This window comes from Rhodococcus aerolatus (assembly GCF_054783215.1).
Map to the genome: position 1 here is coordinate 1 of NZ_BAAGQZ010000039.1, position 54,899 is coordinate 54,899.

The window sequence follows — 54,899 nt, forward strand, 5'->3', positions numbered from 1 at the left end:
GCCGGCTCGCCGTGCGCACCGCCCGGGCCGCGGCCCGCAGCGCCCGACCCCCCGCCGGCTGGGACCGGCCCGTCGGGGAGGCGGTGGTCGGCGGGCGACGGCTGGTGGTGCGCCTGCCCGAGCTCGCCGACGGCCCCGCGTGGCGCGCCGCCCGGCTGCGCTCCCGGGAGGCGCTGCAGCCGTGGTGGCCGGTCGAGGGGGACTGGGCGGCGGCGCAGAGCATGGCCCACTGGGCCGAGGAGGTCGCCCTGCTGCGCGGCGCGGCCCGGCGCGGCCAGGCGCTGCCCGGGATCGTCGAGGTCGACGGCCGCGTCGTCGGGCAGGTCGGGGTGGACGCCGTGGACCTCGGGACCGGCACCGGGGAGGTCTCGGTGTGGCTGGACCCGACCTCCCGGGGCGGGACGGTGCTGCCCGTCGCCGGCCTGCTGCTGGCGCTGGCCGCGTTCGGCGACCGGCTGGGCCTCGACCGGCTCGTCGCCCCCGTCGCGGTGGGCAACCGGGCCGCCGCCGCGGCCGCCCGCTCGTTCGGGTTCCACGACGAGGGCGTGCTCACCGCCCACCGGGCGACGTCCGCGGGGTGGACCGACCACCACCTGTACGTGCTGGCGAACCACCCGGACACCGTCGAGTCCCTGCGGGCGCGGCTCGCCGCCCTGACCGACCCAGGCCCCGCCTAGCTGCGGGGCGTCACCCGCAGCAGCTCGTCGTCCGTGCCGTTGTCGGTGGTGACCCACAGCGCCCCGTCCGGGCCCTGCACCACGGCGCGCAGCCGGCCGTGGGTGCCGTCCAGCGCGGGCGGCACCACCACGCCGGTCAGCGCCCCCGCGGCGTCGAGCTGCATGCCGAGCACCTTCGCGCCCTTGAGCGCGGCCACCACCATCGCCCCGTCGAGCGACCCCCACTGCGGCCCGGTGAGGAACGTCGCGCCCGAGATGGCTTCGGTGGGGTCGCCCGAGCTCCACACCGCGGGCACCGCGTCGGGGAAGCGGGTGGTGTCGGTCATGGGGACGGACTCGTCGTAGGTGCGCACCGTCCCGCCCTGGCTGGGGTCCCAGCCGTAGTTGCCGCCGGCCCGGTCGAGGTTGACCTCGTCGTCGACGTCGGGGCCGTGCTCGGCGGTGAACACCTGGTCGGTGCCCGGCCGGGTCACGATGCCCTGCAGGTTGCGGTGGCCGTAGCTCCACACGTAGGGCGACTGCGGGAAGGGCGCGCCGGGCAGCGGCGCCCCCGTCCGCAGGTCCGCCCGCAGCGTCTTGCCGCCCAGGTTCTGCAGGTCCTGCGGGGCGGCCGGGTCGGCGGTGTCCCCGGTGGAGATCATCAGCTGGCCCGTCGGGTCCAGGCCCAGGCGGCAGCCGGAGTGGCGCCCGGTCGGGTTGAGCGGCAGGCCCGTGAGGAGCGGGCGGGGGTCGGCGGTGGCGGACGCGCCGTCGGGCGAGAGGGTCCAGGTCTTGACGCGGATGTCCACCGGCGCGCCGTTCTCGGTGTGCGACTGGCAGGTGGAGAACTGCCGCGTGCTCGCGAAGTCGGGGTGCACGAGCAGGCCCATCAGGCCGCTCTCGCCCTGGGCGAAGACGTCGCCGAGGTCCATCGCCACCGGTGTGGCGGTCCCGCCGCGGACCAGCTGCACCCGGCCGGGGCGCTCGGGCACCAGCACCGCCCCGTCCAGCCCGGCGCCGTCGGGCAGGAAGCCGACGTCCCAGGGGTGCTCGAGCCCGCCCACCACGGTGTCGACCTGCAGCTCGGGCACTCCCGGCGCGGGGTCACCGCTCGGCACGCCGCTGACGGTGCTGCCGGCGGCCGTGTCCGGCCCGGTCGAGCTGCAGGCGGTCCCGAGGGCCAGCACCACCCCGAGGGCGGCGAGGGCGGCGGGGCGGGGGCGGGGTCGTCTCGTCATCACCCTCCAGTGTGCCGCGCCCGTCGCGCGGCGGCCCGGTGCGCGGGGACCGGCCCCCTCGTGACCCTGCTCGCGCGGCGGCGCGGCTGTCGGGGCCCGGACCTAGGATGGGTCCCGGAGCCGCCCCGATCCCGGGTCGCGGCCTCTTCCGCGTGTCCTGCTGCCGTCTGGAGCCCCTTGCTCGTGCCTGTCGACCCGTCCTCCTCGCCCCTGGCCGGCCTGCTCGCGGTCGCCCGGCTGGACCCCGCGCTCACCGCCGTCGCCGAGCGGGTCGGCACGAGCCCCGCCCTGCGGCTCGAGGGCCCGCCCGCCGTCCGCCCGTTCGTCGTCGGCGCCGTCGCCGGGCGCGCCCCCGTGCTGGTCGTCACCGCCACCGGCCGGGAGGCCGAGGAGCTGGGCCGCTCGGTGGGCGAGCTCGTCGGGACCGACGACGTCGCAGTGTTCCCGTCCTGGGAGACGCTGCCCCACGAGCGGCTCTCCCCGCGGGCCGACACCGTGGGCCGCCGCGTGCAGCTGCTGCGCCGCCTCGCCCACCCCGAGGAGTCCGGGGCGCCCCGGGTCGTCGTCACCGCCGTGCGCAGCCTGGTCCAGCCGATGACGCCGGGCCTGGGCGAGGTCGTCCCGCTGCGGCTGCGCGTCGGGTCCGAGCAGGACTTCGACGCGCTCGTGGAGCGCCTCGTCGAGATGGCGTACAGCCGGGAGGACATGGTCGGCAAGCGCGGGGAGTTCGCCGTGCGCGGCGGCATCCTCGACGTCTTCCCGCCGACCGCCGACCACCCCGTCCGCGTGGAGTTCTGGGGCGACGAGGTGACCGAGCTGCGCGCGTTCTCCGTCGCCGACCAGCGCTCGCTGGACGGTGTCGAGGTCACCGAGCTCGAGGCGCCGCCGTGCCGGGAGATGCTGCTCACCGCCGACGTCCGGGAGCGGGCCGCGGCGCTGGCCGCGGAGCACCCGGAGGACGCGGCGCTGGTCGAGATGCTCGACAAGATGTCCGGCGGGGTGCCGGTGGAGGGCATGGAGGCGTTGCTGCCTGCGCTGGTCCCGGGCCGGCTGCAGCTGCTCACCGACGTGCTGGCCGAGGACACCCTCGTGCTGCTGGCCGACCCGGAGAAGATCCGCACCCGCGCGCACGACCTGGAGCGCACCGGGCAGGAGTTCCTCGAGGCGTCGTGGACCGCGGCGTCCGTCGGCGGGGCCGCCCCGCTCGACCCGAGGGGCATGAACCTGGGCGCCTCGGCCTACCGCGAGCTCGACGAGGTCGTCGCCGGGGCCCGCGAGGCCGGTCACCCGGTGTGGTCGCTGACCCCGCTGGTCTCGGGCGAGGTCGCCGAGGACGTGCTCACCGTCGAGGTCACGGCCGTGCCGGGGGCGCGGGGGGCGGAGCCGCAGGTGGCGGCCACGTTCGCCTCGCTGCGCGCGCACTGCGCCGGGGGCGGGTCCGCGGCCGTCGTCGTCGCCGGCCGGGGCACCGCGGACCGGGTGCTCGAGCGGCTCGGGGAGGCCGAGGTCCCGGCGCTGCTCGCCGAGCCCGGCGCCACCCCGGCGCCCGGGCGGGTCACCGTGCTGCTGGGCTGCCTCGACGACGGGGTGGTGCTGCCCGGCGCGCAGCTCGTCGTCGTCACCGAGCACGACCTCACCGGCACCCGGGTCGCGGCCGCCGGCGCCGGGAAGAACCTGCCGGCCAAGCGCCGCAACCAGGTCGACCCGCTGGCGCTCAAGGCCGGCGACATGGTCGTGCACGACCAGCACGGCATCGGCCGCTTCGTCGAGATGGTCGAGCGCACGGTGCGCACCGGCGACGTCACCGCGCGCCGGGAGTACCTCGTCATCGAGTACGCGGCCAGCAAGCGCGGCCAGCCCGCCGACCGGCTGTTCGTCCCCATGGACGCCCTCGACCAGCTCTCCCGCTACGTCGGCGGCGAGCTGCCCGCGCTGAGCAAGCTGGGCGGCTCGGACTGGGCGTCGACGAAGCGCAAGGCGCGCAAGGCCGTCCGCGAGATCGCCGCCGAGCTGGTGCAGCTCTACGCCGCGCGGCAGGCCGCGCCCGGGCACGCCTTCGCCCCCGACACCCCGTGGCAGCGGGAGATGGAGGACGCGTTCCCCTTCACCGAGACCGTCGACCAGATGACGGCCATCGACGAGGTCAAGGCCGACATGGAGAAGCCCGTCCCCATGGACCGGGTGGTGTGCGGCGACGTGGGCTACGGCAAGACCGAGATCGCGGTGCGGGCGGCGTTCAAGGCGGTGCAGGACGGCACCCAGGTCGCGGTGCTCGCCCCGACCACGCTGCTGAGCCAGCAGCACCTGCAGACGTTCACCGACCGGATGTCGTCGTTCCCGGTGACCGTGCGCGGGCTGTCGCGCTTCACCGACCCGAAGGTGGCCCGCGAGGTCCTCGCCGGGCTGGAGGACGGCACCGTCGACGTCGTCGTCGGCACCCACCGGCTGCTGCAGACCGGGGTGCGCTGGAAGAACCTGGGCCTGGTGGTGGTCGACGAGGAGCAGCGCTTCGGCGTCGAGCACAAGGAGCACATCAAGGCGATGCGCACCCACGTCGACGTGCTGACCATGTCGGCCACGCCGATCCCGCGGACCCTGGAGATGAGCCTGGCCGGCATCAGGGAGATGTCGACCATCCTCACCCCGCCGGAGGAGCGCCACCCGATCCTGACCTACGTCGGGGCCTACGCCGACAAGCAGGTGGCCGCGGCGCTGCGCCGCGAGCTGCTGCGCGACGGGCAGGTGTTCTACGTCCACAACCGGGTCTCGAGCATCGACAAGGCCGCGGCCCGGCTGCGCGAGCTGGTCCCCGAGGCGCGGGTGGCCGTCGCCCACGGCCAGATGAACGAGGACCTGCTCGAGAAGACGGTGCAGGGCTTCTGGGAGCGGGAGTTCGACGTCCTGGTGTGCACCACCATCATCGAGACGGGCCTGGACATCTCCAACGCCAACACCCTCGTCGTGGAGCGGGCCGACGCGCTCGGGCTCTCCCAGCTCCACCAGCTGCGCGGCCGGGTCGGTCGCTCCCGGGAGCGGGGCTACGCCTACTTCCTGTACCCGCCGGAGAAGCCGCTCACCGAGACGGCCTACGACCGGCTGACCACGATCGCGCAGAACTCCGACCTCGGGGCCGGCATGGCCGTGGCCATGAAGGACCTCGAGATCCGCGGGGCGGGCAACGTGCTCGGCGCCGAGCAGTCCGGCCACGTCGCCGGCGTCGGGTTCGACCTCTACGTGCGCCTGGTCGGCGAGGCCGTCGAGGCCTACCGGGCGGCGGCCGACGGCACCGCGATCCCCGAGTCCGAGGAGCCGAAGGAGGTGCGGGTCGACCTGCCCGTCGACGCGCACGTCCCGCCGGACTACGTCACCTCCGACCGGCTGCGGCTCGAGGCCTACCGCAAGCTGGCCGCGGCCACGGACGAGGCCGGGCTGCGCGCCGTGCTCGACGAGCTCGTCGACCGCTACGGCGAGCCGCCCGAGCCGGTGAGCAACCTGTTCGCCGTGGCCCGGCTGCGGCTGTTGCTGCGCGCCCACGGGGTGACCGAGGCCGTCGTCGCGGGCAGCCAGCTCAAGCTGACCCCGCTGGACCTGGCCGACTCCCAGCAGATCCGGCTCAAGCGGCTGCACCCGGCGGCGACGTGGAAGCCGACCAGCCGCACGGTGGCGCTGCCGCTGCCCCGCGGCGGGTCCGGCGGCGTCGGGGCCGAGCGGGTGCGCGGCGTCGAGCTGCTGCAGCTGGTGGCCGACCTCGTCGTGGGCCTGGCCGGGGGCGCGGCGGGCCGGGTCGACGTGTCCGGCGTGCCGGTGCTCGCCGGGGCCTGAGCCGGGCTGTGCGAGGCTGGACGGCGTGAGACGCGGGACACAGCTCAGGGGTGCGGGCCTGCTGGTGGCGGCGGCGACGGCCGCCGTGGTGCTGGCCGGGTGCGGCGAGGCGCCGCCCGGCACGGCGGCCGAGGTCGGCGACGCCCGCATCGACGTCTCGACCCTGCAGTCCCAGGTCGACGCCGTGCTGGCCTACCGCAGCTCGGCGGGGCTGTCCGACGTCCGCGACCAGCTGCCCGCGGTCACCCAGCAGGTGCTCTCCGCCGACGTGGTGCACGAGCTGACCGCCGACGCCGCCGCCCGCGCCGGGGTCACGGCCGACACCACGGCGGTCGACGCCCAACTCGCCCAGGTCACCCCGGCCACGCTGGCGCAGCCGTCGCTGACCTTCCTCACCCCGGACACCCTGCGCAGCGTGGTGACCGACCAGGTCGTCATCAGCCAGCTCGGCGAGGCCGCCTGGGACGGGCTCGCGGTCGAGGTCGACATCACCGTGGCCGCGGACGAGGCCACCGCCCGGGAGAAGGCGCAGCGCATGGCCTCCGGGGCGCAGGCCTCGGCCGCCGTCGTCGCCGAGGACACCGCCGCGGGGCTGCCCGCGCAGGCCGGGCTCGCGCTCAGCCCCGCCACCGCCCCGGGCCTGGCCGGCTACCCGGTGTTCACCGCGGCCGAGGGCAGCGCGGTCGCGTTCCAGTACAAGCAGCAGTGGCAGGTCGCCCGCATCGACTCCCGGCGCACCGACGCGACGCCCAGCACGGCGGGCAGCGCCACCTCGGCCGCCCAGGCCGGTCCCGCGGCGACCTACTCGCTGGGGCTGACCCTGCTGCCGCAGCTCGCGGGGGACCCGACCGTCGTCGTCAGCCCCCGCTACGGGGTGTGGGACCCCACCGGGGGCCAGGTCGTCGACGCCGGGGCGGAGCCGTCGGCCGTCGTGGTCCCGCCCGCCCGCGCGTGAGGACGGTCCAGCTAGACCCGCACCACCCGGACCTGCTGCCCGCCTCGCTGGTGCCGCTGCTCGGGGTGGCCCGGGCCGAGGACGGGGTGCACCCAGCGGTGGCCGCGCTGTGCACCGGCGGGCCCGACGCCGAGGTGGTGGTGGCCGTCGGCACGGGCCGGCCGCTGGACGACGCCGTCGCGGTGATGGACCGGCTGCGCTCGCCCGGCGGGTGCCCGTGGGACGCCGCGCAGACGCACGCCACGCTGCGGCGCTACCTGGTCGAGGAGACCTACGAGCTGCTCGACGCGCTCGACGCCGGGGACCGCGACGCCGTCCTCGAGGAGCTGGGGGACGTGCTGCTGCAGGTGCTGTTCCACGCCCGGGTGGCCGCCGAGGGGACGTTCGGGGAGCCGTTCGACGTCGACGACGTCGCGGCCGGGCTGGTGGTGAAGCTGGTGGGCCGGCACCCGCACGTGTTCGGCGGCGGGGAGCACGTGGCCGACGCGGCCGCGCAGGAGCTGCGGTGGGACGAGCTCAAGGCCGTCGAGAAGCAGCGCACCTCGGCCGTGGACGGGGTGGCGCTGGCCCAGCCCGCCCTCGCGCTGGCGGCCAAGCTGGGCTCGCGCGCGGTGCGGGCCGGGGTGCCCGAGGCCCTGCTGCCGCCGGGGGTGGCCGGGGTCGACGGCGACGCCGAGGACGCGCTGCGCCGGGCTGCGCTCGCCTTCGCCGCGGACGTCCGTGCGGCTGAGCTCTCCGCCCGCGCCGCCGGCCTCGACCCCGCCGCCCTCACGGCCGCCGACTGGCACACCCACTGGCCCCGCTGACCCCTCGCAACCGCGCCGGGCGCACTTTCCGGTGCCCGCGGCCGTCCCGGACCGCGCTCGGCGCACTCCGGTGCCCGCGGCCGTCCTGGACCGCGCCCGGCGCACTTTCCGGTGCCCGCGGCCGTCCTGGACGGCGCCGGGCGCACTTTCCGGTGCCTATGACGAGTCCCTCAGGCCGCCAGCAGCCGTCGTCGCCGCGCCAGGGCCGCCGCAACCAGGTCGACGACGTCCGACGGTCGCCGCAGCATGCTTGCCGTCACGGACACGACCTCCCAGCCCGATCGCTGCAGCCGGTTGAGCCGGTCCCGGTCGCGGGTGAGGGCGAAGCGGTCGGAGTGCCACGCCCCGTCGTACTCGACCGCGAGGCGTTCCCGCTCGAAGCCGAGGTCGACCCGCGCCACGAACCCGGCATGGTCGTGCACCACGAGCTGGGGCTCGCCGACGATGCCCGCCAGGGCCAGCACCACCCGCACCACCGACTCCGGCGGCGACTCGGCCCGGGCGTCCGCGAGCTCGAGCACCCGGCGGGCCTGGACCACCCCGTTCTCGTGCGACAGCCGCAGCGCGGCGCCCAGGTTGGTGTCCCGGACGACGCCTGCACGCAGCAGCTGGTCGAGGTCGGCGACGGCCTCGGCGAGCGGGCGCACCGAGATGACGTCGAACGCCGTCCGCAGTGGTGTCGCCACCCGCACCCTGCCGACCCACTCGTGGTCGTCGCGCCGGATCAGCCCGCGCCGGACGGCCAGCCCGGGACGACGGTTCACCCGGTGCCCGGGCAGTGACCGCACCTCGACGGGGTCGGCGGGCCGTGCCAGGGGCACACCCCGCAGGACTGCCGCCGACCGACCGGTGATGACGAGGCCGTCCGGCGAGAGCAGCGCGGCCGCCCGGCACCGGAGCTCGTGCGTCTCGGGGACGCCCCTCGGGGAGTAGACGCCGGTGTAGAGGCGCCGGACGATCGGTCCGCGCAGCTGCTGGGCGGTCAGGGCGCCGGCACTGACGGCATCGCGGCCGAGGAACACCTCGGGGAGCTCGGGTCGTCGTCTGTCCACCCGAGCAGCATCGCCCGCCCGAGGACGCGGTCGGGCCGTCGGAACGCAGTTGTCCACAGGCTGGGGACAACCGCGTGCCGTGTGCGGTCACCGGAAAGTGCGCCCGACGCGGCAACGCTGAGTCTTGTCACGACGGGAAGTGCGCCCGCTGCGGCACGAGGCAGCCCGGAGCACCGCAGAGTGCGCCCGACGCAGCCATGCGGTGCGTGGGACACCGGAAAGTGCGCCCGGTGCCGAAACGCGGGGGGCGCGGCGGGGCGCGGGGTCAGGTGAGGAGGGTCGAGCCCCAGGACTCGCCGGGGCGCAGGCCGGGCGGGCAGGCGAAGAGGGCCGACCCGGTGTGCTGCAGGTACTCCGCCATCGCGTCGGACCGGGAGAGCCGGGCCTGCACGGGGACGTACTGCACGGCCGGGTCGCGGACGAAGGCGAGGAAGAACAGCCCGGCGTCGAGGTGGCCGAGCCCGTCGGTGCCGTCGGTGAAGGTGTAGCCGCGGCGCAGCATCTGCGCGCCCCCGTTGGCCTGCGGAGAAGCCAGCCGCACGTGCGCGTCCTCCGGGATCAGCGGCCCGGACGACGTCATCGTGCCCAGCGGCAGCGCCGCGTGCTCCTCGGTGCCGCCCAGCGGGGCCCCGGACCCCTTGTGCCGCCCCACGACCTGCTCCTGCTCGTGCAGCGAGGCACGGTCCCAGGGCTCGATGAGCATGCGGATGCGCCGGGCCACCAGGTAGCTGCCGCCGGCCAGCCAGCCCGCGGCCGGGTCGTCGTCGGCCCCGACCCACACGTGCTCGTCGAGCAGCGCGGGGTCCTCGGCGACGAGGTTGGCGGTGCCGTCCTTGAACCCGAACATGTTGCGCGGCGTGCGTTGCGCGGTCGACGTCGACGAGGTGCGGCCGAACCCCAGCTGGGACCAGCGCACCGCCACCACCCCGACACCCATCCGGGCCAGGTTGCGGATCGCGTGCACGGCCACCTGCGGGTCGTCCGCGCACGCCTGCACCGCGAGGTCGCCGCCGCAGCGCGCCGGGTCGAGCGCGTCGCGGGAGAAGCGCGGCAGGTCGACCAGCGCGGCGGGGGCCCGGTCGGCGATGCCGAAGCGGTCCACCCCCTCGGCGGTGCGGAACAGGCTGGGCCCGAACCCGATCGTCAGGGTCAGCGAGGCCGCACCGAGGTCGAGGGCCTCCCCGGTGTCGGTCGGCGGGCGGTGCTCCCCGGCCCCGGTCGCCCCGTCCGGCTCGGCCTCGGCGCCGCGGGTCATCCGCTCGGCCGCCTCGGTCCAGCGGGCCAGCAGGTCGACGAGCTCGGCCCGGTCGGAGGTGACGACGTCGAAGGCCACGAAGTGCAGACGGTCCTGCACCGGGGTGGCGATGCCGGCCTGGTGCGCGCCGCGGAACGCGACGGTGGTGGCCGCGGCGGGGACGACGGACGGCTCGCTCGCGCGGCCCGCGACGACCCCGGCACCGGCCACGGCGGCGCCCGCCCCGGCGAGGCCGAGGAAGCCGCGCCGTGACAGCGCGGGGCTCACGGCCCGGTCACCACGCCGGCCACCTGGCTCACCTCGGCCGCGACGGCGTCGACCTGGTCGGAGAGCTCGCGGCGCTGGGGCTCGGTCACGGTCGTGTAGTCGACGAAGCCGTCGCCCTGGCGGTGGGTGGCCAGCGTGGCATCGAGCGCGTCGAAGCGGCCGTCGACGGCGGCGAGCAGGGTGGGGTCGCGGTCGGTGAGCACCGGGGCCAGCGCGGCGACGGCCGCGCGGGACCCGTCCACGTTGGCCTGGAAGTCGTGGAGGTCCGTGTGGGAGTAGACGTCCTCCTCGCCGGTGACCTTGCTGGCGGCGATCTCGTCGAGCAGCCCCTGGGCGCCGTTGGCCAGCTGCACCGGGGTCAGCGCGTAGTCCGGCGAGGTGACCTCGGCGACGAGCGAGGCGACGTCGGCCTGCAGGCCGTCGGCGATCGCGGTCGAGTCGGGTGCCAGCCCGTCGACCCACAGGTCCTTCTCCAGGCGGTGGAACCCGGTGAACGCCTGGCCGTCCTCGAGGTCGACCTCGCGGACGTCGATGCGGGGGTCGAGGTCGCCGAAGCTCTCGGCCACGGGCTCGATGCGCTCGTAGTAGGTGCGGGCAACCGGGTAGAGGGCCTTGGCCCCGGCCACGTCCCCGGCGCGGACCGCGTCGGTGAAGGCGGCGGTCTGCTGGGTCAGCGCCTCGGTCTGGCTGACCACGTAGCGCCGGTAGCCGGCGGTGGCGTCGGCGAGCCGGGAGTCGGTGTCGCCCCGCTCCACCGCGTCACCGGTGACGACGAAGTCGCTGCGCAGGCCGTCGCCGACCATGCCGGGCTTGCACACGGTCTCGTAGGTGGCGGCCTCGGGCAGCTCGACGATGAGGTCACGGGTGATGCCGGGGCCGATGTTCTCCAGCTCGCCCATCACGCGGTCGGCGTCGGCGTAGACGTAGAACTCGGTCACCTTGCTGCCGGTGTTGGTGATGCTGAACGTCGAGGCGCCGGTGGTGGCCTCGCCGCGCGAGACGGTGCACGCGGTGTCCGACGCGGTGACGGTGATGGTGTCCCCGCCCGCGTCGGCCGGGGCCTTGGCGGTGCAGGCGACGAGCACGAGCGGCGCGGCGGCGGCGAGCAGGAGGGCGTGGCGGGTGGTGGTCACGAGGAGGTCCCAGCGGTGGTCGGGGTGGGGGAGGGGGTGGCCGCACGGCGGGCCGGGCGCAGGAACAGGCCCAGCACCACGACGACGTAGCCGGCCCAGGCGGCCACCTCGAGCACGGTCATGGCGGGGCGGAGGTTGAGGATCCCGCCGACGAGGACCGCGTACCAGGCGCCCGGGTCGATCGTCGCGCTGAGGTCGAAGGCCAGGGTGGACCCGCCCGACAGCAGCCCGGCCTCCTGCAGGTCGTGCACGCCGTAGGCCAGGATCCCGGCGGCGACGAGCACCAGCAGCACGCCGGTGACGCGGAAGAAGCGGGCCAGGTCGAGGGTCACCGCGCCGAGGTACATCGCGACGGTCAGCCCGACCGCGACCAGGACGCCGAGCAGCAGCCCGACGAGCGGGGTGGCGGTGCTGCCGGTGTTCTCGACGTTGCTCAGCAGCAGCAGGGCCGTCTCGGCGCCCTCCCGCGCGACGGCGAGGAAGGCCAGGCCGACCACGGCGAGCGGGCCGACGTCGAGCGCCGCGGTCATCCCCGAGCGCAGCGTGCCGGAGATGGTCCGGGCCGCGCGGCGCATCCACAGCACCATGCCGGTGACGATGACGGCGGCGACGACCGAGGCGGTCCCGCCGATCGTCTCCTGCGCGGTGAAGGACAACGTCGAGGTGCCGTGGTGGACCACGGTGAAGACGGCCGCGATGAGCAGCAGCGCGGCGCCGACCCCCGTCCAGACCCACCGCAGCGCGTCGCGCCGGTCGGACCTGACGAGGAACGCGACCAGGATCATCACGACGATGCCGGTCTCGAGCCCCTCGCGCAGGCCGATCAGGCCGTTGGTCACGAGCACGGTGCCCACGGGTTGCACGGCGCCTCCTGCCTCGTTGGTTCAGGGCAGGCTGCCCTAACCAAGGGGAACCTAACACGGTGTCGGGTGGTCGGGACCCGCCTCGGGAGGCCACCGTCGTGGACGATGGGTCGGGTGCCCCGCCCGTCCCGCGCCGCCCCGCTCCTGCTCGGCCTCGCCGCCGTGCTGCTCGCCGGCTGCGCCCCGGGGCCGTCGACCTCGGGCGCCGTGGTGCGCCCGCTCAGCTCGGCCCCGCCCTCGCCCGGGGTGGCCGTGCCCGCCGTCGACCCGGCGCTGTCCCCGGACCTGCTCGACGGCTGGGCGGCCACCACGGCGGCCAGCACCGGCATCTCGGCGACCGCGCTGCGCGCCTACGGGTACGCGGCCGGGGCCCAGGCCGTGCAGGACCCGGGCTGCGGGATCACCTGGCCCACCCTGGCCGGCATCGGCTACGTGGAGAGCAGGCACGGCACCTACGGCGGGGCCACCCTCGACGCGGCGGGCAACGCGCTGCCCTCCATCCGCGGGGTCCCGCTGGACGGCACGGCGGGCAACGCCGCCATCGCCGACACCGACGGCGGGGCGATCGACGGCGACCCGGAGCAGGACCGGGCGGTGGGGCCGATGCAGTTCATCCCCGAGACGTGGGCGCGCTGGGGGGTCGACGCGGACGGCGACGGGGTGGCCGACGTCGACAACATCACCGACGCGGCCACCACCGCGGCCCGCTACCTGTGCGCGGGCGACGGCTCGATGGCCACCGCCGCCGGGTGGACCACCGCGCTGGGCCGGTACAACGCCTCGCGTGCCTACGCCCAGGACGTGCTCACCGCCGCCGACGCGTACGCGGACCGCAGCACCGGGTGACCCCGTGTGTCGGGGGCTCGGCGCGGCCGCTGCTGCCGATAGGGTCGCGGTCGGCTGCACCCCCCGCGCACGCCGCCGTCGACACCGAGGAGAGACCACCGTGGCCGCAATCGAGCAGGTCGGAGCGCGCGAGATCCTCGACTCCCGCGGCAACCCCACGGTGGAGGTCGAGGTCGCGCTGGACGACGGGACCCTGGCCCGCGCGGCGGTGCCGTCGGGCGCCTCGACCGGCGTGCACGAGGCGGTGGAGCTGCGCGACGGCGGCAGCCGCTACGGCGGCAAGGGCGTGCGCAAGGCCGTGCAGGGCGTCCTCGACGAGATCGGCCCCGAGCTGGTCGGCATCGAGGCCGTCGAGCAGCGCCTCGTCGACGCCAAGCTCGTCGAGCTCGACGGCACCCCGGACAAGTCGCGGCTGGGGGCCAACGCGCTGCTCGGCGTCTCGCTCGCCGTGGCCCGCGCCGCGGCCGACTCCTCCGAGCTCGAGCTGTTCCGCTACGTCGGCGGGCCGAACGCGCACGTGCTGCCGGTGCCGATGATGAACATCATCAACGGTGGGGCGCACGCGGACTCGGGCGTGGACGTGCAGGAGTTCATGATCGCCCCCGTCGGCGCGGCCAGCTTCACCGAGGCGCTGCGCTGGGGCGCCGAGGTCTACCACGCGCTCAAGGCCGAGCTGAAGAAGCGTGGCCTCTCGACCGGTCTCGGCGACGAGGGCGGCTTCGCCCCCGACGTCGCCGGCACCTCGGTCGCGCTGGAGATCATCACCACCGCCATCGAGACGGCCGGCTTCACCCCGGGCGACGACGTCGCGCTGGCCCTCGACGTGGCGGCCACCGAGTTCCACTCCGAGTCCGGCTACGCCTTCGAGGGCAGCAGCCGGACGGCGGAGCAGATGGCCGAGTTCTACGGCAAGCTCGTCGGCGAGCACCCGCTGGTGTCCATCGAGGACCCGCTCAGCGAGGACGACTGGGACGGCTGGGTCGCGCTGACCGAGCAGGTGGGGGACCGCGTCCAGATCGTCGGCGACGACCTCTTCGTCACCAACCCCGAGCGGCTGCGCACCGGCATCGAGAAGGGTGCCGCGAACGCCCTGCTGGTCAAGGTGAACCAGATCGGCACGCTCACCGAGACCCTCGACGCGGTCAGCCTGGCGACGGAGAACGGCTACCGCAGCATGATGAGCCACCGCTCCGGCGAGACCGAGGACACCACCATCGCCGACCTCGCCGTGGCCACCAACTGCGGGCAGATCAAGACCGGTGCCCCGGCCCGCAGCGAGCGCGTGGCGAAGTACAACCAGCTGCTGCGCATCGAGGAGGCCCTCGGCGACGCGGCGCGCTACGCCGGCACCGCCGCCTTCCCGCGCCGGGGCGCGAGCGCCTGAGGTGGCGGCGGCGAGCAGGCCCGGCGGCCGGGGCCGGACGACCCGGGCGGCGGTGGGCGGCACCGGGTCCCGGGGCGGCGCGTCCCGCACGGGCACGTCCCGGACCGCCCCCGCGCGCAGCACGCCGTCCCGCAGCACACCGTCCCGCAGCACACCGTCCCGCAGCACCCGCGCGAGCAGCCCGGTGCGCGCCTCGTCGACCCCGCCCGACGGCCCGTCCCGGGGCACCTCGACCCGCCGGTTCGCGGTGCTGGCCGTCGTGGTGTGCGCCCTCGTGCTCACCCTCGCCGTGCCGCTGCGCACCTACGTCGCCCAGCGCCAGGAGCTGGCCGCGACCCTGGCCCGGCAGGACGCCTCGCGGGCGGAGGTCGCCGAGCTGACCCAGCGGCGCACCCAGCTGCAGGACCCGGCCTACGTCGAGGCGCAGGCCCGGGAGCGGCTGCGCTTCGTCAAGCCGGGGGACACCCCCTACCAGGTGCAGCTGCCCGACTCGGTCGAGGCCGCGACCGCGCCCGCCGCGGCCCCGCAGACCCGCACCGACCCGTGGTACTCCGAGCTGTGGGGCACCATCTCCGCCCCCGCCCCGTGACCGCGCCCGACCCGGCCGGACCCGGGACCGACGACCTCGAGACCGTCGCCGCGCAGCTCGGCCGACCGCCGCGCGGGGTGCTCGGCGTCGCGCACCGCTGCCCCTGCGGCAACCCGACCGTCGTGCGCACAGCGCCCCGGCTGCCCGACGGCACCCCGTTCCCGACGCTGTACTACCTCACCTGCCCCCGGCTGGCGTCCGCGCTCGGCCGGCTCGAGGGTGAGGGCGTGATGCGGGAGATGACCGAGCGCCTCGGCACCGACGCCGAGCTCGCCGCCGGGCACCGCCGCGCCCACGAGGCCTACCTCGCGGAGCGCGACGCCCTCGAGCCGCTGGGCACGCAGGTCACCGCCGGCGGCATGCCGGACCGCGTCAAGTGCCTGCACGTGCTGGCCGGGCACGCGCTCGCCGCCGGGCCCGGGGTCAACCCGCTCGGGGACGAGGCGCTCGCGCTCGTGGGTGACTGGTGGGACCGGGGACCCTGCGTGGTCCGGGAGCAGCCGTGAGGGTCGCCGCCGTCGACTGCGGCACCAACTCGGTCCGCCTGCTCGTCGCCGAGGTGGACGCGTCGGGACCGCTGCGCGACCTGCACCGCGAGATGCGGGTGGTCCGCCTCGGCCAGGGCGTCGACGCCACCGGGGAGCTCGCGCCCGAGGCGGTCGAGCGCACCCGGCTGGCCCTGGTCGACTACGCGGCCACGATCGCCGGGCTGGGCGCGGAGCGGGTCCGCATGGTGGCGACCTCGGCCAGCCGCGACGCCCGCAACCGCGACGACTTCGTCGCCGTCGTCCGCGAGACCCTCGGGGTCGACCCGGAGGTCATCACTGGCGACGAGGAGGCCCGGGCGTCGTTCGCCGGGGCCGTGGGGGACCTCGACGCGGCCGACGGGCCGTTCGTCGTGGTCGACCTCGGCGGCGGGTCGACCGAGGTCGTCACGGGCGGAGCCGACGGGGTCACCGGCGCGTTCTCCGCCGACGTCGGCTGCGTGCGGCTCACCGAGCGGTGCCTGCCCGACGACCCCCCGACGGCCGCGCAGGTCGCCACCGCCCGCGGGGTGGCCGAGGCCGAGCTGGGCCGCGCGCTGGCCGCCGTCGACGTCTCCGGGGCGCGAACCTGGGTCGGCGTCGCCGGCACGATGACCACCATCGCCGCGCTCGCCCTCGGCCTCGAGACCTACGACCCCGACCGCATCCACCTCGCCCGCGTGCCGCTGGACCGGGTGCTGGCGGTGTGCGACGAGCTGGTGGCGATGCCGCGTACGGCCCGGGCCGCGCTGGGCCCGATGCACCCGGGCCGGGTCGACGTCATCGGCGGCGGCGCCGTCGTCACGGCCGTGCTGTGCCGAGCGCTGGCCGAGCGGGCGGGGATCACCGACCTCGTCGTCAGCGAGCACGACATCCTCGACGGCATCGCGCTGGGCCTGCGGTAGGTGGGCGCCCCCCTCGGGCCCGCTCCCCGCTCGGTGCGCACGCTGGACGAGCTCGACGCCGCCGTCACCGAGTGCCGGCGCTGCCCGCGGCTGGTGCGGTGGCGGGAGGAGGTGGCCGCCACCCGGCGCGCCGCGTACCGCGACGAGACCTACTGGGGCCGGCCCGTCCCCGCGCTCGGCCCGGCCGACGCCCGCCTGCTCGTCGTCGGCCTCGCCCCCGCTGCGCACGGCGCGAACCGCACCGGGCGGATGTTCACCGGCGACCGCTCCGGGGACGTCCTGTTCGCCGCCCTGCACGCCGTCGGCCTCGCCTCGCAGCCCACCAGCACCCACCTCGGCGACGGCCTCGTGCTGCGCGGCACCCGGATCACCGCGCCCGTGCACTGCGCCCCACCGGAGAACAAGCCCACCACCACCGAGCGCGACACCTGCCGCCGCTGGCTGGTCCGCGAGCTGACCCTGCTCGCCCCGACGCTGCGCGCGGTCGTGGTGCTGGGGGGCTTCGGCTGGCAGGCGTTCCTGCCCACCGCGGCCGCCGCCGGGTGGACGGTGCCCGCACCGCGGCCCCGCTTCGGCCACGGGGCGCGCACCGAGCTGGCCTGGACGGGCCGGGGCGAGGGGGCGCCGCTGCAGGTCCTCGGCAGCTACCACGTCAGCCAGCAGAACACCTTCACCGGGCGGCTCACCCCGGCCATGCTGGAGGAGGTGCTCGGTGCGGCCGCGCGGGCGGCGGGACTGACCTAGCGTGGTCCACCCACGAGCCCTCGTGGCCCAATTGGCAGAGGCGGACGACTTAAAATCGTCGTGGTGTCGGTTCGAGTCCGACCGGGGGCACACCAGGCGTTCCCCGGTAGTGTCCGGTTTGCCTGGAGGGAACCAACGCCGGAACCCCAGCGTTGTGAGAGGTGAGCGGGTCCACCAGGTAGGACCCCGCGACGAGAAGGGAACGACCCCGTGCGCACCAGCAGCAACCCGGTGTTCCGCAACCTGACCCCGGCCGCGCCGCGGGGCGGGTCGGCACCGTACGGCCAGGCCCAGCCCTACGGCCAGGGCCCCGGCTACGGCCAGCAGGGTTACGGCCAGCCCCAGGGCCAGGGCTACACCGCCCCTGAGCCCTACACGACCTCGCGCAGCATGACGGTCGACGACGTCGTCACCAAGACGGCGATGACCCTGGGCGTCCTCGTCGTCGCCGCGGTCATCTCCTACGTGCTCGCCCGCAGCAACCCCGGCCTGGTCACCCCGCTGGCCCTCGGTGGCGCGCTCATCGGCTTCGGCCTGGTCATGCTGGCCACCTTCGCCAACAAGATGAACGCCCCGGTCGTGCTCGCGTACGCCGCGTTCGAGGGCCTGTTCGTCGGCGCCATCTCGTTCGTGTTCGCGAACTTCGCGTTCCCGGGCTCCGGCAACGCCCCCGGCTCGACGATCATCGTGCAGGCCGTGGTCGGCACCGTCGGCGTGTTCGCCGGGATGCTCGTGGTCTACAAGACCGGCGCCATCCGGGTCACCCCGAAGCTCACCCGCATGGTCATGGCCGGCCTCATCGGCGTGCTCGTCCTGGCGGTCGTGAACCTGGTGGCCTCGTTCTTCGTCGACGGCGGCCTGGGCCTGCGGGACGGTGGCCCGATCGCCATCCTGTTCAGCCTCGTCTGCATCGGCGTCGCGGCCTTCATGTTCCTGCTCGACTTCAACCAGGCGGACGAGCTCATCCGCCGCGGGGCGCCCGAGAAGGCCGCCTGGGGCGTCGCCCTCGGCCTGACCGTGACGCTGGTCTGGCTCTACGTCGAGATCCTGCGGCTGCTGAGCTACTTCAACCGCAACTGACGCACCGCGCACCACGAGGGCCCCGCAGCACCTGCTGCGGGGCCCTCGTCGTCGCCCGGGCCCCCGCTCTGCCCGCGCCGGCGCACCACCCGCTCGCCCACCCCGCCGAGCGCCGGTGTGTGGCGGCGGGGTGAGCCCCGTGAGCGCCACACACCGGCGCTCGGCCGAGGTGATCATGGGCGCGACGTCGCTCACCGGCACCGGGGAGCGACACCAACCCCATGATCACCGGGGCCGGGACGCACGACGGGCCCGCACCCCGGCAGGAGTGCGGGCCCATCGGGGCGGGGGATCAGCTCAGGCGCTCGAGCACCATGGCCATGCCCTGCCCGCCACCGACGCACATGGTCTCCAGGCCGTACTGCTTGTCGTGAGTGCTCAGGTTGTTCAGCAGCGTGGTGGTGATGCGCGCCCCGGTCATGCCGAACGGGTGGCCCACCGCGATCGCGCCGCCGGAGACGTTGAGCTTGTCCTCGTCGATGCCGAGCTCACGCGCGGACCCGATGACCTGCACCGCGAACGCCTCGTTGATCTCGACGAGGTCGATGTCGGACATCGACATTCCGGCGATGGCCAGGGCGCGACGGGACGCCTCGATCGGGCCGAGGCCCATGATCTCGGGCGAGAGCCCGGAGACCCCGGTCGAGACGACGCGGGCCAGCGGGGTCAGCCCCAGCTCCTCAGCCTTGGTGTCGCTCATGATGACCAGCGCGGCGGCGCCGTCGTTGAGCGGGCAGGCGTTGCCTGCGGTGATGACGCCGTCGGGCCGGAACACCGGCTTGAGCTGGCTGACCGCCTCGTAGGTGGTGCCCGCGCGGGGCCCGTCGTCCTTGCTGACCACGGTGCCGTCGGCCAGGGTCACCGGGGTGATCTCACGGTCGAAGAAGCCCTGCCCGATGGCCTCCTCGGCGCGGTTCTGGCTGCGCACCCCCCAGCGGTCCATCTCCTCGCGGCTGATGCCGGTGGCCTGGGCGACGTTCTCCGCGGTGTAGCCCATGGCGATGTAGGCGTCGGGGACGAGCCCGTCCTCACGCGGGTCGTGCCAGGTCGACCCGCCCTGCGCGGAGTCCACCGTGCGCTGCTCGGCGTCGGCGAAGAACGGGTTGTGGGTGTCGGGCCAGGAGTCCGAGGTGCCCCTGGCGAAGCTGGACACGCTCTCCACGCCCGCGGAGATGAAGACGTCGCCCTCGCCGGCCTTGATGGCGTGCAGCGCCATCCGGGTGGTCTGCAGCGACGACGAGCAGTAGCGGGTGATGGTGGTGCCGGGCAGCTGGTCGTAGCCGAGCTGCACCGCGACGATGCGGGCCAGGTTGTTGCCCTGCTCGCCGCCGGGCAGGCCGCAGCCGAGCATGAGGTCGTTGATGGTGTTCGGGTCGACCTCGGGGACCTTGGCCAGCGCGGCGGCGACCATCTGGGCGGCCAGGTCGTCGGGGCGGATGCTCGCGAGCGAGCCCTTCATCGCGCGACCGATGGGGGACCGAGCGGTGGCGACGATGACAGCCTCGGGCATGTTCAGCTCCTTCGTGGGCGGTGCGGTCAGCCCACAGTAGGTCCCGGCCCGCTGCCCCCGTCCCGCTGCCCCGGGCGTCAGGCGCGGGGCGTGCGGCGGGCGCGCCGTTCCGCGGCCTGCAGCAGCCCGGCGGCCGCGGTGCCGCCCTGGCGGGCCCGCTGCTGCAGGGTCCGGTTCAGCGCGGAGGTCAGCCGCACCGTGGGCCGGCGGGCCTCCGCGGTGCGGGAGCGCAGCGGGGCCACGGGCAGCGCCCCGCCGCCCCACACCCCCAGCTCGGCGCACAGCGCGGGCAGCAGCAGCGCCGCGGCCGCCTCGTACCCGGCCGCGGAGGGGTGGAAGCGGTCGGTGGAGAACAGCGCGTCGGGCCGGGTGAGGAACTCGGGGGAGAGCAGGTCGGCCACCGCCACCGCGTGCCCGCCCTGCTGCTCCACGGCGGTGCGCTGGGCCCGCGCCAGCTGCAGGCTCCACGTGCGGGCCACGCTGCGCAGCGGCTGCGGGATCGGTCGGATCGCCCCCAGGTCCGGGCAGGTGCCGACGACGACGACCGCGCCGGCCGCGCGCAGCCGGCCCACCGCGTCGGCCAGCCGCTGCGCCGACGCCGCGACGGACAGCTTCGCGGTGACGTCGTTGGCGCCGATGATGATGACGGCCGCGTCCGGCGCCTCCCCGGCCAGCGCCGCGTCCACCTGGGCGTCGAGCACCCGGCTGGTGGCCCCGACGACGGCGTGGGTGGTCAGCCGGACCCGGCGCTCGGTCTCCTCGGCCAGGCCGCGGGCCAGGATCACCCCGGGCAGCTCCTCGGCCTCGCCGCAGCCCAGCCCGGCGGCGGTGGAGTCGCCGAGCAGGACCAGGCTCAGCTCGGCCGTCGCGGCGGGGGACACCTCGACGGGGCCCGAGCCCGGGTCGTAGACGCCGTCGGCGCGGGGCGGCTGCGCGGCGGGCGGCCCGATGGTGGTGCGGGCCCGCTTGGCCTGCTCGAGCAGCAGCCCGTAGGTCGCCCCGGCGACCGTGCCCACCGAGCCCGCCCCGACGGCGGCGGCGACCGACCACTGACGTGCCCTGACCACGCACCCACCTCCTCGGCCTCCGACGCTAGTCGCCCGGCGCGGTGCGCCCGGCCACGGACCTGCGACCATGGGGCCATGCGCATCGCCGAGCACGTCATCGACCTCGTCGGGCACACGCCCCTGGTCCGGCTCACGTCGGTGACGAGCGGGGTCACCGGCACCGGCGGGGGGCTGGGCACGGTCGCGGCCAAGGTCGAGTACCTCAACCCCGGCGGCAGCGTGAAGGACCGCATCGCGGTGCGGATGGTCGAGGCGGCGGAGGCGTCCGGGGCGCTGCGCCCGGGCGGCACCATCGTCGAGCCGACCTCCGGCAACACCGGGGTGGGCCTGGCGCTGGTGGCGCAGCGCAAGGGCTACCGGTGCGTGTTCGTCTGCCCCGACAAGGTCTCCGAGGACAAGCGCAACGTGCTGCGCGCCTACGGCGCCCGGGTCGAGGTGTGCCCCACCTCCGTGCCCCCGGACCACCCGAGCAGCTACTACTCGGTGTCCGACCGGCTGGTCCGTGAGATCGAGGGCGCGTGGAAGCCGGACCAGTACTCCAACCCGGAGGGACCGCGCAGCCACTACGAGACGACGGGCCCGGAGATCTGGGCCGACACCGACGGCCGCATCACCCACTTCGTCTGCGGCGTCGGCACCGGCGGCACCATCACCGGCACCGGTCGCTACCTCAAGGAGGTCAGCGCCGACCGCGAGGGCGGCCCGGTCCGCATCGTCGGGGTCGACCCCGAGGGCTCGGTCTACTCCGGCGGCACCGGGCGGCCCTACCTCGTCGAGGGCGTCGGGGAGGACTTCTGGCCCAGCGCTTACGACCCGGCCGTGCCCGACGAGATCATCGCCGTGTCCGACGCGGACTCCTTCGCCATGACGCGGCGGATGGCCCGCGAGGAGGGCCTGCTCGTCGGCGGGTCGTGCGGCATGGCCGTCGTCGGGGCGCTGCGGGTCGCCGCGGCGGCCGGGCCGGACGCGGTCGTGGTCGTGCTGCTGCCGGACTCCGGCCGCGGCTACCTGGCCAAGATCTTCGACGACGCCTGGATGTCGTCCTACGGGTTCCTCTCCCCGGCCGACGACGGCCCGGGCCACCGCCGGGTGGGCGACGTGCTGCGCGGCAAGTCCGGGCTGCTGCCGGACCTGGTGCACACCCACCCCAACGAGACGGTGCGCGACGCGATCGACATCCTGCGGGAGTACGGGGTCTCGCAGATGCCGGTGGTGGGGGCGGAGCCGCCGGTCATGGCGGGCGAGGTGGCCGGCAGCGTCAGCGAGCGCGACCTGCTCGACGCGGTCTTCGCCGGCCGGGCCCACCTGGCCGACCCGGTGGCCCAGCACATGACGGCGCCGCTGCCGATGCTCGGCTCCGGCGAGCCGCTCAGCGCCGTCACCGACGCGCTCGGCGACACCGACGCGGTGATGGTGGTCGAGGACGGCAAGCCGCTCGGCGTCGTCACCCGGCACGACCTGCTGGGGTTCCTCTCGACCGTGGGGTGACGCGGTCGTCCGGATCTCCTCACCCGCGGCGGCCGGTCCGCTAGCGTCTCCGGCACCACGGCGCGGCCGCGTCGTCGTCGACCTGAGGAGACTGGCGTGACCGAGCGACCGCAGGACGGGTCCGGCCAGGGCCCGCAGGGCAGCGACAGCACCGCCGGCGCGGGGCCGTCCTGGTCGGTGCCCGACGAGGAGGACGACCGCACGCAGGTCGTCGGCGGCCGGGGCGCCCCGGCTCCCGGCAGCACGTCCCCCGGCAGCCCGTCCTCCGGCTCGGCGCCGAACCTGGACAAGGGCTCCGGGCGGGACGCGCCGCCGAGCCTGGAGAAGACCCCGCAGCCCGGGAGCGGTTCCACGCCGGGCCAGGGGCAGCAGCCCTACGGCCAGCCGTCCTACGGCGACCAGTCCTACGGACAGCAGCCCTACGGCCAGCAGGGCTACGGCGACCAGTCCTACGGACAGCAGCCCTACGGCCAGCAGGGCTACGGCGACCAGTCCTACGGCCAGCAGTCCTACGGCGACCAGTCCTACGGGCAGCAGCCGTACGGCCAGCAGCCCGGGTACGGCCAGCCGGGGTACGGCTACGGGGGGCCGCAGCTCGCGGTGACGGGCGGGTACGTCGAGTGGCCCAAGCGCGCGCTGGCCGGGCTCGTCGACTACGTCGCGCCGACGATCGCGTTCTACGTCGTCTACGCCCTGTTCACCTTCGCGGTCGGCGGCGGCATCGGGGTGAGCCTGGCCCTGCTGTCGAACCTCGCGTTCCTGGGGTACTTCGTCTACAACTTCGGCTACCTGCAGGGCACCACCGGCTCCTCGGTCGGCAAGAAGATGGTGGGGATGAAGATCGTCGGCGAGCAGACCGGCGCCCCGCTCGGCTTCGGGATGTCCTTCGTCCGCCAGCTCGCGCACTTCCTCGACTCGCTCGCCTGCTACGTGGGCTTCCTGTGGCCGCTGTGGGACCAGAAGAAGCAGACGTTCGCCGACAAGATCCTCACCACGGTCGCGGTCCCGGTGAGCGCCGACGCGGGCCAGGGCTCCTACGGCCAGCAGGGCTACGGCCAGGGGTACGGCGAGCAGCAGTCCTACGGCCAGCAGGCCTACGGCGAGCAGCAGTCGTACGGCCAGCAGTCCTACGGCGAGCAGCAGCCCTACGGCGAGCAGCAGTCCTACGGCCAGCAGCCCTACGGCCAGCCCGGCTACGGCGGCCAGACCGGGTACGGCGACCAGTCCGGCTACGGCCAGCAGCAGCCCGGTCACGGTCAGCAGGGGACGGGTCAGCAGGGCTACGGCCAGCAGCCCGGCCAGGGCCAGGACCCCTGGGGCAGCGGGCAACCGGGGTACGGGCAGGGGCAGAACCCGTACGGCACCGGCCAGGGCTGAGCCGGCACCGCGGGTCGTTACGCTCGCGACATGAGCCACGCCGCGCCCTCCAGCTCCTCCCACGGCTTCGCCACCCGGGCGATCCACGCGGGCCAGGACCCGGAACGCACCACGGGTGCGGTCAACGTCCCGATCTACGCCACGTCCACCTACGCCCAGGACGGGGTGGGCGGGCTGCGCGAGGGCTACGAGTACTCCCGGACCGGCAACCCCACCCGCACCGCGCTCGAGGCCTGCCTCGCCGCGCTCGAGGGCGGGACCCACGCCCGGGCGTTCGCCTCCGGCATGGCCGCCACGGACACCCTGCTGCGCTCCCTGCTCAGCCCTGGTGACCACCTCGTCATCCCCGACGACGCCTACGGCGGCACCTTCCGGCTGGTGGACAAGGTGCTCTCGCGGTGGGGGGTCAGCCACACCCCCGTGGCGCTGTCGGACCCCGACGCGGTGCGCGCCGCGCTGCGCCCGGAGACCAAGGTGGTGTGGGTCGAGACCCCGACCAACCCGCTGCTGGGGATCGCCGACATCGGGGTGCTCGCCGACGTGGCCCACGACCGGGGCGTGCCCCTGGTGGTGGACAACACCTTCGCCTCGCCCTACCTGCAGACGCCGCTCGCGCTCGGCGCCGACGTCGTCGTCCACTCCACGACGAAGTACCTCGGGGGGCACTCCGACGTCGTCGGGGGCGCCGTGGTCACCGACGACGACGACCTGGCCGAGCAGCTGGCGTTCCTGCAGAACGGGGCCGGGGCGGTGCCCGGGCCGTTCGACGCGTACCTGACGCTGCGCGGCATCAAGACCCTCGCCGTGCGGATGGACCGCCACAGCGACAACGCCGAGGCCGTGGTCGACCTGCTCACCGAGCACCCGGCCGTCGCGGAGGTGCTCTACCCCGGCCTGCCCGAGCACCCCGGCCACGACGTCGCCGCGCGCCAGATGCGCCGCTTCGGCGGGATGGTCTCGGTGCGGCTGCGCGGCGGGCGGGCCGCGGCCACGGCGCTGTGCAGCGGCACCACGCTGTTCACCCTGGCCGAGAGCCTGGGCGGGGTGGAGTCGCTCATCGAGCACCCGGCCGCGATGACCCACGCCTCCACGGCCGGCTCGATGCTGGAGGTCCCCGACGACCTGGTGCGGCTCTCCGTCGGCATCGAGGACGGGGCGGACCTCGTCGCCGACCTGGGGCAGGCGCTCGAGGCCCTCTAGCCGCCCGGCCCGGTCAGGGCCGCAGCACGTCGCCCGGCGAGGCCGGGTCGGCGGCCGCGGGGGCGGGCAGCGGGGCGCCGGGGACGACGAGGTCGTCCGCCGCGACGCACCCGCCGACGAGGACGGCCGACCCGTCGGAGCGGGCCACCAGCCGGCCCGGGTCGTCGCAGCCCGCACCGGCGACGGTGGCGAACGCACCGGCGACCAGCGCGGCGGAGGTGGCCACGGTCGCGGCCAGCGCCACCGTTGATCGCCGCACTCCCACCACTCGCCCCCCGTCGTCGTCCCGGTGCCCGAGGCCCCCGGAGGACCTCACGCCTGCTTCACCGACGCTACCCGCCGCGTGATCGGGGTGCCCCGCGGCTGGCAGGATCACCGCGGTGGACCTCGTGGGTGCGGACCGGATCGCCGCGGCGGCGCAGCTGCTCGCCCCCGTCGTGCGGCGGACCCCGGTGCTGCCGTCCCGGGCGCTGGGGGAGCGCACCGGGGTGCCCGTCCACCTCAAGTGCGAGAACCTGCAGCGCACCGGCTCGTTCAAGATCCGCGGCGCCTACACCCGGCTGCACGGCCTCTCCGCCGACGAGCGCCGCCGCGGGGTCGTGGCGGCCAGTGCCGGCAACCACGCCCAGGGGGTCGCCCTGGCCGCCCAGCTGCTCGGCATCGGGGCGACGGTGTTCATGCCCACCGGTGCCTCGCTGCCCAAGCTCGCCGCCACCCGCGCCTACGGGGCCGAGGTCCACCTCGTCGGCGCGGTGCTCGAGCAGTCCATCGCCGCGGCCACCGAGCACGCCGAGCGCACCGGTGCGGTGTTCATCCACCCGTTCGACCACCTCGACGTGGTCGCCGGGCAGGGCACCTGCGGGCTGGAGATCCTCGAGCAGCTGCCCGAGGTGGGCACCGTCCTGGTCTGCACCGGCGGCGGTGGGCTGCTGGCCGGCGTCGCTGCGGCGGTCCGCGCCCACCGCCCGCAGGTGCGCGTCATCGGGGTGCAGGCGGAGGAGGCCGCCGCCTGGCCCGCGTCGTTGGCCGCCGGGCACCCCGTGGCGCTGCAGGAGATGTCGACCATGGCCGACGGCATCGCGGTCGGCGCCCCGGGGCAGGTGACGTTCGACCACGTCTCGGCGCTGGTCGACGAGGTCGTCACGGTCAGCGAGGACGCGCTCTCCCGCGCCCTGGTGCTGTGCCTGGAGCGGTCCAAGATGGTCGTCGAGCCCGCCGGGGCGGCCGCTGTCGCTGCGCTGCTCGACCTCGACCTGCACCTCGACGGCCCCGTGTGCGCGCTGCTCTCCGGCGGCAACGTCGACCCGCTGCTGCTGACCCGGGTGGTGCAGCACGGCCTCTCCGCCGCAGGCCGCTTCCTGGCGCTGCGCGTCACCGTGCCCGACCGGCCCGGCTCGCTGGCCTCGCTGCTCACCACGGTCGGCGCCGCGGGGGGCAACGTCATCGACGTCGCGCACTCCCGGCTCACCGGCACCCTCGCCCTGGGCGAGGTCGAGGTGGTCACCACTGTCGAGACCCGGGGCGCCGCGCACGGGAACGACCTGGTGGCCACGCTCCGCGAGCGCGGCTACCAGGTCGTCGTCCTGACCCCCGACCGCGAGGCCTGAGGCCCCGCCGTCCGCTGCGTCACATGCGGAAGGGCTCCGCGCTGCTCACATGCGGAAGGGCTCCGCGCTGGTCAGCGTCACCTTCATGGACTTGCCGTTGGGCAGGGTGAACTCGCGGCTCTCGCCGACCGCGGCGTCGAGCAGGGCCGAGCCCAGCGGTGAGCTCGGCGAGTAGACCTCGAGGTCGTCGTGGGCGCCCTCCTCGCGGGTGGCGATGAGGAACGTCTCGGCGTCGGACTCGTCGCCGTCGTAGTAGACCTTCACCACGGAGCCGGGCAGCGCGACGCCGGACTTCGTCGGGGCCTGCCCGACCTTGGCGTTGTTGAGCAGCTCGGTGAGCTGGCGGATGCGGGCCTCCTGCTGGCCCTGCTCCTCGCGGGCCGCGTGGTAGCCGCCGTTCTCCTTGAGGTCGCCCTCCTCGCGCCGCTCGTTGATCTCGGCCGCGATGACGGGACGGTTGGCGACGAGGCCGTTCAGCTCGGACTTCAACCGGTCGTGGGACTCCTGGGTCAGCCACGTCACCTGGGTGTCGGTCATCGCGTGATCACTCCTCGCATCGCAGGGGCGCCCCACCCCGTCCGGGTCGGGCGCCGAAACACCGAAGCACGGCTCCGCTGCGGGGCCGTGCGGTGGGTCACGTTACCACCCGGGCCCCTGGGGACGGGTGAAGTCGCAGGTCAGCGGGGGTGGGCCGGGCCCCGCATCAGGACCCGGCGAACCACGGCGGGACGGTGAGGCTGCAGCCGTAGACGTCGCCGGCCACCGGCGGGGCGGACGTCTTGACCTCCGTCGTGACCGAGGTGATCGCGTCGGTGCCCGGGCCGACGAGCACCTCGCGGCGGCCGGTCTCGGAGCCGTCCAGCGAGCGGGCCCGCACGATGCACACCGCCGGGGCGGCGGGGTCGGATCGGGTGACGTCGAAGCGCAGCGTCAGCGTCGAGGCGTCGGTCAGCTCGAAGCCGGTCTGCTCCCCCTGCACGGGGGTCTGCGCCAGGTTGGTGTAGGCCAGGTAGGCCACCCCGAGGCCGACGAGCACGGCGAGCGTGGTCACCACCAGCGTCCACCGCGACGGTCCCCGGGCCGCCCGGGGGCGCGAGTACCGCCCCTCGGGGCGGGTGTCGGGGGTGACGTCGGGCACGGCGGGGGCCTTCCAGGCGCGGGGGACCGGGGTCCGGGGGTGGGGGTGCGGGGTGCGGCTCGGCGGCGCGCGCCCGCGGGGTGGGACGATGGGGCCGAGCATACGAGCGGTGTGCGCGGGCAGGTCGAGCGAGGAGATGGGTCGAAGCGTGAGCGGACTGCGGCTGATGGCGGTGCACGCCCACCCCGACGACGAGTCGAGCAAGGGTGCGGCCACCGCGGCGAAGTACGTCGCCGAGGGCAACGAGGTGCGGGTGGTGAGCCTGACCGGGGGCGAGCGGGGCAGCATCCTCAACCCGGCGATGGACACCCCCGGGGTGCACGAGCGCATCCACGAGGTCCGCGAGGAGGAGATGGCGCGCGCCGCGGCCATCCTCGGCGTCTCCCACACCTGGCTCGGCTTCGTCGACTCGGGCCTGCCCGAGGGCGACCCGCTGCCCCCGCTGCCCGAGGGCTGCTTCGCCCTGGCCCCGCTCGAGGAGGCCGTCGAGAAGCTCGTCGCCGTCGTCCGGGAGTTCCGCCCCCACGTGATGACGACCTACGACGAGACCGGCGGCTACCCCCACCCCGACCACATCCGCTGCCACGAGGTGTCCGTGGCCGCGTTCGAGGCCGCCGGTGACCCGGAGCGCTACCCCGACGCCGGCGAGCCGTGGCAGCCGCTGAAGCTGTACTACTCCCACGGCTTCTCCCGGCGGCGCCTGGAGCGCTTCGACGAGGCGATGCGGGCCCGCGGCGAGGAGCCGCCCTTCGCCGAGTGGCTCGCCAAGTGGGACCCCGCGCGGCCCGACGTGATGGAGCGCGTCACCACGCAGGTGGTGTGCGGGGAGTACTTCGACAAGCGCGACGACGCGCTGCGCGCCCACGCCACCCAGATCGACCCCACGGGCCGGTTCTTCGTCGTGCCGCTGGAGCTGCAGCAGGAGCTGTGGCCCACCGAGGAGTACGAGCTGGCCCGCTCGCTGGTCGACACCACGCTGCCCGAGGACGACCTGTTCGCCGGGGTCCGCGACCGGGTGGAGCAGCGGTGATCGGCGCGCACCTGGCCCTGCTGGCCTCCGACGTCACCACCGTGCTGGCGCAGTCCGACGTGCAGCAGCCCGGCGGGCAGGGCCCGGAGTACGGCAAGGCCGCCCCCGTCGGGCTCGTCGTGGTGCTGCTGCTGCTCATCGGCACGGTGCTGCTGGTGCGCTCGATGAACCGCAAGCTGCGCCGGCTGCCCGCCAGCTTCCCGGACGACCAGACCGGGGACGGCGCGGGCCCGGCGGCCGAGCGGGACGACGCGCCGACCCGCTGAGGGGGCTCGCCGGGGGTCAGGCCTCCTGCTGGTCCTTGACCGAGGAGGCGTAGACGTCGACGTACTCCTGGCCGCCGAGGCGGGCCAGCTCGCTCATGATCTGGTCGACGATGGCGCGCTCCGCCCAGCGGTCCCCGGCCATGCCGTCGTAGCGGCTGAAGTCCAGCGGGGCGCCGAAGTGGATCTCGACCCGCGTCGGGCGCCACATCGTGGTCCCGGGCGGGTTGAGCCGGTCGGTGCCGACCACCGCGACGGGGACGACGGGGGCGCCGGTGGCCAGGGCGACCTTGGCGACGCCGGTGCGGCCCTTGTAGAGCTTGCCGTCGGGGGAGCGGGTGCCCTCCGGGTAGATGCCGAACGCCAGCCCGCTGTCGACGACCTCGATGACCTTCTCCACCGAGGCGGCGGCGGCCGACTTGGCCTCCCGGTCGACGGGCACCATGCCGAGGCTGGTGAAGAACCACGCCTTCGCCCGGCCGCGCAGCCCCGTGCCGGTGACGTACTCGTGCTTGCCGATGTAGCAGACCTGCCGCGGCATGATCACCGGGACGACGAACGAGTCCGCCACCGCGAGGTGGTTGCCCGCCAGGATCACCCCGCCGGTGGCGGGGATGTTCTCCAGGCCGAAGACCTTGGGCCGGCTGAGCAGCTTGATCACGGGGCCGAGCAGCACCCGTGACATCAGGAACCACATCACGGGGCCAACCTACTGCCGCGCCGCGGCGACCGGCGCCGCCTGCGGCCGCCGGGGCAGCCGGACCCGGAACGTGGCGCCGTGGCCCGGGGTGGAGCTGACCTCCACGGTCCCACCGTGCGCGGCGACCAGGGCGGCGACGATGGACAGCCCCAGCCCGGTGCCGCCGCTGGCCCGGGTGCGCGAGGTGTCGGTGCGGTAGAAGCGCTCGAACACGCGCTCGGCGTCCTCGGGGGCCAGGCCGGGGCCGGCGTCGGTCACCTCGAGCACGGCGTCACCCCCGTCGGGGTCGTCCTGCCCGCCCGGCCCGGGCACGGTGCCGACGCGGACGGTGACCGGGGTGCCGGCCGGGGTGTGGGTCAGCGCGTTGGTGACCAGGTTGCTCAGCACCTGCCGCAGCCGGTGCTCGTCGCCGACGACCTCCGGGGTGCCGGGCCCGGCCAGGACCTCCAGGCGCACCGGCCGGTCGCGGGCCACCGCGGAGGCGTCGTGCACCGCGTCGCTGGCCAGCACGAGCAGGTCGACGGGCTGCTGCTCCAGCGGGCGCTGCGAGTCCAGCCGGGCCAGCAGCAGCAGGTCCTCCACCAGCAGGCCCATCCGCGCGGCCTCGCCCTCGATGCGGCCCAGCAGCCGGGCCACCGCGGCCGGGTCGGCCGCCGCGCCCTGCCGGTAGAGCTCGGCGAAGCCGCGGATGGTGGTCAGCGGGGTGCGCAGCTCGTGGCTGGCGTCGCCGACGAAGCGGCGCATCCGCTCCTCCGACGAGCGGGCCGCGGCCTCGGACTCCCGGGCGGCGGCCTCGGAGGCCTCGGTGGCGGCGAAGGCGCCCTGGATCTGGCCGAGCATGCCGTTGAGCGCTGCGGAGAGCCGGCCCACCTCGGTGCCCGGGTCGCGGTCGGGCACGCGGCGGTCCAGGTCGCCCGCGGCGATGGCGGCCGCGGTGGCCTCGACCTCGGTCAGCGGGCGCAGGCTGGCCCGCACCACCAGGTAGGCCAGCCCGCCGAGCAGGGCCACCACCGCGAGGCCGATGACGAGCAGCACCTGGGTGAGCCGCTCGATGGCGGCGTGGTCGTCGGCCAGGCTCGCGGCGACGGTGACGACCCCCGTCGGCCCGCCCACGGTCGCGACGGCGCGCCAGCGGCTGCCGTCTGCCGCCTGGACGGTGTACGGCTGGCCCGAGGCGAGCTGGGCCGGCGTCGGCGCGGGCAGGTCGGGGCCCGCCTCGCCCGGGGTGGGGTCGGCGACGACCGCGGTGAGCGCGCCGGCGGGGGTCGAGAACGCGATGTAGTAGCGGCTGCGCGGCGAGAAGCCGCCGTCGCCGTCGCCGGACCCGCCGCCGGGGCTGCGGGTGCCGCGGTCGCCGGCGCTGAACGGCTTGACCGAGTCGAGCAGGCCGGAGTCGGTGCGGCTCTGCAGGAACCCGGAGAGCTGGGTGGTGGCGGCCGCCCCGGAGGCGAGCAGGCCGAGGACGAGCAGCGCGAGCAGGGCCAGGACGAGGGTGACCCGCAGCGGCTGCGCGCGCCACCGCAGCCGCCGCCGGGTGGCCGCCGGGTCCGGGCCCCGCCCGCTCACGTCCGGGGCTGGCGCAGCACGTACCCGACGCCGCGCAGCGTGTGCAGCAGCCGGGGCTCGGTGGTGTCGACCTTGCGGCGAAGGTAGGACACGTAGGACTCGACGACGTTGACCTCGCCGCCGAAGTCGTAGTTCCACACGTGGTCGAGGATGCGGGGCTTGCTCAGCACCGTGCCCGCGTTGGTCATGAGGTAGCGCAGCAGCTTGAACTCCGTCGGCGAGAGGGTCACCGGCTCGCCCGCCTTGAACACCTCGTGGGTGTCGTCGTCGAGCTCGATGTCGGCGAAGGTGAGTCGTGAGCCCGCGGCCACCTCGGCCCCGGCGCCGCTGCGGCGCAGCAGGGCCCGGATGCGGGCGACGACCTCCTCGAGGCTGAACGGCTTGGTGACGTAGTCGTCCCCGCCGATGCTCAGCCCGGTCACCTTGTCCTGCACCGCGTCGCGGGCGGTGAGGAACAGCGCCGGGCAGTGCACCCCGTCCGCGCGCAGCCGGCGCAGCAGGCCGAAGCCGTCCATGCCCGGCATCATCACGTCGAGCACCACCAGGTCGGGCCGGAAGGTGCGGGCCACGTCGAGGGCGCGCATCCCGTCCGGGGCCGTCACCACCTCGAACCCGACGAAGCGCAGGCTCGCGGAGAGCAGCTCGACGATGTTCGGCTCGTCGTCGACCACCAGGATCTTCGCCTCGGCCGTCCCCGCGCCGGTCGTGCTCGTCGTCACCACGTCCCCTGCCACCGCTGCCGTCGTCATGGGGCAAGCCTCGGGCGGGCACCTGCCCCCCTGCTGGACGCTACCTGTGAGGTGGCTGGACGCCTGTGTGTGATGACTGCAGCCAGGAGGCGAGGTTCCGTTCACAGGCTGCTCCGCCCGGGGCGAACAGGGTGGCGGATCGGTGTTTGTAAGCGTGTAATCGTGTAATCACCGACACGAGGAGCGCGACATGATGCACGGACACGCACCAGGACACGACCACCCGCGCGGCCCCGGGGCCTGGCGCGCCGGCCGCGGCGGGGGACCGGGCCGCGGGCGCCCGGCCGCCGACCTGCCCGGGGCCGACGACGCCGCCGCCTGGTTCTCCGGCCGGCTGCCCGACGACTGGTTCACCGGGGCGCCGGAGGTGACCGTCGACCGCGAGGAGGTCGTCGTCGTCGGCACGCTGCCCGACCTGGCCGAGGCCCCCGAGGACGACGACGCCCGCGCCGCCGCGGAGGCGGGCCGCATCAGCCGGTTCCGGGAGGACACCCGCACGGCCCGCATGGAGATCGCCCGGCAGGCGCAGGCCCGCTACGGCCGCGACGTGGCCTGGGGCGCCCGGGTCGGGGGCAGCAGCGAGCTGTTCACCTCGGCCGCGGTGCCCGTGATGACGCGGCTGCGCCAGCCCCAGCGCCAGGTGCTCGACACGCTCGTCGACGCGGGCGTGGCCCGGTCCCGCTCGGAGGCGCTGGCCTGGTGCGTCCGGCTGGTGGGCGAGCACGCCGACGACTGGCTGGGCCAGCTGAGGGACGCGCTCAAGGGCGTCGAGGACCTGCGCTCGGGCCCGGAGCTGTAGGTAGGACCGCATCCCGCGGGCTCGATGCACCCCGGGCCGCCCCGGGCGTGCCTCGAGCCCGCGGGATGCAGCGCGGTCAGGCGTAGATGGTCAGCCAGATCGCCACGTAGTGGCACAGCGCGGCCAGCACCGTCGCGGCGTGGAAGAACTCGTGGTAGCCGAACGTGGTCGGCCACGGGTCCGGCCAGCGCGAGCCGTAGAAGACCCCGCCCACGCTGTAGAACACCCCGCCGACCACGAGCAGCACCAGCGCGGCCACCCCGGCGCGCGCCAGCAGGTCGGGCAGCACGAACACCGCCACCCAGCCCAGCGCGAGGTACAGCGGCACCCCCACCCAGCGGGGCGCGCCGGGCCACGCCAGCTTGAGCGCCACCCCGGCCAGCGCACCCGTCCACACCACGGCCAGCACCCAGTACCCGGTGCGTTCGGGCATCGCGAGCAGCGCGAACGGGGTGTACGAGCCGGCGATGAACAGGAAGATCATCGAGTGGTCGGCGCGCTTCATCCACGTCCGCGCGCGCAGGCTGTGCCAGGTGCGGCGGTGGTAGAGCGCGCTGACCCCGAACATCGCCGAGATGGTCAGGCCGTAGACGGCTGTCCCCACGGCGGCCCGCAGCGAGACCGTGCTCGCGGCCAGGACGACGAGCACCGCGCCGCAGACGAGCGACGCGCCGAACGACCACAGGTGGATCCACCCGCGGGCACGGGGCTTGGCCAGCGACGGGGCGGGCGCGAGGGTGGACACCCGGCCACGCTACCGGCGGTTAAGGCCCCCGTGACCCCCGAGTGGCGACCGTCGCGGGGCGTAGCCTCAGCCGACGTGGCGATCCTCGGGCGGGTCAGGGTGAAGTCGCTGGTCCCGCACCAGGTGGTCGACGGCGTCTACTCGGTCTACGAGCGGCGGCTGCTGGCCGAGGTCGAGGGTGCCGACGTCCCCCGCCACGTCGGGGTCATCGTCGACGGCAACCGCCGGTGGGCGCGCGAGTCGGGCTTCGCCGACGTCAACCACGGCCACCGCGTGGGTGCGGGCAAGATCGCCGACCTGCTGGGCTGGTGCGACGCGGCCGGCGTCGAGGTCGTCACGCTGTACCTGCTCTCCACCGACAACCTGCGCCGCGCCGCGGACGAGCTCGACCCGCTGCTGGAGATCATCACCGACGTGGTCGACGAGCTCGGCGGCCCGGACGCGCGCTGGCAGCTGCGGATCGTCGGCGCGCTGGACCAGCTGCCCGACGCCACCGCGGCCAAGCTGCGCGAGGCGGCCGGGCGGACGGCGGGCCGGCCGGGGGTGCAGGTCAACGTGGCCGTCGGCTACGGCGGGCGGCAGGAGATCGTCGACGCCGTGCGCGCGCTGCTCGCCGACCACCCGGGGGCCACCCCCGAGCAGCTCGCCGCCGCGGTCACCGTCGACGGCATCAGCGAGCACCTCTACACCTCGGGCCAGCCCGACCCGGACCTGCTCATCCGGACCTCCGGCGAGCAGCGGCTCTCGGGCTTCCTGCTGTGGCAGAGCGCGCACTCGGAGTTCTGGTTCACCGAGGCGCACTGGCCGGACTTCCGGCGGGTCGACTTCCTGCGGGCGCTGCGCGACTACTCCGCCCGCCACCGCCGCTTCGGGGGGTAGACCTGCGGCCCCTGTGAGCGATACCTCGCGTCCTGGGTGCAGTAATCACACACGGTCAGAGCTTGCGCAGGCGCACCCGGCGCACGGAGTGGTCGGCGTCCTTGCGCAGCACCAGCGTCGCCCGCGGTCGGGTCGGCAGGATGTTCTGCACCAGGTTGGGCCGGTTGATGGTCCGCCACAGCTGGCGGGCCTCCTCGCGGGCGGCTTCGTCGGGCAGGGCCGCGTAGTGGTGGAAGTGCGACCCCGGCCGGGCGAAGGCGGTGCCCCGCAGGGCCAGGAAGCGCTCGACGTACCAGCTCTCGATGTCGTCGATGGCGGCGTCGACGTAGACGGAGAAGTCGAACAGGTCCGAGACCATGAGCCGCGGGCCGGGCTGCAGCACGTTGAGGCCCTCGACGATGAGCACGTCGGGGGAGTGCACCCGCTGCTGGGCGCCGGGGACGATGTCGTAGGCCTCGTGGGAGTAGACCGGGGCCGCGGAGTACGCGGAGCCGAACTTGACGCTGGTGACGAACTTGAGCAGCGCGCGCCGGTCGTAGCTCTCCGGGTAGCCCTTGCGGTGGCTGATCCCGCGGCGCTCGAGCTCGGCGTTGGGGTGCAGGAACCCGTCGGTGGTGACGAGCTCGACCCGGGTGTGGTCCGACCACCGGGCGAGCAGGGTCTGCAGCACCCGGGCGGTGGTGGACTTGCCCACGGCGACCGAGCCGGCCACGCCGATGATGAACGGCACCCGCGCCCCGGGGCGCTCGCCGAGGAAGGTCGCGGTGGCGGCGCTGAGCTGCTGGCGGGCCGCGACCTGCAGGTTGATCAGCCGGCTCAGCGGCAGGTACACCTCGGCGACCTCGGTCAGGTCGAGCTGGTCGCCCAGCCCGCGCAGGGTGTCGACCTCGGCCTGGGTGAGCGGCAGCGGCGTCGCCCGGCGCAGCTCGCGCCACTGGCTGCGGTCGAGCTCGACGTACGGGCTCAGCTCGGGGGCCTCGTGGCTCGGCGGCGGCACGGGTGCAGAGGCTACGGGGCGCGGACCGGCCCCCCGCGCACGCGTGGCAGGGTCGCACCTCGTGGACGCGGCGACCCTGGTGGACGAGTACCTGCTGCTGGGCCTGCGGTTCGACCGCCTCGAGCCCGGCTTCGTCGACGCCTACACCGGCGCGCCCGGGCTGCGGTGGCGCGCGGAGAACGATCCCCGCCCCGACCCGGCCGCCCTGGCCCGGCGCGCGACCGAGCTGCGCGCCGAGCTGCCCGGTGCGGGCCTGGCCCCGGAGCGCGAGCACTTCCTCGACGTGCACCTGCGCGCGCTGCACACCTCGGCGCGGACGTTCGCCGGCGAGCCCGTCGGGTTCGTCGACGAGGTCGAGGCCTACTTCGACGTGCGCATCGCCAAGGGCTCGGAGGACGACTACCGGGCCGCGCACCGCGCGCTCGAGGCCCAGCTGCCGGGGGCGGGCCCGCTCGCCGCGCGGCTCGGAGCGACCCGCACGCTGGAGGAGATCCCGGCCGACAAGCTGACCGAGTGCGTGCACGCCTTCTCCTCGGCGCTCCGCGACCGGGTGCGCGCGGTGTTCCCGCTGCCCGACGACGAGACCGTGACCTACGAGGTCGTCACCGACAAGCCGTGGTCGGGGTTCAACTACTACGAGGGTGGGCACCACTCCCGGGTGGCCATCAACGCCGACCTCAAGCAGCGGATGGGCGTGCTGCCCCACCTCGTGGCGCACGAGTCCTACCCCGGCCACCACACCGAGCACTGCCGCAAGGACGCGGGGATCGTCGCCGCCGGGCAGCGCGAGCAGACCCTGTTCGTCGTCAACACCCCGCAGTGCCTCATGGCCGAGGGCCTGGCCGACCTGGGCCTGGCCGCGGTCGTCGGGCCCGGGTGGGGGCCGTGGGCGGCCGAGGTCTACGCCGACGCGGGGCTGCGCTTCGACGGCGAGCGGGCCGAGGCGCGCGAGGCGGCCGGCGAGCTGCTGGCCGGGGTGCGCCAGGACGCGGCGATCATGCTGCACGACGAGGGCGCCGACGAGGACACCGTGGTGGCGTACCTGCAGCGCTGGCTGCTGGTGCCTGCCCCGCGCGCCCGGCAGATGCTGCGCTTCCTGGCCCACCCGCTGTGGCGCGCCTACACCTCGACCTACGTCGAGGGCTACCGGCTGCTGCACCGCTGGCTGGAGCAGGCCACCGACGCCGACGACGCGACGCGGCGCTACGGCCGGCTGCTCGACGAGCCGCTGGTGCCGTCCTCGATCCGGGCCGAGCTCGCGTCCTGACGCCCCGGCACCCCCAGCTCGACCCCACCCGTCCCACGGGTACCAGGGCGCGTGTCGCGGTCGACGGCCCCGGGCGCGGCGGTAGCGTCGTCGGCGTCGGGCCGTGGGGAAGCGGCCCGTCCGGGAGGGTCCTTGACGGTGATCGAGCGTTGCACCGGAGGGCCGGCGCACGTCCCTCGTCGTCGCACCTGACGACCAGGGACCCACCGGCCCCCCGAGAAACGCCGGCGCGCTGTGCCCGCGCCGGACAGGAGCCACACGTGACCGCTGCTCGTGCTGCTGCACCCGTCCGGACCTACGTGCTCGACACCTCCGTCCTGCTCTCCGACCCGTGGGCCGCGACCCGCTTCGCGGAGCACGACGTCGTCCTCCCGCTGGTGGTGATCAGCGAGCTCGAGGGCAAGCGCCACCACAGCGAGCTCGGCTGGTTCGCCCGCGAGGCGCTGCGGATGCTCGACGACCTGCGCCTGGCCCACGGACGGCTCGACCAGCCCATCCCCGTCGGGGACGCCGGCGGCGCCCTGCACGTGGAGCTCAACCACACCGACCCGTCGGTGCTGCCCGCCGGGTTCCGGACCGACTCCAACGACTCCCGCATCCTGGCGTGCGCGCTGAACCTGGCCGCGGAGGGCCGCGCGGTCACCCTCGTCACCAAGGACACCCCGCTGCGGGTCAAGGCGGGCGCGGTGGGCCTGCCCGCCGACGAGTACCGCGCCCAGGAGGTGGTGAGCTCCGGGTGGACGGGGATGGCCGAGCTGGCCACCACCTCCGACGTCGTCGACACCCTGTTCGCCACCGGCCGGGTCGACCTCGACGAGGCGCGGGACCTGCCCTGCCACACCGGGGTCCGGCTGCTGGCGGGCACGCAGAGCGCGCTGGGGCGGGTGACGCCGGACAAGCAGGTCGCGCTGGTGCGCGGCGAGCGGGAGGCGTTCGGCCTGCACGGCCGCTCCGCGGAGCAGCGGGTGGCGCTCGACCTGCTGCTCGACGAGAGCGTCGGCATCGTCTCCCTGGGCGGCCGCGCGGGCACGGGCAAGTCGGCGCTGGCCCTGTGCGCGGGGCTGGAGTCGGTGCTCGAGCGGCGCGCGCACCGCAAGGTCGTGGTGTTCCGCCCGCTCTACGCCGTCGGCGGGCAGGACCTGGGGTACCTGCCTGGCAGCGAGGCCGACAAGATGGGGCCGTGGGGACAGGCGGTGTTCGACACCCTGGAGGGGCTGGCCGAGCCGGGCACGATCGAGGAGGTGCTGGCCCGCGGCATGCTCGAGGTGCTGCCGCTGACCCACATCCGCGGCCGCTCGCTGCACGACTCGTTCGTCATCGTCGACGAGGCGCAGTCGCTGGAGCGCAACGTGCTGCTCACGGTGCTGTCCCGGCTGGGCTCCGGCTCGCGGGTGGTGCTCACCCACGACGTCGCGCAGCGGGACAACCTGCGGGTGGGCAGGCACGACGGCGTGGCCGCGGTGATCGAGAAGCTCAAGGGGCACCCGCTGTTCGCCCACGTCACGCTGACCCGCAGCGAGCGCTCGCCGATCGCCGCGCTGGTGACCGACATGCTGGAGGAGCTCGGGTCCGGCCCGAGCTGAGGCGGCCCTGAGCGCGCCGCGGCCGCGGCACCGGCGCGGGCTGCTGCTCGCGTCGGTGCTCGTGGCGCTGCCGACCCCGGTCTACGCGTGGGCCACCTCGACGGGCACCCCGCCCGCGGCGGCCGCCGGCACGGGCCAGCTGCTGCTGCTGGTCGCGGTGGCGGTCCACGCCCGGGCCCTGGCCCCGCTGTGCCGCAGCACCGTCCGCGCCGTGGGGGCGGCCCTGCTCGCGCTGCTGGCGGCCTACGTCGCGGTGTGGGCGCTGGCACACGTCGCCTTCGACCTGGCCACCCGGCTCTCCACCGGGGGCGAGATCGCCGGGCTCGTCACCGGTCTCGTGGTCGGGGTGGTCGCCCCGCTGCCCGCCCACCTGCTGGCCGGTGTGTGCGTGCGGCGGTTCCTGCGCGAGGCCCGGGAGGACGAGCTCAGCAGTCCCGGGCGGCCTCGAGGCCGGCCACCATCGTGGCCTCGGTGAGCCGGAAGTGCTCGGTCGCCACGGTGCCCGCGCCCTCGGCGTCTCCGGCGACGACCCGCTCGACGAGCGCGCGGTGCTGGTGGGCGGCGGTGGTGAAGAACTCCGGGGCGTAGGGCTCGCTGCCCAGCCCGAGCGTCGCCGCGGCGGTCAGCTGCGCGGTGAGCGCGACCAGGTGCGGGTTGCGCGCCGTGGCCACCACCTCGGCGTGCAGCCGCGCGTCGACCTCCCGGGCGGCGCCCATCCCGTCGGCGTGGTCGAACTCCGCGACCAGCGCGACGAGCCGGGCGGCGTCGTCGGGCGTGCACCGCTGCGCCGCCGCCCGGGCGACCATCCCCTCGGCGAGGCAGCGGAAGTCGAACAGGTCGCGCAGGGCGGGCAGCTCGGTCTCCAGGGTGCGGCGGGCGGCCTCGGGGGCGACGTCGCGCCAGGACCGTCCCGTGACGAACGTGCCCCCGGTACGGCCGCGGCGGGACTCGAGCAGGCCCAGGGCGACGAGCCGGGCGAGCCCGCCGCGCAGGGTCGGCCGGCTCACCTCGAGCAGCCGGGCCAGGTCGCGCTCGGGGGGCAGGGCCTGGCCGGGGGAGTAGGCCCCCACCGCGATGGCGGTCACCAGCCGGTCCACGACCCGGTCCACGGTGGACCGCTTGGGCAGCGGGGCGAACGGGGGCCCGGCGTCCGGCTCGGTCACCTGCGCGTCCCCCGCTCCGGACAATTGGTATTGCCTCCTGACCTTATCGGTGGTCCACTACGCCGGTCCAGTCCCCCGAGCCCCGGGAGCACCCGTGCAGCAGCGCACCGAGCCGCCCGTGCGGACGGGGGAGATGGCGTTCCGCGGCCACCGCACCTGGTACCGCGTCACCGGTGACCTCGAGGCCCCCGGCCGGCTGCCCGTCGTCGTCCTGCACGGCGGACCCGGTGCGGCGCACGACTACACGCTGGCCATGACCTCGCTGGCCGGGGACGGCCGCGCCGTGGTCCACCACGACCAGCTCGGCTGCGGGCGCAGCACCCACCTGCCCGACGCCGACCCCGCGAGCTGGACGCCCGAGCTGTTCGTCGCCGAGCTCGCCGCCCTCGTCGAGCACCTGGGGCTCGGCGGCGGGTTCCACCTGCTGGGCCAGTCGTGGGGCGGGATGCTCGCCCCCGAGTACGTCCTCGCGCACCCCGGGCAGGGCGTGCGGAGCCTGACGATCTGCGACAGCCCGGCGTCGATGCCGCTGTGGCTGGCCGGGTGCGCCGAGCTGCGGGCGGGCCTGCCCGCCGACGTGGCGGCCACCCTGGACCGCCACGAGGCGGACGGGACCACCGAGCACCCCGACTACCTGGCCGCCGTCGCGGTGTTCAACGCCCGGCACGTCTGCCGGCTCGACCCCTGGCCCGACGAGGTCGTCGCCAGCTTCGCCCAGATCGACGAGGACCCGACGGTCTACCACGCCATGAACGGGCCCAACGAGTTCCACGTCATCGGGTCGCTGCGGGACTGGTCGGTCGTCGACCGCCTGGGCGGGATCGGCGTGCCCACCCTGGTGGTGGCCGGGGCGCACGACGAGGCGACCCCGTCCGCGTGGGCGCCGTTCGTCGAGCGCGTCCCCGACGTCCGCAGCCACGTGTTCCCCCGCTCCAGCCACATGCCCCACGTCGAGGAGCCGGCGGCGTTCACGTCCGTCGTCGGGTCCTTCCTGCGCGACCACGACCCCGAGAGGCCCACCGCATGAGCACGACCGCCGGCCACGACGACGGCCTCGCCCAGTTCGGCTACAAGCAGGAGCTGCGCCGCACCCTCTCGACCACCGACCTGGTCGTCTACGGCCTGGTGTTCATGGTGCTCATCGCGCCGTGGGCGATCTTCGGGGTGGTCTACAACGCCTCCTCGGGGATGGTGCCGCTGGTCTACCTGATCGGCCTGGTCGCGATGATCTTCACCGCGCTGTCCTACGCGCAGATGTCGCGGGCGTTCCCCATCGCCGGGTCGGTGTACGCCTACGTCGGGCGTGGCCTGCACCCCAACGTCGGCTTCCTCGCCGGCTGGACCATCCTGCTCGACTACCTGCTCATCCCGACGCTGCTCTACGTCTTCGCCGCCGAGTCCATGTCGGGGGTGTTCCCCGCCGTGCCCAAGCCGGTGTGGATCGTCCTCTTCCTCGTCGTCAACACGGCGGTCAACTACATCGGCATCTCGTTCACCGCGATCGTCAACCGGCTCTTCCTCGTCGGCGAGGTGCTGTTCATCGCCATCTTCGTGGTCATGGCCGTCACCGCGATCACCCGCGGCACCAACGGCGCCCGCTTCACCACGACGCCGCTGTTCGACGCCGCCGAGTTCACCCCCGGCCTGGCCGCCGCCGCGCTCTCCATCGCCGTGCTCAGCTTCCTCGGCTTCGACGGCATCGCCACCCTGAGCGAGGAGGCCAAGGGCGGTCGCAAGGCCGCAGGCACCGCGATGGTCGGGGCGCTGGTCCTCGTCGCCGCGTTCTTCGTCACCCAGACCTGGCTGGCCGCGATGCTGGTCCCGGACACCGCGTCGTTCTCCCCCGACGAGGAGAACAACGCGTTCTTCACCATCGTCGAGTCGGTCAGCGGTCACGCCTGGCAGATCGCCTTCCTGCTGGCCAACGCCCTGGCCGTGGGCATCGCCAACGCCGTCGCCGCGCAGGGGGCCACCTCGCGGCTGCTGTTCTCGATGAGCCGCGACCGGCGGCTGCCCGGCTTCCTCGCCCACATCAACCCGCGCACCGCGGTCCCGGAGCGGGCCATCCTGCTCGTCGGCGGCATCACCCTGGTGCTCGGCCTGCTCTTCGTCGGGCAGATCTCGGTGATCAGCTCGCTCGTGAACTTCGGTGCCCTGACGGCGTTCCTGCTGCTGCACGTCTCGGTGGTGTCGCACTACGTGCTGCGCCGGCGCAGCCGGAACCTCGGGCTGCACCTCGTGGTCCCCGTCCTCGGCTTCGTCATCATCGGCTACGTGCTCTACAACGCCGACGCGGCCGCCAAGATCGGCGGTGTCATCTGGCTGCTGATCGGGGTCGCGGTGCTGCTGTACTACCGCTCCCGCGGAACCGGGGTGCTGCCCGAGCACGCCGCGGACGCGGACCCGGTCACGGCCTGACGCGCAGCCCGCGGGCGGCCGCGGCCCGGGCCACCACCGGGTCGTGGGTGACGAAGGCCTCCGCGTCCCGGCCGAGCACGACGAGCGCCGTGGCGACGTGCACCGCGACGGTCGGGCCGAGCCGGGTGTCCGGGTGGGACCCGAGCACCCCGGCGAGGTGGCGCACGGTGTCGCTGAGCACGCACCGGGAGACCGCGGCCAGGGTGCGCGGCAGGTGGGGCAGCGCGTCGGCGTGCGTCTCCCGGAGCAGCGCCGGCACCTCGACGTCGCTGAGCACGGAGGTGACCGCCGCGCGCCCGGGGCCGGCGTTGAGCCAGCGGGCCAGGGCGCGGCCGCGGTCGTCGAGGACCGTGAGGGCGACGAGCGCGGACGGGTCGAGATAGATCACCGCGGTTGCGAGGGGAAGGACAGCTGGACCGCCGGCTCGACCAGCCCGGCACGGACCAGCGCAGCCAGGGGGTGCGGCCGGGCGGGTCTCAGCAGCGCGACGACGATGCCGTGACGGGTGATGGCGAGCTGCTCGCCGGCCTCGACGCGGTCGAGCACCTGGGCCGTGGACCGGTTCAGGTCGCCGGCGCTCACCGGGGTGGTGCCGAGCGGGGGATGTGTCGTCATGCAGGCTCCGGTTTCAGGGGGATCGACCTGAAACCAGAGCCTGCCGACAACCGCTCACCCGGGGAAGGCCGACCCGACGGCCTGTGGATGACGTCGGCCGCGTCGGGTCACCCGGCCAGCACCCCGGCCGTCGCCAGGGCGGCCGCGGCCGTGAACGCCACCGACCGGGCCGCGTTGGAGCGCAGCAGCGAGCGGTGCACGTCCGGGGAGAACCCGGCCGCCAGACGCTGGTGGTAGGGCACCGCCCACGCCACGGTCAGCCCGACGCCCGCGGCCGCGGCCACCGCGTGGGCCACGGAGAGCACGCCCGGCCCGGTCACCAACCACCACAGCGTGGCCGCGCCCTGCACCGCCCACACCGGACCGACCGCCAGGGTGATGCCGTGGGAGTGCCGCGCGTGGAACGCCGTCCACCGCGCGGGGTCCACGTCGGCGAAGGCGGGGTAGGTCGTCGCCTGCACCGTCCAGCCCAGACCCGCGAGCCACCACCCGGCGAGGGTGGCGAGCAGCGGCGCGGTCACCTCACTGCTCGGCGCGCACCTGCGCCATGGCCAGCACGTCCAGGCGCCGGTCGAGCTCCTCGGCGGAGATCTTGTCCGGCACCAGGCCCCGGGCCACGACGGTCTCGCGGATGGTGGCGCGGTCGGCCAGGGCCTGCTTGGCCACCTTGGCCGCCTCCTCGTAGCCGATGGCCGAGTTCAGCGGGGTGACGATGGACGGGGAGCGCTCGGCCAGCTCGCGGCAGTGGTCCTCGTTGGCCACCAGCCCGTCGACGCAGCGGTCGGCCAGCAGCCGGGACGCGTTGGCCAGCAGGCGGATCGACTCCAGCAGGTTGCGCGCCATGACCGGGATGGACACGTTGAGCTCGAAGCTGCCCTGCGCACCGGCCCAGGCGATGGCCGCGTCGTTGCCGACGACCTGCGCGCACACCTGCAGCGTCGCCTCGGGGATGACGGGGTTGACCTTGCCCGGCATGATCGACGACCCGGGCTGCAGGTCCGGCAGCGCGATCTCGCCGAGGCCGGTCAGCGGCCCGGACCCCATCCAGCGCAGGTCGTTGCAGATCTTGGTCAGCGACACCGCGATCGTCCGCAGCGCCCCGGAGGCCTCGACGAGCCCGTCCCGGGCGGCCTGGGCCTCGAAGTGGTCGGTGGCCTCGGTGAGCACGTCGAGCCCGGTGGCGTCCCGCAGGGCGGCGACGACGGCGGCCCCGAACCCGTCGGGTGCGTTGAGCCCGGAGCCGACGGCCGTGCCGCCGATCGGCAGCTCGCCGAGGCGGGGCAGGGTGGACTCGACGCGCTCGATGCCGGCCTGCACCTGGCGGGCGTACCCGCCGAACTCCTGGCCCAGGGTCACCGGGACCGCGTCCATCAGGTGGGTGCGGCCGGACTTCACCACGGTGCGCCACTGCTGGGACTTCGCCGCCAGCGCGGCCTGCAGGTGCGCCAGCGCCGGCACCAGCTCGGTCACCACGGCCTCGGTCGCGGCGAGGTGGGTGGCGGTGGGGAACGTGTCGTTCGACGACTGCGAGGCGTTGACGTGGTCGTTGGGGTGCACCTCCACCCCGGAGCGCCCGGCGAGGGTGGCGATGACCTCGTTGGCGTTCATGTTCGAGCTGGTGCCGGAGCCGGTCTGGAACACGTCGATGGGGAACTCGTCGTCGTGCTCCCCGGCCGCGATCCGGTCCGCGGCCGCGCCGATGGCGGCGGCGTGCTCGTCGGAGATGGTCCCGAGCCGGGCGTTGACCCGCGCGCACGCACCCTTGAGCAGTCCCAGAGCCCGGATCTGCGCGCGCTCCAGGCCGCGGCCGGAGATGGGGAAGTTCTCCACGGCCCGCTGGGTCTGCGCGCGCCACAGGGCGTCGGCGGGGACGCGGACCTCGCCCATGGTGTCGTGCTCGATGCGGTACCCGGCGTCGTTGCCGGCAGCGGTGTCAGCCATGGCCACACCCTGCCACGCCCGGTCCTGCCCGGTCAGGGGCGCCCGCCCGCGCTCCTGGCCCTACTGTGAGGTGGCCCACGCACCGGCCCCGCACCGCACCCGCACCGGCCCGGCACCCCGAGGAGACGCGTTGACCGAGACCACCGCCCCCACCGCCGCGAACCCCTACGGGGCGCCCGTCGAGACCGATCCCGGGCAGGTGGTCGCCGAGACCGGGTCGCAGGCCGCCGCCGGCTCCGGGGCCGTCACGTGCGACCTGCTCGTGGTCGGGGCGGGCCCGGCCGGCCTCTACGCCGCCTACTACGCGGGCTTCCGCGGCATGGCCGTGGCCGTGGTCGACACCCTGCCGGAGCCGGGCGGCCAGGTCACCGCCATGTACCCGGAGAAGATGATCTTCGACGTGGCCGGCTTCCCCGCCGTGCGCGGCCGCGACCTCGTCACCGGGCTCGTCGCGCAGGCCGCGACCTACTCCCCGACGTACCTGCTGGGCAGGCAGGCGCGCACCCTCACCGAGGACGGGTCCGGCTACCGGGTCGAGCTGGCCGACGGGGGCACCGTCACCACCCGCGCCATCCTCGTGACCGGCGGGCTGGGCACCTTCACCCCCCGCCCGCTGCCGTCGGCGGAGTCCTGGGACGGGGACGGCGTGGTCCACTTCGTCCCGGAGATGGCCCGGCACGCCGGGCAGGACGTCGTCGTGGTCGGGGGCGGGGACTCCGCCTTCGACTGGGCGCTGGCCCTGCACCCCATCGCCAAGTCGGTCACCCTCGTGCACCGCCGGGCCAAGTTCCGCGCCCACGCCGGCACGGTCGACGCGGTCCGCGGGCTGGGCGTGGAGCTCGTCACCGATGCCCAGGTCGTCGGGTTCGAGGCCGCGGCCGATGGGGGCCTGCAGGCGCTTAAGGTGCAGACCGGGGACACCGAGCGGGTGCTGCCCGCGCAGACCGTCGTCGCCGCGCTCGGGTTCACCGCCGACCTCGGCCCGCTCACCGAGTGGGGCCTGGAGATCGACCGGCGCCACGTCGTGGTCGACTCCGCCATGCGCACCGCGCGCGCCGGCATCTACGCCGCGGGCGACATCGCCACCTACCCCGGCAAGGTCGCGCTCATCGCCACCGGGTTCGGCGAGGCCGCGACGGCGGTCAACAACATCGCCGTCGAGCTCGACCCCGGGGCGCACCTGTTCCCCGGCCACTCCTCCAACGAGGGGTAGCGGCCGGGGCGGGACGCTCAGGGCATGGGCGGCGCGGTCGGGTCGTCGCGGTCGAAGTCGACCGAGGAGTACTCGCGCAGCTTCGACAGCCGGTGGTAGCCGTCGATCATGCGCAGCGTGCCGGACTTCGACCGCATGACGATGGACTGCGTGGTGGCCCCGCCCGCGCGGTAGCGCACCCCGCGCAGCAGGTCGCCGTCGGTGATGCCGGTGGCGCAGAAAAAGACGTTCTCCCCGGAGACGAGGTCCTCGGTGGTGAGCACCCGGTCGAGGTCGTGCCCGGCGTCGAGGGCCTTCTGGCGCTCGGCGTCGTCCTTGGGCGCGAGCCGGCCCTGGATCGCGCCGCCCATGCACCGCATCGCGGCCGCGGCGATGATCCCCTCGGGGGTGCCGCCGGTGCCCATGAGGATGTCGACGCCGGAGTCGGGCCGGGCCGCGGCGATCGCCCCCGCGACGTCGCCGTCGGAGATGAGCTGGATGCGTCCGCCCGCCTCCCGGATCTCGGCGATGAGGCCGTCGTGGCGGGGCCGGTCGAGGACGCACACGGTGATGTCGGAGACGGCGGAGTCCTTGACCTTGGCCACCCGCCGGATGTTCTCCGCGACGGGGACGGTGAGGTCGATGACGTCGGCCGCCTCGGGCCCGACGGCGATCTTCTCCATGTAGAACACGGCGGACGGGTCGAACATGGCGCCCCGCTCGGCCACGGCGAGCACGGCCACCGCGTTGGGCATGCCCTTGGCCATCAGCGTGGTGCCGTCGATGGGGTCGACGGCGACGTCGCACGCGGGCCCGTCGCCGTTGCCGACCTCCTCGCCGTTGAACAGCATGGGCGCCTCGTCCTTCTCGCCCTCGCCGATGACGACCACGCCGCGCATCGAGACCGACCCGACGAGCTGGCGCATCGCGTCCACCGCGGCACCGTCGCCGCCGTTCTTGTCCCCCCGGCCGACCCAGCGTCCGGCGGCCATGGCGGCGGCCTCGGTCACGCGCACCAGCTCGAGGGCCAGGTTGCGGTCCGGCTTCTCCCGCCGGCTCGTCGAGCTGGGCGGCGGGGTCATGGGGCCTCCTGGGGGGTGTGCGCGGGTGCGCGGCGTGCGTCGGGGGTGATCCTCGCAGAGCGGGCCGGCTCGCGGGCGCGGCCCCCGCCCGGCGGTGGGAGGATGGGGCGTGCCCTCCAAGCCCCGCCACCTGCTCTCGGGCCGGGACATGGCGTACTCGATCATCCCGCTGGTCCTGATCTGCCTGGTGCTGGCCGGCGCCTCCCGGGCCTGCGCCTTCAGCCCCGGGGGTCCGCAGGCCGCGCCGCCGCCGACGACGATCGACGCCGCGGCCACGCTGTCGTCGCAGGCCACCACGGCGGGGTTCCCGCTGCGCCTGCCGCGGCTGCCCGAGGGCTGGGTGGCCAACTCGTCGAGCCGCACCACGGTGCGGGGGGCGACGGGCGGCACCTCGGTCGGGGTGGGCTGGATCAGCCCCGACGGGCGCTACCTGCGGCTGGTGCAGAGCTCGGCGGCGACCGACCCGCTGCTGGCCGCGGAGGTGCAGGGCCGGCGCAGCCCCACCTCGGCGGAGGACCTGACCGGGACGAGCTGGACGATCTACACCCAGCAGGGCGCCGAGCCCGCGTGGGTGGCCGACCTCGGCCCGGTGCGGCTGCTGATCACCGGCAGCGGCACCGAGGAGGACTTCCGCACCCTGGCCATCGGCACCACCTCGGCCGAGCCGCTGCCGGGCTGAGCCGGGCTCAGTCCTCGTCGGCGCGGGCCAGCGCCTCCTCCACGCGGGTGCGGGCCCCGGCCAGGTGCTGCTCGCACCGGGTGGCCAGCGCCTCGCCGCGCTCCCACAGGGCCAGGGACTCGTCGAGGCCGAGGCCGCCCTGCTCGAGCACGCGCACCACCTCGACGAGCTCGTCGCGGGCCTGCTCGTAGCCGAGGCCGTCGGTGGGGGCCGGGCCGTCCCCGGTCGCGTCCCGTGCGTCGTCCTGGGGGTCGTCCTGCCGTGCCCTAGCCATCCTGGTCCCTCTCGTCGGTGCGGGCGGTGACGGCGCCGTCGGCGACGCGCACGCGCAGCCGGGTGCCGGGGGTGACCTCGGTGACGGAGCGGACCACGTGGGCGCCGTCGGCGTCGAGCCGCTGCACCACCGCGTAGCCGCGGGCCAGCGTCGCGGCGGGGCCGAGGGTCGCCAGCCGGGCCCGCAGGTGGGCCGTGCGGGTGGTGGCGTCGTCGATGCTGCGGCGGACGTCGCGGCGGGCGGCGGCGCGCAGCCGGTCGACCTGCTCGGCGCGGGCGGTCACGGCGCGCAGCGGGTCGGCCTGCACCGGGCGGGCGCGGACCGCGGTCAGCGCGGCGGCCTCCCGGCGCACCCAGCCCGTGAGCGCGGCCCGGCTGCGGGCGCGCAGCTCGTCGACCAGCGCCTGCTCGGCCGCGGCGTCGGGCACCACCTGCTTCGCGGCGTCGGTGGGGGTGGCGGCGCGCAGGTCGGCGACGTGGTCGGACAGCGGGGAGTCCGGCTCGTGGCCGATGGCGCTGACCACCGGGGTGCGGCAGGCGGAGATCGCGCGGCACAGCGCCTCGTCGGAGAACGGCAGCAGGTCCTCCACGCTGCCCCCGCCGCGGGCCAGCACGATGACGTCGACGGACTCGTCGGCGTCGAGCTCGCGCAGCGCGGCCAGGATCTGGGTCACCGCGGTCGGGCCCTGCACCGCGGTGTTGCGGACCTCGAACCGCACCGCGGGCCAGCGGGCGGCGGCGACGCTGAGCACGTCGCGCTCGGCGGCGCTGGCCCGGCCGGTGACCAGCCCGACGGTGCCGGGCAGGAACGGCAGCGGGCGCTTGCGGCGCGGGTCGAACAGGCCCTCGGCGCCGAGCAGCTGGCGCAGCCGCTCGATCCGGGCGAGCAGCTCCCCGACCCCGACGGCGCGGATCTCGTCGACCCGCAGGCTGAAGGTGCCGCGGCCGGCGTAGAAGTCCGGCCGGCCGTGCACGACGACCCGGCTGCCCTCGGTGAGCGGGACGGGGCTGGAGCGCAGCAGGGTGGCCGAGCACGTCAGCGTCATCGACATGTCGGCCGACGGGTCGCGCAGCACGACGAAGGCGGTGGCCTGCCCCGGGCGCAGGCTGATCTGGGTGACCTGGCCCTCGACCCAGATGTGGCCGAGCCGGGCGATCCACTGCCCGACCTTGAGCGAGACGACCCGCACCGGCCACGGCTGCTCCGCCGTGCTGGGGGTGCTCACGGCTCGGCCCGGGGTGCGGCGGCGGGGGTGTGGGTGCGGCGGGGTGCTACTGGTCGCGGACGGTGTCGACGCGGTTGCCGAGCATCGTGACGAACGGCGCCCGGTTGCGGTGGGACTGCTCGTAGCCGAGCAGCTCCTCGAGCTCGGTCAGCGACAGCGAGCGCAGCCGCGCCCGCAGCTGGGCCAGCGTCATCGTCGCGTAGCCGGGCACCGGGGCGCTGCCGGACTCGGCGAGGGTGGGCGCCGCGCGGGTCTCCTCCGCGTCGTCGGGCACCTGGGTGTACAGCGCGAAGCGGCCCGGCCCGCCGGCGCGGGACCCGTTGGCCGAGCCGGACCGGGTGATCGAGGAGACCGACCGCGGCCCGGGGGTGGCGGCCTCGGAGTCCTCGTCGAACGTGGCCCAGCTGGGCTCCGCCTCGGCCGGGGTGAGGAAGCTGAGCACCTCGTCGCCGCGGATGGCCAGGGCGGTGACGTGCTGCTGCAGCCGCATCGCGCTCTGCAGCGCCTTGGACACGGCCGTCACCGGCAGACCGGTGACCGTGGAGGGGAGCGAGCGCACCTCGTCGACGGTGGTGGCGGCGATTCCGGCGGCGACGCGCGCGGCGAACGGCACTCGAGGCATGGCCCCAGGGTGCCTGATCAGCGGCGCGACCGCTCACGCACCCCCGCTGCGGGGGCGTGGTCGGGGGCAGCGTCGCGGTCGCCGGCGGGGGTGGCGCCGTGGTGCGCGCGTCCGTCGGCTCCGGGGCCCTGTCCGGGTGGCGGTCCGCCCGTAGGCTGGGCACATGACCTCCGCTGCGGACGACCCGACCGCCCCCGGCGCCAAGCGCGTCCTGCTCGCCGAGCCGCGCGGCTACTGCGCGGGCGTCGACCGCGCGGTCGAGACGGTGGAGCGGGCGCTGGAGAAGCACGGTGCGCCGGTCTACGTCCGCAAGGAGATCGTCCACAACCGCCACGTGGTGGAGACGCTCTCCGACCGGGGCGCGGTGTTCGTCTCCGAGACCGACGAGGTGCCCGAGGGTGCGCTGGTCGTGTTCTCCGCCCACGGTGTCTCGCCCGCGGTCCACGCCTCGGCGGCGGCCCGCAACCTGCAGACGATCGACGCGACCTGCCCGCTGGTCACCAAGGTCCACCAGGAGGCCAAGCGCTTCGCCCGCGACGACTTCGACATCCTGCTCATCGGCCACGAGGGCCATGAGGAGGTCGAGGGCACGGCGGGCGAGGCGCCGCAGCACGTGCAGCTGGTCGACGGCCCCGAGTCGGTGGACGCGGTGACCGTGCGCGACGAGAACAAGGTCATCTGGCTGTCGCAGACCACGCTGAGCGTGGACGAGACGATGCAGACGGTCCGCAAGCTGCGCGAGCGCTTCCCCGCGCTGCAGGACCCGCCGTCGGACGACATCTGCTACGCCACCCAGAACCGGCAGGTCGCGGTCAAGGCGATGGCGCCGGAGTGCGACCTCGTCATCGTCGTGGGGTCGACGAACTCCTCGAACTCCGTGCGCCTGGTCGAGGTCGCACTCGGTGCCGGGGCGCGTGCCAGCCACCTCGTGGACTACGCCAAGGAGATCGACGAGACCTGGCTCGAGGGGGTGCGCACGGTCGGCGTCACCTCGGGCGCGTCGGTGCCGGAGGTGCTGGTCCGGGGCGTGGTGGACCGGCTGGCCGAGCTCGGCTACGACGACGTCGCGCCGGTCACCACCGCGAACGAGACGCTGGTCTTCGCCCTGCCCCACGGCGTCCGGGAGCCCCGCAGCGCGGTGCGCTAGGAACTGCTCAGCGCCGTGCGCTAGGACCTGCTCAGCGTGGCGCGCTGGTCGGTGTCCAGCGCGGTGCGTCAGCGGTAGCGGTGGCCGCTGCGACGTGGCTCGCCCCGTCGCGGCTCGGGCGACCCTGCACGGCCCGGCTCCTGCCAGCGTGACTGCGGCGGCCGTTCCGGCAGCCGGTCGCGCGGGTCGTCCTCGCGCGCCCGGCGGTAGCGCGGCTCCTCCGCGCGAGGAGGCGCTGGGCGGGGGGTGCGTGCCGGCCGGTTCGTGACGGGCTCGGCGGGCCACGGGGTGCGGGACGCCTCGGCCGGTCGCTCCCGACGCGGTCGCGGGTCGGGTACCTGGGGGTCGCGGGAGCGGGGGTCGCGCGCCTGGGGGTCGCGGGGACGGGGAGCCTCCGGCCGCGACGGTGCCCGGCCCTCGCGCTGCCACGGCGACCGGTCGTCGTCCTGCGGCGCGGCACTGCGCGCCGGCGTGGCTGCGGCGGGTCGGCCGCTCCCGGCCCGGCGTGCGCCGGCCCGGCGCGGAGCTGCGCCACCGCCGGCGGGTCGAGCCGCGGCCGGCCGGGCGGAACGGCTGGTGTGCGCCGGTCGGGCCGCGCGACGGGTCCGGATGCGCACCACCCCGATCGCGATCGTCAGCAGCGTCGCGACGGCCATCGTCGGGAAGCCGTTGACCAGCGGGATCGCCGTCGCGATGACCTTGCCGCGGGTGCTCGAGTCGCCGGGACCGCCCAGCAGCAGCACGACCGTGGGGACCGCGACGGCCAGCACCAGCGGGGGCTGCACCATCGCCGCGAACAGGCCCCGCTGCGCGACCGCCAGGACGGCGGCGAGGCAGCCGAGGCCGTAGAAGACCTGGAAGACCGTCGTCAGGGTGTCGCCGATGAGCAGGTCGATCCCCGCTCCCACGGCGGTCAGCACGACCGCCAGCGCGACCGCACCCCACCACGGGACACCCCTGCGGTGCGCGACGACCGACCACTCGGCCCGGGGCACGGGCTCGCCCGGGGACTCGTTGCGCACGCCACGACAGTAGCGGCCGGCTGCTGTGCCTCCCCTCAGCCCGCACGACGGTCGTCCTGCCGCGGGTGCTCGTCGGCGGCCGCCGCGGCCCACGGCGGCGGGGCCCCGTCGGGCAGGAGTCCGGCCGCCTGGACCCGGCGGGGCCGGGTCTCCACCTGCTCGGGCTCGGGGACGGCCGGCCCGCCGAGCCCGAGGTCGCCGAGCTTGCGGGCGGTCACCAGCACGCGGGACTCCAGCGACCCGAGGGTGGCGTTGTAGGCCTCGACGGCGCGCCCCAGCTGCCCGCCGAGCCGGTCGAGGTGCCCGCCCACGGTGGCCACCCGGGTCTGCAGCTCGCGGCCGAGCTCGAGCACCGCGGCGGCGTCGCGGTGCAGCGTGTCCTGCCGCCACGTGTGGGCGACGGTGCGCAGCAGGGCCACCAGCGTCGTCGGGGTGGTGATGACGACGTTGCGGGCGAACGCGTGCTCCAGCAGCCCCGGCTCGGCGCGCAGCGCCGCCTCGAGGAACGGGTCCCCGGGGACGAACAGCACGACGAACTCGGGCGTGTCGGCCTGCGCCCGCCAGTAGGTCTTGCCGGCCAGCTGGTCGACGTGCGCGCGCAGGGCGCGGGCGTGAGACGCCAGGAGCGTGGTGCGGGTGCGCTCGTCGGGGGCGTCGACGGCGTCGAGGAACGCCTGGAACGGCACCTTGGCGTCCAGCACCACCGTCCGGCCGCCCGCGAGGTGCACCACCATGTCCGGTCGCACCCGCGCGGTGGTGTCACCGCGGTCGACGTGCCCGTCGGCCTGGGTGGTGAAGTCGCAGTGCTCCGTCATCCCGGCCAGCTCGACCACCCGCTGCAGCTGCAGCTCGCCCCACCGTCCGCGCACCTGGGGCGCTCGCAAGGCGGTGACCAGCCGCGAGGTCTGCGTGGTCAGCGCTTCGGACGTGCGGTGCATCCCCGCGACCTGCTCGCTGAGCCCCGCGTAGGCCTCACCGCGCACCCGCTCGACGCGGTCGAGGTGCTCCGCGAGCGAGCCGACCGCCTCCCGGAGCGGCCCCACGACCCCGGCCACCTGCGCCCCCACCTCGCCGGACTGCCGACGCGCGGCGTCGGCGCCGAGCAGCTCCAGCGACCGGCGCAGGTCGGCCTCGCCCTCCTCGCGGCCCCGCACCCGCGCCTCGGCGGTCGCCAGCCGCTCGGCGGTGCGCGCGCCGTGCGCGAACCACCCCAGGGCAGCACCGAGGAGCAGGGTCAGCAGCAGCGCGAGCGCGGTCGTCGGGTCCACGTCCCGGACCGTGCCCGGGGGGTCCGACAGTTCCGCTCCTGCGCCTGTCCGGGTCACACGAGCACCACCCGTCACACCGCGGCGCGGGGCCGCGGTTCTGTCGGACCCCGTCCCTACCGTGCGGGGCATGCGGTTGCTGCACACCTCCGACTGGCACGTGGGGCGGACGTTCCACGGCGTCGACCTGCTCCGTGAGCAGGCCGCCGTGCTGGCCGAGCTGGCCCGGCTGGTCACCGAGCACCACGTCGACGTCGTCCTGGTCGCGGGGGACGTCTACGACCGGGCGGTGCCGGGCGCGGACGCCGTCGACGTGTGCACCACGGCCCTGGAGGCGATCCGCGCCGCGGGCGCCCAGCTCGTCGTCACCCCCGGCAACCACGACTCGGCGCCCCGGCTGGGGCAGGCCGGCTCGTTCGCCGCCGCCGGTGGGCTGCACCTGCGCACCCGCACCGCCGAGGTGGGTCGGCCGGTGCTGCTGGCCGACGAGCACGGCCCCGTCGCGGTCCACGCCCTGCCCTACCTGGAGCCGGACACCGCCCGGCACACCCTGGGCGTCGAGGGCCGCGGCCACGCCGCCGTGCTCTCCGCGGCCATGGACCGGGTGCGGGCCGACCTGGCCACCCGCCCGGGGGTGCGCAGCGTGGTCACCGCGCACGCGTTCGTCACCGGCGGGGAGGCCACCGGCAGCGAGCGCACCATCTCCGTCGGCGGGGTCGAGGCGGTGCCGGCGGGGGTGTTCGACGGGGTCGACTACGTCGCGCTGGGCCACCTGCACTCCCCGCAGCGGCTGACCGACCGGGTGCGCTACTCCGGCAGCCCGCTGCCGTACTCCTTCGGCGAGCGGACCCACCGCAAGGCGGTGTGGCTCGTCGACCTCGACGCGGGCGGCCTCGGCGCGGTCACCCGCCTCGACCTCCCCGTCGTCCGCGGGCTGACCCAGCTCGAGGGCACCCTGGAGGACCTGCTGGCCGACCCGGCGCACGCGGCGGCCGCCGAGGACTTCGTCTCCGCGGTGCTGACCGACCCCGTGCGGCCGGTCGACGCGATGCGGCGGCTGCACACCCGCTTCCCGCACGCGGTGCACCTGGAGTGGCGGCGGCCGGGCGGCACCGAGGCCCTGGACTACGCCCGCCAGGTGCGGGGCCGCACCGACCGCGACGTCGTGGGCTCGTTCCTGACCGACGTGCGCAGCGCCCCCGAGCCCTGGGAGACCGAGCTGGTCGAGGCGGGCATCCGGGCGGGCGAGCAGTGAGGCTGCACAGCCTCGAGGTCACCGCCGTGGGCCCCTTCGCGGGCACCGAGCGGGTCGACTTCGACGCCCTGGGGGCCGACGGGCTGTTCCTGCTGCACGGGCCCACCGGGGCGGGGAAGACGAGCGTGCTCGACGCGGTCGCGCTCGCGCTGTTCGGCACCGTGCCCGGCGCCCGCCGTGAGGGCAGGCGGCTGCGCTCCGACCACGCCGCCGACGGGGTCGGCCCGCAGGTGGTGCTCGAGCTCACCGTGGGCGGGCGCCGCGTGCGACTGGTGCGCCGCCCCGAGTGGCAGCGGCCGAAGAAGCGCGGCACCGGCACCACCAAGGAGCCGGCCCAGGCGTCGTTGACCTGGGTCGACGAGCCGGGGTCGGAGGGCATCACCCGCATCGACGAGGTGGCCAGGGTCGTCGAGGGCCTGCTCGGGATGAGCGCGGACCAGTTCTTCCAGGTGGTCCTGCTGCCGCAGGGCGAGTTCGCCCGGTTCCTCCGCGCCGGGACCGACGAGCGGGCCACGCTGCTGCAGCGGCTGTTCGACACCGGCCGCTTCGCCTCGGCCGAGGCCTGGCTGGCCGAGCGGCGGCGCAGCACGGCCGCCGCGGCCGACGCCGGCCGCCGCGAGGTCGAGGTGCTCCTCGGGCAGGTGGCCACCGCAGCCGGGTCCGACGGCCCGGCGGAGGACGACGCACTGGGCTGGGCCCGGGCGCAGCGCGACGCGGCGACGGCGACGGAGGAGGCCCGGTGCTCCGAGCTGGAGCAGGCCCGCGCCGCGGCCACCGCCGCCGAGGCCGAGCTCGCCGCGGCCACCGAGCACGCCGGCCTGCTCGCCCGCCGCACGGACGCCCGTGACCGGCTCGCGGTGCTGGCGGCCTCCGCCGGGCAGCGGACCGACGCCACCAGGCTGCTCGACGCCGCCC

General features: G+C 75.4%; 55 protein-coding genes and 1 tRNA gene. 30 read left to right on the top strand and 26 right to left on the bottom strand.

Translation table 11 applies throughout. The annotated features are described in order from the left end of the window. A partial coding sequence (locus tag ACYVOF_RS14425) for a GNAT family N-acetyltransferase (protein ID WP_460867608.1) occupies positions 1-677 on the top strand: 677 nt, incomplete at its 5' end. Here the strand turns inward: ACYVOF_RS14425 and ACYVOF_RS14430 are convergent. Beyond that, the gene (locus ACYVOF_RS14430) at positions 674-1,894 is read right to left on the bottom strand and encodes a PQQ-dependent sugar dehydrogenase (RefSeq protein ID WP_460867610.1); all 1,221 of its coding nucleotides are present in this window, start codon (positions 1,892-1,894) and stop codon (positions 674-676) included. The genes ACYVOF_RS14425 and ACYVOF_RS14430 overlap by 4 nt on opposite strands. Before the next feature lie 183 nt (positions 1,895-2,077). Here ACYVOF_RS14430 and mfd point away from each other — a divergent pair, with 183 nt between their 5' ends. Genes mfd through ACYVOF_RS14445 form a run of 3 tightly spaced genes read left to right on the top strand, consistent with a single transcriptional unit; the run spans position 2,078 to position 7,477 of the window. After that, entirely contained in the window at positions 2,078-5,716 is a 3,639-nt protein-coding gene (gene mfd, locus ACYVOF_RS14435) for a transcription-repair coupling factor (protein ID WP_460867612.1), read from the top strand. A 25-nt stretch (positions 5,717-5,741) separates the two neighbouring features. Further along, positions 5,742-6,671 carry a hypothetical protein gene (locus tag ACYVOF_RS14440; RefSeq protein ID WP_460867614.1) on the top strand — a complete coding sequence of 310 codons (930 nt, stop codon included), beginning with the start codon at positions 5,742-5,744 and terminating at the stop codon, positions 6,669-6,671. Further along, complete coding sequence (locus ACYVOF_RS14445) at positions 6,668-7,477, top strand: MazG nucleotide pyrophosphohydrolase domain-containing protein (RefSeq protein WP_460867616.1); 810 nt, start codon at positions 6,668-6,670, stop codon at positions 7,475-7,477. Before ACYVOF_RS14440 ends, ACYVOF_RS14445 begins: the two co-directional genes overlap by 4 nt. Positions 7,478-7,647: 170 nt before the next feature. On the opposite strand, the gene ACYVOF_RS14450 is transcribed toward ACYVOF_RS14445, so the two are convergent. The 4 genes from ACYVOF_RS14450 to efeU all read right to left on the bottom strand — a co-directional run bounded on the left by ACYVOF_RS14450 (position 7,648) and on the right by efeU (position 12,047). Continuing rightward, entirely contained in the window at positions 7,648-8,529 is an 882-nt protein-coding gene (locus tag ACYVOF_RS14450) for an endonuclease domain-containing protein (protein ID WP_460867617.1), read from the bottom strand. Positions 8,530-8,794: 265 nt separating this feature from the next. Continuing rightward, positions 8,795-10,051 (bottom strand): iron uptake transporter deferrochelatase/peroxidase subunit, encoded by a 1,257-nt coding sequence (efeB, locus tag ACYVOF_RS14455; protein WP_460867619.1) that lies wholly within the window; start codon positions 10,049-10,051, stop codon positions 8,795-8,797. After that, positions 10,048-11,184: an iron uptake system protein EfeO gene (gene efeO, locus ACYVOF_RS14460; RefSeq protein ID WP_460867620.1), complete on the bottom strand. Its 1,137-nt coding sequence runs from the start codon at positions 11,182-11,184 to the stop codon at positions 10,048-10,050. The genes efeB and efeO overlap by 4 nt, the downstream gene beginning before the upstream one ends. Then, positions 11,181-12,047 (bottom strand): iron uptake transporter permease EfeU, encoded by an 867-nt coding sequence (gene efeU, locus ACYVOF_RS14465; protein WP_460867622.1) that lies wholly within the window; start codon positions 12,045-12,047, stop codon positions 11,181-11,183. Before efeU ends, efeO begins: the two co-directional genes overlap by 4 nt. 105 nt (positions 12,048-12,152) lie before the next feature. Here efeU and ACYVOF_RS14470 point away from each other — a divergent pair, with 105 nt between their 5' ends. From ACYVOF_RS14470 to ACYVOF_RS14505, 8 genes are all read left to right on the top strand, one after another. Then, positions 12,153-12,893 (top strand): lytic transglycosylase domain-containing protein, encoded by a 741-nt coding sequence (locus tag ACYVOF_RS14470; protein WP_460867624.1) that lies wholly within the window; start codon positions 12,153-12,155, stop codon positions 12,891-12,893. A 100-nt stretch (positions 12,894-12,993) separates the two neighbouring features. Next, positions 12,994-14,277: a phosphopyruvate hydratase gene (eno, locus tag ACYVOF_RS14475; RefSeq protein WP_460867626.1), complete on the top strand. Its 1,284-nt coding sequence runs from the start codon at positions 12,994-12,996 to the stop codon at positions 14,275-14,277. 184 nt (positions 14,278-14,461) lie between these two features. After that, a complete protein-coding gene (locus ACYVOF_RS14480) occupies positions 14,462-14,866 on the top strand; it encodes an FtsB family cell division protein (protein WP_460867627.1) in 405 nt (134 codons plus the stop codon). Next, positions 14,863-15,372: a DUF501 domain-containing protein gene (locus ACYVOF_RS14485; protein WP_460867629.1), complete on the top strand. Its 510-nt coding sequence runs from the start codon at positions 14,863-14,865 to the stop codon at positions 15,370-15,372. The genes ACYVOF_RS14480 and ACYVOF_RS14485 overlap by 4 nt, the downstream gene beginning before the upstream one ends. Then, positions 15,369-16,295, top strand: coding sequence for a Ppx/GppA phosphatase family protein (locus tag ACYVOF_RS14490; protein ID WP_460867631.1), 927 nt, complete (start codon positions 15,369-15,371; stop codon positions 16,293-16,295). The genes ACYVOF_RS14485 and ACYVOF_RS14490 overlap by 4 nt, the downstream gene beginning before the upstream one ends. Then, a complete protein-coding gene (locus tag ACYVOF_RS14495) occupies positions 16,296-17,039 on the top strand; it encodes a uracil-DNA glycosylase (protein WP_460867633.1) in 744 nt (247 codons plus the stop codon). It begins immediately after the preceding gene. A 16-nt stretch (positions 17,040-17,055) separates the two neighbouring features. Next, a tRNA-Leu gene (locus ACYVOF_RS14500) sits at positions 17,056-17,129 on the top strand. Positions 17,130-17,249: 120 nt separating this feature from the next. Beyond that, on the top strand, positions 17,250-18,119 hold the full coding sequence (locus tag ACYVOF_RS14505) for a Bax inhibitor-1/YccA family protein (RefSeq protein WP_460867634.1): 870 nt from the start codon (positions 17,250-17,252) through the stop codon (positions 18,117-18,119). A gap of 292 nt (positions 18,120-18,411) precedes the next feature. On the opposite strand, the gene ACYVOF_RS14510 is transcribed toward ACYVOF_RS14505, so the two are convergent. Continuing rightward, a complete protein-coding gene (locus ACYVOF_RS14510; protein WP_460867636.1) occupies positions 18,412-19,629 on the bottom strand; it encodes an acetyl-CoA C-acetyltransferase in 1,218 nt (405 codons plus the stop codon). Positions 19,630-19,706: 77 nt separating this feature from the next. Further along, positions 19,707-20,696, bottom strand: coding sequence for an SGNH/GDSL hydrolase family protein (locus tag ACYVOF_RS14515; protein ID WP_460867638.1), 990 nt, complete (start codon positions 20,694-20,696; stop codon positions 19,707-19,709). A gap of 75 nt (positions 20,697-20,771) precedes the next feature. Here ACYVOF_RS14515 and ACYVOF_RS14520 point away from each other — a divergent pair, with 75 nt between their 5' ends. The 3 genes from ACYVOF_RS14520 (at position 20,772) to ACYVOF_RS14530 (ending at position 24,761) form a co-directional block, all read left to right on the top strand. Beyond that, positions 20,772-22,184, top strand: coding sequence for a cystathionine beta-synthase (locus tag ACYVOF_RS14520; protein ID WP_460867641.1), 1,413 nt, complete (start codon positions 20,772-20,774; stop codon positions 22,182-22,184). Between the two features lie 96 nt (positions 22,185-22,280). Further along, positions 22,281-23,561 carry an RDD family protein gene (locus ACYVOF_RS14525; RefSeq protein ID WP_460867643.1) on the top strand — a complete coding sequence of 427 codons (1,281 nt, stop codon included), beginning with the start codon at positions 22,281-22,283 and terminating at the stop codon, positions 23,559-23,561. Positions 23,562-23,591: 30 nt separating this feature from the next. Beyond that, a complete protein-coding gene (locus tag ACYVOF_RS14530) occupies positions 23,592-24,761 on the top strand; it encodes a cystathionine gamma-synthase (RefSeq protein WP_460867646.1) in 1,170 nt (389 codons plus the stop codon). 13 nt (positions 24,762-24,774) lie between these two features. Here ACYVOF_RS14530 and ACYVOF_RS14535 read toward each other — a convergent pair whose 3' ends face one another. Further along, positions 24,775-25,005, bottom strand: coding sequence for a hypothetical protein (locus tag ACYVOF_RS14535; protein WP_460867648.1), 231 nt, complete (start codon positions 25,003-25,005; stop codon positions 24,775-24,777). A 127-nt stretch (positions 25,006-25,132) separates the two neighbouring features. On the opposite strand from ACYVOF_RS14535, the gene ilvA reads away from it, so the two are divergent. Further along, the gene (ilvA, locus tag ACYVOF_RS14540; protein ID WP_460867710.1) at positions 25,133-26,368 is read left to right on the top strand and encodes a threonine ammonia-lyase; all 1,236 of its coding nucleotides are present in this window, start codon (positions 25,133-25,135) and stop codon (positions 26,366-26,368) included. Between the two features lie 45 nt (positions 26,369-26,413). Here the strand turns inward: ilvA and greA are convergent, their stop codons facing one another. After that, entirely contained in the window at positions 26,414-26,905 is a 492-nt protein-coding gene (gene greA, locus ACYVOF_RS14545; RefSeq protein WP_460867650.1) for a transcription elongation factor GreA, read from the bottom strand. Between the two features lie 166 nt (positions 26,906-27,071). Then, positions 27,072-27,506, bottom strand: a complete 435-nt coding sequence (locus ACYVOF_RS14550; protein ID WP_460867653.1) for a DUF4307 domain-containing protein — start codon at positions 27,504-27,506, stop codon at positions 27,072-27,074. 148 nt (positions 27,507-27,654) lie between these two features. Between ACYVOF_RS14550 and mca the strand changes: the two genes are divergently transcribed. Next, positions 27,655-28,536, top strand: coding sequence for a mycothiol conjugate amidase Mca (gene mca / locus ACYVOF_RS14555; RefSeq protein WP_460867655.1), 882 nt, complete (start codon positions 27,655-27,657; stop codon positions 28,534-28,536). Further along, positions 28,533-28,802: a hypothetical protein gene (locus tag ACYVOF_RS14560; protein ID WP_460867658.1), complete on the top strand. Its 270-nt coding sequence runs from the start codon at positions 28,533-28,535 to the stop codon at positions 28,800-28,802. Before mca ends, ACYVOF_RS14560 begins: the two co-directional genes overlap by 4 nt. Before the next feature lie 16 nt (positions 28,803-28,818). On the opposite strand, the gene ACYVOF_RS14565 is transcribed toward ACYVOF_RS14560, so the two are convergent. The 3 genes from ACYVOF_RS14565 to ACYVOF_RS14575 are packed head-to-tail and all read right to left on the bottom strand — an operon-like array spanning position 28,819 to position 31,814. Beyond that, positions 28,819-29,496, bottom strand: a complete 678-nt coding sequence (locus ACYVOF_RS14565; protein ID WP_460867712.1) for a lysophospholipid acyltransferase family protein — start codon at positions 29,494-29,496, stop codon at positions 28,819-28,821. A 12-nt stretch (positions 29,497-29,508) separates the two neighbouring features. Then, positions 29,509-31,065, bottom strand: coding sequence for a HAMP domain-containing sensor histidine kinase (locus ACYVOF_RS14570; protein WP_460867661.1), 1,557 nt, complete (start codon positions 31,063-31,065; stop codon positions 29,509-29,511). Further along, positions 31,062-31,814 (bottom strand): response regulator transcription factor, encoded by a 753-nt coding sequence (locus ACYVOF_RS14575; RefSeq protein ID WP_460867663.1) that lies wholly within the window; start codon positions 31,812-31,814, stop codon positions 31,062-31,064. The genes ACYVOF_RS14570 and ACYVOF_RS14575 overlap by 4 nt, the downstream gene beginning before the upstream one ends. A 190-nt stretch (positions 31,815-32,004) precedes the next feature. On the opposite strand from ACYVOF_RS14575, the gene ACYVOF_RS14580 reads away from it, so the two are divergent. Next, positions 32,005-32,613: a hypothetical protein gene (locus tag ACYVOF_RS14580; RefSeq protein ID WP_460867665.1), complete on the top strand. Its 609-nt coding sequence runs from the start codon at positions 32,005-32,007 to the stop codon at positions 32,611-32,613. A gap of 76 nt (positions 32,614-32,689) precedes the next feature. Here ACYVOF_RS14580 and trhA read toward each other — a convergent pair whose 3' ends face one another. Then, on the bottom strand, positions 32,690-33,358 hold the full coding sequence (gene trhA / locus ACYVOF_RS14585) for a PAQR family membrane homeostasis protein TrhA (protein WP_460867667.1): 669 nt from the start codon (positions 33,356-33,358) through the stop codon (positions 32,690-32,692). A gap of 81 nt (positions 33,359-33,439) precedes the next feature. On the opposite strand from trhA, the gene ACYVOF_RS14590 reads away from it, so the two are divergent. Next, positions 33,440-34,237: an isoprenyl transferase gene (locus tag ACYVOF_RS14590; RefSeq protein WP_460867715.1), complete on the top strand. Its 798-nt coding sequence runs from the start codon at positions 33,440-33,442 to the stop codon at positions 34,235-34,237. A gap of 55 nt (positions 34,238-34,292) precedes the next feature. On the opposite strand, the gene coaA is transcribed toward ACYVOF_RS14590, so the two are convergent. Then, entirely contained in the window at positions 34,293-35,234 is a 942-nt protein-coding gene (gene coaA / locus ACYVOF_RS14595; protein ID WP_460867669.1) for a type I pantothenate kinase, read from the bottom strand. A 61-nt stretch (positions 35,235-35,295) separates the two neighbouring features. Between coaA and ACYVOF_RS14600 the strand changes: the two genes are divergently transcribed. The 3 genes from ACYVOF_RS14600 (at position 35,296) to ACYVOF_RS14610 (ending at position 38,559) form a co-directional block, all read left to right on the top strand. Further along, complete coding sequence (locus tag ACYVOF_RS14600) at positions 35,296-36,501, top strand: DUF885 domain-containing protein (protein WP_460867672.1); 1,206 nt, start codon at positions 35,296-35,298, stop codon at positions 36,499-36,501. A 260-nt stretch (positions 36,502-36,761) separates the two neighbouring features. Next, positions 36,762-38,084, top strand: coding sequence for a PhoH family protein (locus ACYVOF_RS14605; protein ID WP_460867674.1), 1,323 nt, complete (start codon positions 36,762-36,764; stop codon positions 38,082-38,084). A 61-nt stretch (positions 38,085-38,145) separates the two neighbouring features. Continuing rightward, positions 38,146-38,559, top strand: coding sequence for a hypothetical protein (locus ACYVOF_RS14610; protein ID WP_460867676.1), 414 nt, complete (start codon positions 38,146-38,148; stop codon positions 38,557-38,559). Here ACYVOF_RS14610 and ACYVOF_RS14615 read toward each other — a convergent pair. Continuing rightward, positions 38,510-39,247: a FadR/GntR family transcriptional regulator gene (locus ACYVOF_RS14615; protein WP_460867678.1), complete on the bottom strand. Its 738-nt coding sequence runs from the start codon at positions 39,245-39,247 to the stop codon at positions 38,510-38,512. The two genes, ACYVOF_RS14610 and ACYVOF_RS14615, sit on opposite strands and share 50 nt — an antisense overlap. A gap of 94 nt (positions 39,248-39,341) precedes the next feature. Between ACYVOF_RS14615 and ACYVOF_RS14620 the strand changes: the two genes are divergently transcribed. Both ACYVOF_RS14620 and ACYVOF_RS14625 read left to right on the top strand, forming a co-directional pair. After that, positions 39,342-40,274, top strand: a complete 933-nt coding sequence (locus tag ACYVOF_RS14620) for a proline iminopeptidase-family hydrolase (protein WP_460867680.1) — start codon at positions 39,342-39,344, stop codon at positions 40,272-40,274. Then, on the top strand, positions 40,271-41,665 hold the full coding sequence (locus ACYVOF_RS14625; protein ID WP_460867681.1) for an APC family permease: 1,395 nt from the start codon (positions 40,271-40,273) through the stop codon (positions 41,663-41,665). The genes ACYVOF_RS14620 and ACYVOF_RS14625 overlap by 4 nt, the downstream gene beginning before the upstream one ends. Here the strand turns inward: ACYVOF_RS14625 and ACYVOF_RS14630 are convergent. The 4 genes from ACYVOF_RS14630 to ACYVOF_RS14645 all read right to left on the bottom strand — a co-directional run bounded on the left by ACYVOF_RS14630 (position 41,655) and on the right by ACYVOF_RS14645 (position 44,221). After that, complete coding sequence (locus tag ACYVOF_RS14630) at positions 41,655-42,053, bottom strand: hypothetical protein (RefSeq protein WP_460867683.1); 399 nt, start codon at positions 42,051-42,053, stop codon at positions 41,655-41,657. The two genes, ACYVOF_RS14625 and ACYVOF_RS14630, sit on opposite strands and share 11 nt — an antisense overlap. After that, a complete protein-coding gene (locus tag ACYVOF_RS14635) occupies positions 42,050-42,280 on the bottom strand; it encodes a type II toxin-antitoxin system Phd/YefM family antitoxin (RefSeq protein ID WP_460867686.1) in 231 nt (76 codons plus the stop codon). Before ACYVOF_RS14635 ends, ACYVOF_RS14630 begins: the two co-directional genes overlap by 4 nt. A 107-nt stretch (positions 42,281-42,387) precedes the next feature. Next, a complete protein-coding gene (locus tag ACYVOF_RS14640) occupies positions 42,388-42,801 on the bottom strand; it encodes a hypothetical protein (protein WP_460867688.1) in 414 nt (137 codons plus the stop codon). Between the two features lies 1 nt (position 42,802). After that, a complete protein-coding gene (locus ACYVOF_RS14645; protein ID WP_460867690.1) occupies positions 42,803-44,221 on the bottom strand; it encodes a class II fumarate hydratase in 1,419 nt (472 codons plus the stop codon). A 199-nt stretch (positions 44,222-44,420) separates the two neighbouring features. On the opposite strand from ACYVOF_RS14645, the gene ACYVOF_RS14650 reads away from it, so the two are divergent. After that, positions 44,421-45,434 carry an NAD(P)/FAD-dependent oxidoreductase gene (locus tag ACYVOF_RS14650; protein WP_460867717.1) on the top strand — a complete coding sequence of 338 codons (1,014 nt, stop codon included), beginning with the start codon at positions 44,421-44,423 and terminating at the stop codon, positions 45,432-45,434. Between the two features lie 17 nt (positions 45,435-45,451). Here the strand turns inward: ACYVOF_RS14650 and glpX are convergent, their stop codons facing one another. Next, on the bottom strand, positions 45,452-46,495 hold the full coding sequence (gene glpX, locus ACYVOF_RS14655; protein ID WP_460867692.1) for a class II fructose-bisphosphatase: 1,044 nt from the start codon (positions 46,493-46,495) through the stop codon (positions 45,452-45,454). 109 nt (positions 46,496-46,604) lie between these two features. Here glpX and ACYVOF_RS14660 point away from each other — a divergent pair, with 109 nt between their 5' ends. Next, positions 46,605-47,174 (top strand): DUF4245 domain-containing protein, encoded by a 570-nt coding sequence (locus ACYVOF_RS14660; protein ID WP_460867694.1) that lies wholly within the window; start codon positions 46,605-46,607, stop codon positions 47,172-47,174. A 7-nt stretch (positions 47,175-47,181) separates the two neighbouring features. On the opposite strand, the gene ACYVOF_RS14665 is transcribed toward ACYVOF_RS14660, so the two are convergent. From ACYVOF_RS14665 to ACYVOF_RS14675, 3 genes are read right to left on the bottom strand one after another with little or no spacing between them, the layout of a single operon-like run. After that, positions 47,182-47,448 carry an exodeoxyribonuclease VII small subunit gene (locus ACYVOF_RS14665; RefSeq protein WP_460867695.1) on the bottom strand — a complete coding sequence of 89 codons (267 nt, stop codon included), beginning with the start codon at positions 47,446-47,448 and terminating at the stop codon, positions 47,182-47,184. Continuing rightward, positions 47,441-48,673 carry an exodeoxyribonuclease VII large subunit gene (gene xseA, locus ACYVOF_RS14670; RefSeq protein WP_460867697.1) on the bottom strand — a complete coding sequence of 411 codons (1,233 nt, stop codon included), beginning with the start codon at positions 48,671-48,673 and terminating at the stop codon, positions 47,441-47,443. Before xseA ends, ACYVOF_RS14665 begins: the two co-directional genes overlap by 8 nt. A gap of 46 nt (positions 48,674-48,719) precedes the next feature. Continuing rightward, positions 48,720-49,295, bottom strand: coding sequence for a lipid droplet-associated protein (locus ACYVOF_RS14675; protein ID WP_460867699.1), 576 nt, complete (start codon positions 49,293-49,295; stop codon positions 48,720-48,722). Between the two features lie 163 nt (positions 49,296-49,458). Here ACYVOF_RS14675 and ACYVOF_RS14680 point away from each other — a divergent pair, with 163 nt between their 5' ends. Next, positions 49,459-50,442, top strand: a complete 984-nt coding sequence (locus ACYVOF_RS14680; protein ID WP_460867700.1) for a 4-hydroxy-3-methylbut-2-enyl diphosphate reductase — start codon at positions 49,459-49,461, stop codon at positions 50,440-50,442. Positions 50,443-50,510: 68 nt separating this feature from the next. Here ACYVOF_RS14680 and ACYVOF_RS14685 read toward each other — a convergent pair whose 3' ends face one another. Together ACYVOF_RS14685 and ACYVOF_RS14690 are read right to left on the bottom strand one after the other, a co-directional pair. Beyond that, positions 50,511-51,464, bottom strand: a complete 954-nt coding sequence (locus ACYVOF_RS14685) for a DUF6542 domain-containing protein (protein ID WP_460867702.1) — start codon at positions 51,462-51,464, stop codon at positions 50,511-50,513. A gap of 35 nt (positions 51,465-51,499) precedes the next feature. Continuing rightward, positions 51,500-52,732, bottom strand: coding sequence for a DNA recombination protein RmuC (locus ACYVOF_RS14690; protein WP_460867704.1), 1,233 nt, complete (start codon positions 52,730-52,732; stop codon positions 51,500-51,502). 127 nt (positions 52,733-52,859) lie between these two features. On the opposite strand from ACYVOF_RS14690, the gene ACYVOF_RS14695 reads away from it, so the two are divergent. Next, complete coding sequence (locus ACYVOF_RS14695) at positions 52,860-53,984, top strand: exonuclease SbcCD subunit D (protein ID WP_460867706.1); 1,125 nt, start codon at positions 52,860-52,862, stop codon at positions 53,982-53,984. After that, positions 53,981-54,899, top strand: a 919-nt coding sequence (locus tag ACYVOF_RS14700; RefSeq protein ID WP_460867708.1) for an AAA family ATPase, incomplete at its 3' end; no start/stop codon positions are given. The genes ACYVOF_RS14695 and ACYVOF_RS14700, both read left to right, overlap by 4 nt.

Bases quoted from the DNA above. Each gene is read 5' to 3' on its own strand.
- ACYVOF_RS14430 (WP_460867610.1), bottom strand. From the start codon at position 1,894: ATGACGAGACGACCCCGCCCCCGCCCCGCCGCCCTCGCCGCCCTCGGG.
- ACYVOF_RS14470 (WP_460867624.1), top strand. From the start codon at position 12,153: ATGGGTCGGGTGCCCCGCCCGTCCCGCGCCGCCCCGCTCCTGCTCGGC.
- ACYVOF_RS14510 (WP_460867636.1), bottom strand. From the start codon at position 19,629: ATGCCCGAGGCTGTCATCGTCGCCACCGCTCGGTCCCCCATCGGTCGC.
- ACYVOF_RS14520 (WP_460867641.1), top strand. From the start codon at position 20,772: ATGCGCATCGCCGAGCACGTCATCGACCTCGTCGGGCACACGCCCCTG.
- ACYVOF_RS14530 (WP_460867646.1), top strand. From the start codon at position 23,592: ATGAGCCACGCCGCGCCCTCCAGCTCCTCCCACGGCTTCGCCACCCGG.
- greA (WP_460867650.1), bottom strand. From the start codon at position 26,905: ATGACCGACACCCAGGTGACGTGGCTGACCCAGGAGTCCCACGACCGG.
- ACYVOF_RS14565 (WP_460867712.1), bottom strand. From the start codon at position 29,496: ATGTGGTTCCTGATGTCACGGGTGCTGCTCGGCCCCGTGATCAAGCTG.
- ACYVOF_RS14575 (WP_460867663.1), bottom strand. From the start codon at position 31,814: ATGACGACGGCAGCGGTGGCAGGGGACGTGGTGACGACGAGCACGACC.
- ACYVOF_RS14580 (WP_460867665.1), top strand. From the start codon at position 32,005: ATGATGCACGGACACGCACCAGGACACGACCACCCGCGCGGCCCCGGG.
- ACYVOF_RS14625 (WP_460867681.1), top strand. From the start codon at position 40,271: ATGAGCACGACCGCCGGCCACGACGACGGCCTCGCCCAGTTCGGCTAC.
- ACYVOF_RS14635 (WP_460867686.1), bottom strand. From the start codon at position 42,280: ATGACGACACATCCCCCGCTCGGCACCACCCCGGTGAGCGCCGGCGAC.
- ACYVOF_RS14645 (WP_460867690.1), bottom strand. From the start codon at position 44,221: ATGGCTGACACCGCTGCCGGCAACGACGCCGGGTACCGCATCGAGCAC.
- glpX (WP_460867692.1), bottom strand. From the start codon at position 46,495: ATGACCCCGCCGCCCAGCTCGACGAGCCGGCGGGAGAAGCCGGACCGC.
- ACYVOF_RS14665 (WP_460867695.1), bottom strand. From the start codon at position 47,448: ATGGCTAGGGCACGGCAGGACGACCCCCAGGACGACGCACGGGACGCG.
- ACYVOF_RS14675 (WP_460867699.1), bottom strand. From the start codon at position 49,295: ATGCCTCGAGTGCCGTTCGCCGCGCGCGTCGCCGCCGGAATCGCCGCC.
- ACYVOF_RS14680 (WP_460867700.1), top strand. From the start codon at position 49,459: ATGACCTCCGCTGCGGACGACCCGACCGCCCCCGGCGCCAAGCGCGTC.
- ACYVOF_RS14695 (WP_460867706.1), top strand. From the start codon at position 52,860: ATGCGGTTGCTGCACACCTCCGACTGGCACGTGGGGCGGACGTTCCAC.